Source organism: Candidatus Zixiibacteriota bacterium, assembly GCA_018820315.1.
Taxonomy (GTDB): Bacteria; Zixibacteria; MSB-5A5; order JAABVY01; family JAHJOQ01; genus JAHJOQ01.
This window is the reverse complement of the sequence record JAHJOQ010000040.1, coordinates 1-57671: the sequence shown is the minus strand read 5'-3', so window position 1 is coordinate 57671 and position 57671 is coordinate 1. Positions and strand designations below refer to the sequence as shown.

Below are 57671 nucleotides of genomic sequence, written 5' to 3'. Positions count from 1 at the left end.
TGTGCTTCCTACCGCATTGCTGATCGGACCACTCTGAAACTCGACTACCTGGCAGTCAGGCAGAACAATGTCCCCAGATATGACAATTATGTGACGGGCGACTATCAGCAATATGTCTACGATCCGCAGGATCGAGATCTCGGTGTATTGACTATCGAATCGAAGTTACTCTGCTCATTCGTTCATTCAGTGCGTCTGAATGTATCTTATCAAAGAGAGATTGAAGGCAGAATTCAGCAGCGCACCGGCAAATCGGACATCACCACGGATATGGACAGGATAGCGACCTGGGGCAACGCTTTCCAGATGTCCACGATGATTTTGCCTAGTCATTGGCTCAGCGTCGGGTGGGAATACTATTCCGACAAGATCAACAGCGAAAGATACACCGTCAGCAACGGCACAAAGACCTGTGAACGGGGTGCGTACCCAGATGATTCACGCTATCGATCGGCCGGATTCTTCATTCAGGATGAGTACACTATCAGGCGTCGGCTGCGTTTCACACTCGGAGCGAGATACAGCTATTTCGAAATGGAATCGCCTCTCGAAGATCCATTTGGACTCTTCCTGGAATCGTATCAAAACCTGACCGGAGCTGCCGCGCTCTGCTATGAGCTTCTGCCGACTGCAAATCTTATGGCAAGCTGGTCTCGAGGATTCCGCGCGCCGAGTTTGAACGATGCTGTAGTCCTTAAGAAATCGAGTAGCGGAGTCGATGCCCCGAGTTTCGGTTTGAATCCGGAAATCAGCAGCAACTTCGAAGCAGGCGTCAAACTTCAGAGATCATCTATGAACGGCAGCCTCCTTCTGTACTACAATCAGCTCAGTGGTCTAATCGATCGAAAGCCGGGTGTTTACGACGGAAAGACATTCTATGATGAGAATGGCGATGGAGAGAAAGACCCCAGTGAGTACGATATATACCAGCGGACTAATGTCGGGGATTCTCGCATCTATGGGTTCGAATTTGATTATGCGGCGTGGATCACTCGCACGCTGGAGCTACGCGCGAATAGCTTCTGGACATTCGGCGAGAATCAGACTGACCATGAACCTCTGAGCAGAATTCCCCCGCTGATGGGGATGTTATCACTCAGAGCACACACGAGTATGAACTCCTGGATTGAGGGGTATGTGCGTGCGGCGGGATCGCAAAGGCGGCTCTCCCAGCGTGATATCGACGACACCCGCATTGCGGAGAATGGCACACCGTCTTGGGCTACACTCAATCTGCGTTCAGAGATCAGGTTTGGTGACATTACTCTTAATGCTGGAATACAGAACATCACTGACTCAGAGTACAAGGAGCATGGCTCCGGTGTATATTCCGCAGGACGATCGTTTTCGATTTCGCTACGAATGGAACCTGAGTGGTGAGATCCTGCTCCGCAGTTCAGGATACAAGTGATCCTGACAATGTTACTTAGTGATCCAACCGTCAAGTAATCTAACAACTCTCTTGCTGCAGGCTGCGCATTCATCGGAATGCGTGACCTGGATGATCGTTGTGCCGTCGTAGTTAAGTTTCTTCAGCAACTCCATGATCTCTTTGCCCTGAGCGGAATGAAGACTGCCGGTGGGTTCATCAGCCAAAATCAGCTTTGGCTCCGAAATCACAGCGCGTGCCACTCCGACCAACTGCTGATGGCCGCCTGACAGTTGACTCGGAAACAGATCTTTCTTGCCGACAATCTGGAATCTGTCCAGAATATCGCAGACCCTGCTTTTCCGCTCGGCTGACTTGATCTTCTGATACAGAAGCGGCGTCTCCAGATTCTCGTACACTGTCAGGTCATCGATCAGATGATAGGCCTGGAAAATAAACCCGACGAATTCCTTATGGAGCTGCGAACGTCGCTTGTCGCTCAGTTGATGGACGGCCTCACCGGAAAGATAGTATTCACCCTCGGTTGGGTCATCGAGCATGCCGATGATGTGCAGAAGCGTTGACTTGCCGGCACCGGACGGCCCCATGATCGTAACAAACTCCCCCGCATCTACTGCGAGGTCGATTCCTCTGAGAACGTGTGTTGTCACCGACTTGGTCGTATATCGCTTTGTGATGCCCTTCATGCGTATCATAACTCTATCCTCATTCATGCTTCAGTGAATCAACCGGATTGGTCCTTGCAGCCTTAAATGCCTGAGAGCTTACGGTGATCAAAGCAATTGTCAGAGCAACTGAGCCCGCCAGCAAGAATGTCTCGATACCGATGTTCGTGCGATATGCGAAATTCTGCAACCAGTGGTTCATGAAATGATATGCGACAGGCCATGCAATGATGTTTGCGATGGTCACCAGAATCAGGAATTCTTTCGAGATCATGGCTACTATTCCGGACGCCGTTGCCCCGAGCACCTTTCTGATCCCAATCTCTTTGGTTCTTTGCTCAGCGGCAAATGATGCCAGGCCGAAAAGCCCAAGACCTGCAATCACAATAGCAAACGCAGAAGAATAGCCGATGACTTGTTCCCACCGGCGCACATCACGATATTGCATGGCGACGTGCTCATCCACGAATGCGTAATCGAAGGGCTTGTCCGGAGCGGCGATTCGCCATTCTTTCTCCAGTTGGTAAAGCGTAGACTGGATATTCTCAGGAGAGATTCTGACGAGAATGTTGGAGATAGACATCTTCGAGTTCAGATGAAGGACGACCGGCGTGATCTTTCGGCGCAGTGATCCGAAATGAATGTCCGATATCACTCCGACAATTGTCGGGTCAATGGAATCGCGCATAACATCTCTACCCCAACCGGTCAGTGGCTCGCCGACTGCGCGGTCCAGGCCGAATTCTCTCACGAGTGTTTCGTTGACTATGATCGCTCCGGTTGCATCGATTGGAAGACATCCGGAGAAATCTCGTCCGTCTACAAGTTCTGCCCCAACAATAGCAATAAAATCGGGATCGACCCTGTAAGCGAGCGCCGTACGAGACTCCCCGTTCGCCATCCAGCCCTCTTGATCATATCCTCTGCTGAACGAGTAGTCCATTCCCGTAACACCGGTAACCGAGGGAACTCCCGCGAGGCGATTCCTGTATCGTGAAAGCAGCTTCTCGCCTTCGTCCCCCCACCCCGTATATGTCGGGATCGATAATAGCTGATTGGAATCGTATCCGAGATCCGTGTCCCGTATGAATTGCATTTGGCTTGACATTACTGCAGTCGAGGCTACGAGGAATATCGACAGCGCAAACTGCAGCACGACGAGTCCGCGCATGACGAGATTTTTGTTACCCACAGTACTCCGACCGCGCAGTGCGTCGACGACACCGAGTTTTGACATGACAAGGGCCGGATAGCAACCGGCCAATAAGCCTACGATAACCGCTATCACTAGCAGGCTGACTGGCGTTTCAATGCCGGAGAAGAGGCCGATTGACAAATGTTTGCCAGAAAGAGAGTTGAATACCGGAAGAAGGAGCTCGGCAAGTGCCACGCCCACGATCATAGCTACAAAACTAAGCAGTTGGGTCTCGGTCATGAACTGCCCCGCAAGTTGGGTTCTGTTTGCGCCGAGAGCTTTCCGAGCACCGACTTCGAGAACCCGTGCGGTCAGTCGGCCGATTGCGAGTGTGGTGAAGTTTATGCAAGCCATAAGCAGTATCAGAAGAGCGATTCCTGCGAGGATGTAAGATCTCTCAGGAGTGCTGCTGCTGCCGATGCCATATTTGCTGTGAGGATTGAGATGCATATCTCGCAGTGGCTGAAAGCCGAGGAAGTGGGGATACTCCCTGGTTTCACCATTGCTATCGATCGTTGTGGGAGGCGTGTTGTATCCACGCATCCTTGCGAGGAATTCAGGTATCGCCTTTTCGAGTTGTTCTGCCTCCAGCGGGTCTGAGATCTGAACGTATGTCACGCAGGAACTGCTGTTCCATTTGTTCGATAACCGCTGATAATCGGGATGTCTTTCGATGGGGATTAGAAAGCTGAAGTCAATGGTCGAATTATCCGGAGGTTGCTTTGAAACAGCAGTCACCGTGTATTCGGACGGCTCACCTCCCAGCGAGAGTGTAAGTGTTTTTCCGAGAGGATCGTCATTCCCGAAATACTTGACAGCGATCTCTTCATTGATTACAACGGAGTACGGCTCCTTCAGCGCGCTGATCGAATCTCCCGCGAGCAGCGGAAATGAGAACATCTGAAAGAACTCGTCATCTACACAACGCACGTCCTCTCCGAATATCTTATCGCCGTACTTCACCACAGCAGGAGGTGCCCACAGGATTCTAACGGCTCTTTCCACCTGCGGAAAGTTTTGCATGAGAGCTGGTCCGACCGGTGTGGCGACTACCGTACCGCCGCGTATGCTCGCATCCTGCTCTTTCGTGCAGTCGATCACTCTGTAGATTGTGTCAGCGTTTGTGTGAAATGAATCGAAGCTGCGCTCGTCCCTGATGAACAGCGATATGAGCAGCAGGCATGCAATCGCCACTGAGAGCCCGACGATGTTGATTGCAAAATGTACTTTCTGTCGGGCGAGTGACCGATAGGCTACTGTCAGATAGTTTCTATACATAGTCCCCATCGTTGTTATTCATGCCGCAGTGCATCCACGGGATTCGCCAACGCCGCCCTTGCGGCTTGATAAATAACGGTAAGCATCGCCACGGCCATTGTCAGCAATCCAGTAAACATAAATGCTGCTATGCTTATGCTGGTTCGATAAGCAAAGTGCTCGAGCCACCGGGTCATTACCAGGTACGCCAGCGGCCACGCGATTAGATTGCCGATCAATGCCAGTCTGGCGAAAAGGCCTATGAACATAGCGACAACTCGAGGTACAGAGGCACCGAAAGTCTTGCGAATACCGACTTCCCGCGTCCGTTTGGCCACCGATAGCGATGTCAAACCGAACAACCCAAGGCACGTTATGAGAACGGAGAGTATGGACGAATACTCCACAATGCGTTTCCACCGCTGCTCCGCCACATACTGGGAGTTGACTTCATCATCCAGAACTTTGTAGTCGAACGGCATCCCATTGCTGGCTTCAGACCATGCATGTTCGAGCATTGACAGCGTAGCCGGAATCCCCTCTCCGCTGATTCGCACGGCGATGTATCTGACGCTGCTCATATCGTCATGTCTCGGCATGTGCAGTACAAGAGGCTCGATCGACCTCTGGAGGGGGTAGAAATGGAAGTCCTCTACGACACCGACTATTGTTGCGCTGCCAAATCCCTTCGGCAGCTTCTGTCCGACCGCATCATCGAGACCAAATTCTCTTAGGGCAGTCTGGTTTATAATTATGGCATCGTTGCTGTCGGATAGGTAGTCGTCCGAGAAATTGCGACCGTCGACGACATTGATTCCCATTGTTGGAATGAAGTGAGGATCGATCCAATTCATATAGAAGTAATATGAATCGTCGGAGAGTTTGCTGGCGTAACCCGGTGCGGTGATGTTTTCTCCAATCAATGCATTCCATCCCTCTTCTTCCGCACTTAAATACAGCCATGACTCTCCAAACTGGTAGGTGTATCCGGTTACATCAACCACAGATGGCAGTCCTGCTACGCGGGATCGGAATCGCTCCAGCAGGCTCGCTGCATCCTCTTGTTCAGTACCGGTTGGAAACAGCACTACATGTTCTCTGTCATAGCCTAGATAGGCTCCTCCAACGTAATCCATCTGTGATGACATAATGAAAGTACCTGCGATCAGAAAGACGGAAATCACGAACTGGAAAACCACAAGACCCTGCACAATTCGATTCTTGCGACCGCGCAGCACCTCGCCAAGCATTGCCTCCACTGGTGATCGTTTGGACAACAAAAGTGCAGGATAAATGCCAGCCATGAAAGCAGTCAGCAGTGTCAGCCCAATAAGAACCGCCAGAAGTTTGAAATCCAGGATCATACTGAGAGTGAGATGTTTCTGTGCAAGATCATTGAACTTTGGAAGCAATGCCTCGGTAAGTATGACACCGAGAACGAGAGCGCCTATGCTCATGAGCAGCGACTCTCCCCAGAACTGCATCATCAGTCTGCCCCGCTGAGCTCCGAGGACCTTCCTGAGACCGATCTCACGCGCACGCGTGCCGGAGCGGCCTACGGCGAGCGTCATGAAGTTGATACATGCAATCACAAGCACCGCGAATGCAATAGCCGAGAGGATTATCGAGTAGATCGGATCACTGCTCGGGACCATCTCGCCATCCAGCTTTGGATTGAGATGTAACCGTAGCAAGGGCTGGAAATGGAAGGATATCAAATCTCCACTTTCATGGTGGCCTGACAGCTTTGTGATGTGAGCCGATATTCTCTCTTCAAGAGCAGACAAATCTGCGTCGGGAGAAACCTGAACAAAGGTAGAGAACAGGATCATGTTCCATGTTTGCAGGTAATCCTCCGGGATTGTGAATTTCAGAAGGTCGGTCGAAATCAGCATGTCATACTGAATGCTCGAATTGGACGGCGCACTCTCGATAATGCCGGACACGAGAAACTCGTGCTTTGTGTCTCCGAGTTGGATCGACAGCGTCTTGCCGACAGCATCATCGTCTCCGAAGAACTTCTCCGCCATCTCCGGAGTCAGAACCACAGATTCTGGATGCCCCAGAGGAGAGGCAGCATCTCCGCGAATGATCGGAAAGCTGAACATTGAAAAGAAGTCGGGATCGACATGCACAACCAACTGCGTAAATGACTTGTCATCTCTGGATACTACCAGTTGAGAACCGGAGACGCGGGTCGCACGCTCGATTTCGGGAAAGGAGGACTTCAATTCCGGCATCAGCAATGCAGATGTGGAAGTCGTGCCCTCAGACAATTCGCCGGATACGCCTTCAATCTGAATCATTCGATGGATGTGATCGGAATTCGCGTGAAACGTGTCAAAAGACAACTCATTTTGGACATACAGTGAAATCAACAGGCAGCACGCGATGCCTACCGATAGCCCCGTTATGCTGATTGCAGTATAGAGCGGACTCCGAATGAGACTTCGGTATGCAGTCTTCATGTAATTTCTTAACATGTTCCAATCCTGATAATAGGTGTCACTATATTGTCATTCGTGTCTCAATGATTCGACAGGATTTGCAAGCGCGGCCTTGATTGCCTGAAAACTGACCGTTATCAGCGCTACTGCCAGGGCAAGAGCGCCTGACAGTATAAGAGTGCTGAAACCGATGTCGTTTCTGTAGGGACAATTCTGCAGCCAGTTCCTCATCAGATAGTAAGCGACCGGCCACGCGATCACATTTGATACCGCGATGAGAATTGCATATTCTCTCGTCAGCAGCCGAACAATCTTGATCGTTGAAGCTCCGAGTACCTTACGGATGCCGATCTCTTTGGTGCGTTGTTGAGACGTGAATGATGCGAGTCCGAGCAAACCGAGACACGCGATTCCGAGCGACAACAGACAAGCGTATCCGAGAAGTGAGCCGAATTGCTGTTCTTTCCGGTACTGGCTCGCTATGTATTGATCGACGAAATTGAACTCGAACGGCCTACCGGGAATCAGTCGATTCCACTTATCTCTCATCGAAGCGATAGCACCCTGCATATCGTGTTTGTCTATTCTGACTATGGGAAAGTCGCATCGATCAGGATCGACTACCAGGACAAGCGGTTGTAGTCGAGTGCGAAGGAGTCGAAAGTGATAATCCTTCACCACTCCAATCACGCGATTATCGCGTAGCAGATCATCTCCGGCAAACGCTTCGATCCGTTTTCCGATCGGCGAATTCCACCCGAATCGTTCTGCCGCCATCTCGTTGATGATGAATCCGTTGACACCGCTTGTGCCGTTGTCAGTGAAGTCTCGTCCCTCTGCAATTATCAGTCCGAGCGTCCTCACGTAATCGCGATCCACGAACAGTGTCGGAAGATTGACCGGTTCGTCCGATCCTTCCGCGGCGTAACTCAAACCTCTGCAATCATCCCATCCAGGTATGTCGGAGGAGATGGTCATAGCTAATATCCGTGGATCGGTCAGAAACTCTCTTTTGAGAGTATCGTATTTGTCACCCGCAGAACCGCGAAGAACCGGCAGAACCACCAATTGGTCTTCATCGAAACCGAGTTCTTTGCTTGTTAGATAACTCATTTGACCGATAATCGTCAGAGTGCTGACCACCAGTATTATTGATATCGCAAATTGAAAGACAACAAGGCTTCGTCGCAATATTGATCGCTTCAAGCCTCCTCCTCCGGAAGGTCTGACGGAATCGACAGGTTTTATTGCAGAAAGATAGAATGCGGGAAATCCTCCGGATATGACCGCCACAATCAGGGTCGCGAAGATAAGGCATGTCACTATCATGGGATTGCTGAGGTATCCGAGATTCAATTGTGAACCGGCAACCGAATTGAATACGGGCAACAACACTTCCGCCATAACAATCGCAAGGCATGACGCAATCACCGAAAAAAGCAGCGATTCTACAAGGAACTGCCGCATGAGGTTGCTCTGTGCCGCCCCGAGCACTTTTCTCACTCCCACTTCTCTTGCGCGATCCGCGTAGCGTGCCGTCGACAGGTTGATGTAGTTGATGCACGCTATCAAGAGAATGAACAAGCCGATAGCGAGGAATATGTACAGATTCTGAAGGCTCATCGGAGGTCCCATCTCTCCACCATAGTCGGAATGCAGGTGGATGCTTGTCAACGGCTGCAGCCAATAATCTATTTCAGCCGTTTGGCTATCTTCACGGTACTTCCTCACCAGAGAGGGAAATCCTGCCTTGATCTCAGATGGATGGTGAGACTTCCCAAGGAGTACGTAGGTCCAAACCGCTTCGTCCCAGTGGCCCCTGAAGCCGGAAGATCGCTGCAGAAGTGTCTCGATTGAAACAGCAATGTCGAACTTGATGTGAGAGACGTCGGTGATGTTCTCGAGGATCCCCGTCACAGTGAGCTGTGTTTCGTTTTCCAGTGTTAACGTTCTTCCGATAGGATCAGCATCACCGAAGTATTTTCGAGCAACTTCTGCAGTCACAACCGCCGTGTTCGGCTCTCTCAGCGCAGTAGCCGGATTTCCTCTGAGAAGATTGAACGAGAATACATCGAACAGATCGCCATCCACATAGCACATGTTTGATTCTCTGAATATCTTGTCTTCGGACCGGAGTATTGCGCCGGCCATGACGAACCGTACCGCCTTCTCGACTGCCGGCATCTCTGCAAGCATAGCAGGTGCAAGAGGCGTACCGGTGGTTACACGTTGCCGGCAGAAGCCGTCGGGGCGGCTCATCCGCTCGGCGACCCGATAGATTCGATCTGCATTGGCGTGGAATCTGTCGAAACTCAGATGCGAAATAACGAACGTACAGATCAGTAGAAAACATGCCATCCCGGTCGCAAGCCCCGCAATATTAATGAAAGAGTATGCCTTCTGCCTCGAGATACTGCGCAGAGCGACTATCAGATGGCTTCTAAACATGGAAAGCGTTTCTGATATTCTCGGTAACTATCTGACCATCGAACAAGTTGATCAAACGGTGGCCAAATTCTGCGTAAGCGGGAGAGTGTGTCACCATGACAATTGTCGTGCCGGCTTCGTTGAGCGAACTGAGCAGACTCATGACTTCGTCGCCGTGTGCGGAGTCAAGGTTGCCTGTTGGCTCGTCGGCAAGGATGACTTTTGGGTCAGATACGACTGCGCGAGCGACAGCAACTCTCTGCTGCTGCCCGCCAGATAACTGCTGCGGGAAATGATTCTTGCGCGCCATGATCTCCATCTGCTCGAGCACCGCCATGACTCGCTGTTTTCTTTCTTGTCCGTGCGTTCCGAGATAGAGCAGCGGGAGTTCTACGTTTTCATATACGGTTAACTCATCTATGAGATTGAAGCTCTGGAACACGAAGCCTATGTTGCCCTTGCGAACTCCTGCTCTTTGCCGCTCGGATAGCTTTGATACGTCCTTGTCGAGGAAAAAGTACTCTCCCGATGTAGGATTGTCCAGCATTCCGAGCAGATTCAGAAGCGTCGACTTGCCACATCCCGACGGCCCCATTATTGCAACGAATTCGCCCGCCTTTATCTCGACATTGATATCTCTAAGTGCGGTAGTCTCGACTTCTTCTGTTGTGTAAATTCTGTAAAGGTTGTTCGTACGTATCATTGTCTATCTCCGTATTAGTATCTTTCAGATTCGGTCGCCTTGCATAGATAGGCGACGGCGTATACTATTGGTCTTTGAATATCAGCTTATCATAATCTCCAAAGTTATCGTAGGATGATGTGATGACTTTCTCTCCCGGCTCCAGATGTTCCAGCACCTGGTAGACCTGCGGGTTGTACATGCCGAGTGATATGTTTCTCTTAGTCGCGAATCTTCCCGACTTATCGACCACGTAAACCCAGTTGCCGCCGGTCTTCTGGTAGAAACCTCCTCTTGCAAGCATCACGGCGTCGGCTAAGTCGCCGAGGGCAAGCCTGATTTGAACGGTCTGTCCCCTGCGAATTCCATCCGGTTCCGGCCCGTTGAATTCCATGTCGATTTGGAAACGCCCCTCTCTGACTTCGGGATAGACTTTTCTGATTATCAGATCATATTCTTCGCTGGCTATCTTGACTGTGCCTTCCTGTCCCTTGCTGATTCGCGAGATGTAGTATTCATCGACAGCGGCTCGGATTTTGAATCCATCGAGTATGTCAATCTGACCGAGTCGTTCGCCCCGCGATTTCGATTCTCCGATTTCTGCGATCAGCGAAGTGAGCTGTCCGGCGACCGGTGCTCTGAGAACAAGATTGTCGAGTTTGCTTTTTACAACTTCAAGATTCGCCTGCATCCTTTCGACAGAAACTTCAAGCTGGCTTATCTGAATTGCACGCAGGATGGAATCCTGTCTCTGGGTCTCGAATGTGAGGTCTCGCCTGCTGGTCCAGTATTCAAAATCATCTCTCGCCTGCTCGAATTCATCTTCAGAAATCAGATTCTTCTCTTTCAGACCGACTGACTGATCGAACCGCCTTTTTGATTTCTGGATTTGATACTCGATCTCTACAAGCTGACCGCGCAGAGTCAGACTGTTCTGCTCTATTGCCAGTCTCGTATTTCTAAGATTGTTGATCTGCTCGAAGAGTTGTGCCTCGCGATACATTATATCGAGGTGAAGATCGGTATTGTCAAGCCGCATAATACTGTCGCCCGCATTTACAAATGAACCTTCCTCAAGGTATGTCTGCTCGACTCTTCCCCCTTCAGAGGCGTCGAGATAGAATGTGCTGATCGGCATGACTGTGCCGTTGATCGGGATATACTCCTGAAACTTTCCGGAAATAACCTCAGAGATGGTGATCTTCTGGGAATCGATCTTCAACGTCGAGCTTCCGCTCGTCGAATAGAACACATAGACAAGAAGGAATACAATCAGGCCAGTGACTGAAAACAGCGCGATCCTTTTGGGGGGCCATTTCTTCTTTTGAATAGGTCTATCCATCCAAGTGACCAATTCCTTTTCGATTACGGATTTCTGTCTATACTATGGTATAAGCAATACGAATGCCTACAATTGTAAGATGCAGTATGACAATATGTTATATCTCACAAGCTCGAAAACAGTGTCCGATTCTGCAACAAATAGTGTTCGTTTTCGTACAGGATTGAAGAGATTTCCCTTTCATTACATATAGGCGGAATCTACATTGCGGATATTCGAGAGTGAGCGAGGAGGATTTCAAAACTCGTGACTGAGATTGATGCCCGAATACTGGTTGTGGATGATGACGAGGATGTCCTTCAGGCAGCACGCATCTTTCTGAAGCAGCATCTTAAGGAAGTCCACACCGAAACCGATCCATCCAGGATTCCAGACCTCCTTACTGCCAGAGACTACTCGCTTATATTGCTCGATATGAACTTCTCTGATGATGTCAGCAGCGGTCGGGAGGGTTTTCACTGGCTGGAGCAGATTCTTCAAGTAGATCCCTCCGCTGTTGTGATACTGATCACAGCTTACGGTGATGTTGAGATGGCGGTCCGGGCGATCAAAGAAGGCGCGACTGATTTCGTGCTGAAGCCGTGGCAGAATGAGAAGCTACTGGCGACGATATCTGCCGGCCTGGACTTGAAACGCCTGCGCACTCAGGTAGCGAGCCTGAAGACTCGCGAGAAAATGCTATCCGACGACATTGACCGAAAGTTCAGCGATTTTATAGCCTCCTCATCGGTCATGCAAGAAGTGTTCACAACGATCGAGAAGATCGCGGGCACCGATGCCAATGTGCTTATTCTTGGGGAGAATGGCACCGGAAAAGAGCTGGTCGCGCGGGAGATTCACAGGCAGTCAAAACGTGCAAATGAAGTCTTCATATCGGTCGACATGGGAGCAATTACAGAGACTCTCTTCGAAAGTGAACTCTTCGGCCACAAGAAGGGCGCATTCACCGATGCAAGGGAGGATCGATCCGGACGTTTCGAGATAGCATCCGGAGGCACGCTTTTCCTCGACGAAATCGGGAATCTCCCGCTTCCGCTGCAGGCAAAACTTCTATCGGTTCTGCAGAATCGTCAGGTTACGCGGATCGGCTCGAATGCAAGCATTCCGATAGATATCCGACTGGTCTGTGCGACCAACTTGCCTATCCACAGCATGGTAGCGGAGGATCGATTTCGGCAGGATCTTCTCTACAGGATTAACACTGTCGAGATTAGAATCCCCCCGCTGAGACAGCGGGGCGAAGATATCCATTTGCTGGTCGAGCATTTTCTTGAGATATTCTGCAAGAAGTATGGCAAGAGCAGGTCGAGAGTCCTGGTCAGCGCGTTGAAACGACTTGAGAAATACGACTGGCCCGGAAATGTGCGCGAGCTGCAGCATGCTGTTGAACGAGCAGTAATTATGAGTGACTCCAACACCCTGGGGCCGGGAGATTTCTTCCTTGCATCCAGGGAAACGAGGGGGAAGAACCATGCGTTCGACAGTTCCAACCTTGAGGAAGTGGAGCGGGAAGTTATCAGGAACGCTATGATTAAGCATGACGGAAATGTTTCCCACGCAGCCAAGGAACTGGGTCTGACGAGAACATCTCTCTACAGAAGAATGCGAAAACATGACTTATAGACTTTTTCGCGCAGTCTGCGTCACGAGGGTGATCTTTCTGGCGGCTTCGATCTACCTGATCATCTATCTCCTGACAGAAACCACACTCTATGCCACGAGCCTGATTGTCGGTGTTGCCATCGTATTGCAGATTATGTCACTTATCCACTATATAGAAGAGACAAATCGTGGATTGACTCGATTTCTACTGTCCATCAAGTATTCAGATTTTTCACAGAGTTTCTCCAGGAGTGCCAAGGGCAAGTCTTTCGAGGAGCTGAACGAGGCTTTTTCGAGTGTAATCGCCGAGTTTCAGAAAGCCCGCACGGAGAAGGAAGAGCAGTATCGCTATCTCCAGACAGTTGTCCAACACATCGGTCTCGGAATCATGTCCTATGACAAAGATGGCAATGTCGACCTGATCAACAACGCAGCGAGGCGACTTTTCGGCCTGCCGAGCCTGCGGAACATCAGCAATCTGAAAGCTGTCTCTGAGAAGCTTGCAAAGACTCTGCATGAATTGAGATCGGGGGATAAGGCTCTGGTGAAAATCGAGCTTCCAACCGAAACGCTTCGTCTGAGCATTTATGCTACCGAATTCAGGCTTCACAATCAGACGATGAGACTCGTGTCCATGCAGAATATCGAGAGTGAACTTTCCGAGCAGGAGATGGAAGCTTGGCAGAAGCTGATTCGAGTTCTGACGCACGAGATAATGAATTCCGTCACACCGATTGCTTCACTGGCTTCGACAATCGATGATATTGTCAAGAGATCGGGTACAGAATCCGCCGAATCTGAACTATCTGAGGATGCTCGAAATGATATCCAGGATGCTGCCACAACGATCGAGAAGCGAAGCAGAGGGCTGCTGCGCTTTGTTGCAGCATATAGAAGTCTGGCTCGCATCCCCAAACCCAACATTCAGTTGGTTTCTGTGTCGGACTTACTCAGAAGAGTTGGTCAACTGATGGCTGAGCAATCGGAGTCTCATAGTATTGACCTGAAAATCAAGATCGAGTCTCCAAACATCCAGCTTAGGGCAGACCCGGAACTGATCGAGCAAGTGCTTATCAACCTCGTGCTGAACTCAATCCATGCACTCGCCGACAAACAGAATCCCTCTATTGAACTGAGATCCGGCCTGGACAGTCGCGGCAGGGCGGTCATCACTGTTGCTGATAATGGTCCTGGAATCGACAGCGAAGTCATTGACAAGATTTTCACGCCATTCTTTACGACGCGGAAGGATGGTTCAGGTATCGGGTTATCTATCTCACGACAAGTTATGCGATTACACAAAGGGGGCATCAGCGTCAAATCGACTCCCGGCAACGAGACTGCCTTCACACTGAGATTCTAATCACATAGATTGCAAACCACACACCGTCACACGCCGGATGTGAGCTCCGGAGCAATCCGCAATAATCCTGATTTGAAGGAACATCCTGCGAAAAAGGCCATTCTATGGTAGAAACATGGATATATGGTATGTTTTGTCTATGGAGTTGCATAAGTGCCCGACAAACAGTATGAATGCTGTTGCATTTCCCCGAAAAAGATGTAAATAGGTGACGTATTTTGTCGCAATCAGAATCCGAGGGGATTTTCCAAAACAGAATGAATGCCAAATAAGCTGATATGAGTGAACCTGAAAACCTGACACCCAGCCAGAGACAATCGGCAGTATTCTCCGACGAGAAGAAGCTTACCTACAGACTGCTTCTCAAGGCAGTGGTCGCCATTTCATCCCTGTTTGTCATCATACTTCTCGCAGCCGGGTTTATTATCGATAGACGATATTCTGAACAGAAGCGACTGGAGATGGATCGGCAGGTGGAAACGATCACAGACGTCTTTGAATCGATCATGCTGGATGAATCAGGCAACAAGAAGGAGCGTGCGCAGGCATATCTCGAAAAGATAGGACAGGACACAATCTTCAATGCGCTCCGTATGGTCTCTCTCGACACCACTGTCGTATTCTCAAAGGACTCAGCGGAGCTCGGGAAGAAGCTTCATCTCCTGTCAATCCCGGACTGCAAGTCCTGCCACGCGCTCGTCTCCAGACCCGAAGAACGTGAATTGATTTACCTTTCTGATGAAGGAGTTCGAACTTATCATTTTGTGAAGCCGATCGAGAACCAGCCGCGATGTGCGCTGTGTCATCTGGATGAATCGAAACGACGCGGCACACTCGTTGTGGATTTCTCGCTGGCACAGCTCGACAAAGACATTCTCGCCACTCGCGTCAATCATTTAATGATATTTGGGTTTCTCCTCGTGGTAGTGTCGGTTTCGGTCTATTTCCTCCTGCGCCTTGTTGCATACAAGCCGTTGGTAGCGATCGCTGGGAGGCTCAAGCGGATCGCCGGAGGAGATTTCTCGAGAGTACCCTCAAATCCCAGAAGTGATCTTACGGGTTTCATCGGATATCAAATCGATGAGACTGCAGGCCAACTGGAGCGGCTCTATGAGGACCTGGAACTTCGGGTCGAAGAACGCACTCAATCTCTGAGGGAGTCACAGAGTGCGCTGGAAGAAGAGAAGAACAAGCTCCAATTCATTCTGGAGCATTCGCCTCAGGGGCTTCTTGGACTAACAAAATCAGGACAGATTCGTTTTGCGAATAGACAGTTCTGCAAACTGGTTGGATCAAACTGCGATGCGCTGCTCAATCGAGCGGTTGATGATTTCGAGCTGTTACGCCAGATATTTCGCGGCGAAGCGGTCCGTCGAGCTCTCAGCTCAAGCGAGGTTGCTTCGGGAGTAGAGCTCGTGAACGCCGGTGGCGACGATCCACGATACTTCGAGGTCAGCGCGTTGATGGTAAGCGGTGAGACGGATGAATCCCTGCTGGTGATGCTGGCCGATATCACCGAACAGCGGCAGATGATGCAGAATCAGGAACGCCATGAGCGACTTGCATCGATCGGGCAGCTTGCAGCAGGTGTCGCGCATGAAGTTGGCAATCCACTTGCGGCCATATCGTCACTCGTTCAGATAACACAAAAGATCAGTGACCCCGAAAAACAATCGCACAATCTCGATCTCATTACTTATCATATAGACAGAATCAGAAAGATTGTGCGCAACCTCTCGGATTTTGCACGGGTTCCTGACGAGAGAATGATCGCCACCGACATTATCGAAATTGTAAGAGGGGCGATCGAAATTGCGAGTTTTGATGCCAGAGCTAAGAATGTCTCCATCAAATTCAACTATCCACCCGCTCGGATTATGCTGGAGGTTCGCCGCGATCAACTTGTACAAGCGATTATGAACGTTATCATAAATGCGTTCGATGCAATGGAAGACGTGCAGCACCCAAGTCTGAGTGTGCTAGTCGAGTCCACCGATAGCGACAGAGAGGTCGTGATTTCCGTAACCGACAACGGCGAAGGGATCAGAACCAATGATGCCAAGCAGATATTCGAGCCGTTCTACTCAACCAAACCGGTCGGCAAGGGTACCGGCCTCGGTTTGTCTGTCACTTATAGAATTATCACCGACATGGGGGGAGAGATTACGGCGAGAAGCAGGCCCGGTGAAGGCGCCACCTTTTTGATCAAACTGCCGAGAAAGAGGTCGCATTGAGCATCAAATCCGCAAGGGTCATGATTGTCGAAGACGAACAGGACGTTCGGGAACCGCTCGCTGAGTACTTGCGAACTGTCGGAATGAGCGTGACAACCGCCGCTGACGGCAGGGACGCTCTCATGAAGCTCAAGACAAGGAAGATTGACGTCGTTATCTCAGATATCAAAATGCCAAACATGGGCGGCATGGAGCTTCTTGAGCATCTGCGGTCGGACTACCGCGACATCGATGTCATCATGTTCACTTCATTCGGAACGGTCGAAACGGCTGTAGAGGCAATCAAGTCGGGCGCGCAGGATTATGTATTGAAGCCGATTGTATTCGAGGATATCCAACAGAAAATTGAACGGATCATGTCGAATCGTCCAGACGGGACAACAGCCTCCGCAAAGACTGCGGCAGCTGAGCAGTTTGCTATCGATAAGATAATCGGAAGCAGCATACAAGTGCAGGGGCTGAAAGAGTTGATCAAGCGAGTTGCCAGGGCCGATTCTCATGCGTTGATAATCGGTGAGAGTGGCACCGGCAAGGAGCTTGTCGCAAAAGCACTTCATTTCGAATCTAATCGCAAGAGTCATCCATTCATCGCTGTCAACTGCGCGGCAATTCCGGAGCAGTTGCTTGAATCTGAGTTTTTCGGACATTCCGCAGGAGCATTCACGGGTGCTATTGCTGAAACAAAGGGCGTTTTCGAGTCCGCGCACAAAGGTACTCTGTTTCTTGACGAGATCGCATATCTGCCATTGCCGATGCAGGCAAAACTTCTCCGGGCTATCGAGGAGCGCGAAATCACTCCAATCGGAAAGACCAAACCGGTGTCTATCGATCTTACGATCGTCTCAGCCTGTGCGAAGGACTTGCGAGAGCAGGTTGCCGAGGGGACTTTCCGCGAGGAGCTTTTCTTCAGGCTGAACATCATCGAGATCGCTGTTCCTCCGTTGCGCCGCAGAACGGGCGACATTCCGGAACTTGCAGAGTTTTTCCTGAAAGAAACAACTGAACGAATCGTCTCGCCTGTTCGAAGTTTCTCGCTGGTAGCGATGACCGCTCTGGAAAATCACAGATGGCCGGGCAATATTCGCGAGTTGCGGAATGTGGTGGAACGCGCAGTCGTGATGTGCAACGATGAGGAGATTCAACTGCAGAATCTCCCCGATGATATCACTCTAAATGTTCCGGAGCAGAATCGAACGACGGAGTACAAGACCGCTGTGAAGAGTTTCGAGAAGGATCTGATCTTAAAGACTCTTACACACTGCGACAATGACAAGAGACTCGCCGCGAAAATCCTCGGGATAGGTCTCTCTTCCCTTTACCGCAAGCTTGAAGAATTCGGAATCGAGTAGTGAACAGGCAGAACCCTTCGAAGCTCAGGGCTTGCCGCTCCGCTTCGCTACGGGATTCTGCCCTGCTTCTGAAATAGAAAGCGCAGAGCTATGTCAAACCGTTGAAAGGGCTTGTTGAAAAACCCTAAATGATGTCATAGCGAGCGAAGCGTGGCAATGTCGTCGTATTATGCGCGGGCAGGAATCCTTTCCTGCCCGATTTATTCAGCTGTCAGGAAGGGGTTCCTGACAGCGCAGAGGAAAAAGATCGCCACGTCGCTTCGCTCCTCGCGATGACCACGTTCCGCGGTCAGTGACTTTTTCAACACGCCCGAAAAACGGTATATAGGAAGCAGGAAGATAGGCTTTGCTACGGAAATCTGACCGACACGCACTAACGATAGTTGTGGACTGTATCGACGAGTGCCTGGACTGCTTCGATCGGTGTCTCCGGCAGGATTCCGTGACCCAGATTAAATATCAATCGATTCGGATTCTTGATGCTGTCAATGATACGTTTAGTCTGCCTGACGACGTTTTCCGTGGTGCCGAACAGCACGGAAGGATCGAGATTCCCCTGCACTGATTTCCCCGGCAGAGACTTCGCGGCGTCGGAGATTTCCATGCGATAGTCAACCCCCACAACCTCGCAATCGATATCTCTGACAATATCTATGTACGGTGCGAGATTGTTGACGAATAGTATTCGCGGGACTTTCTTGTTGGCAAGCTGACTGAATATCTTTTCGACCGGTCTTGCTGACCACCGCAGATAGTCGTCATTCGACAGTATGCCCCCCCAGCTATCGAAGACCTGCACAACATCGGCGCCTGCGTCGATCTGCGCTTCAAGATAACGTGCGACCACATCGGTGAGCAGCTCTAGCATTTCCTCTGCTGCTTTAGGGTGCTGATAAATGAATTTCTTTGCGTTGTTGAAATTCTTCGATGCCTGCCCCTCGATCAAATAGGAGGCCAGCGTAAATGGCGATCCGGCAAAGCCGATCAACGGCTTTCCGGCGAGGATCTTCTTTATCTCGCGTATGCCATCGAACACGAACGAGAGTTCTTTCTCAATATCAAAATCGGAAAGTCTTTTTACATCTTTGGGCTCGTTGATAGTGAATTCAAGCTGTGGTCCACCCTCCGGGAAATCGACCTTGACTCCCATCGGTTCGAACGGAGTCAGAATATCAGAGAATAGAATTGCGGCATCAAGATCGAATCTCTCTATCGGTTGGCGAACCACCTCGGCAATAAGCTCAGGCGAGCGGCATAACTCAAGAAAGGAGACTTTCTTACGGACACTGCGATACTCCGGCAGATACCTTCCTGCCTGACGCATTATCCAGATAGGGATTCTACCATCATTACGTCCGTAACAGGCTCGGATAAAACTGCTATTCTCTATGACCACTCGTGAGCTTCCTCTCTGATTAGCGATGCAAGTTTGGCGGCGGCGTCCGTCAGCATCTCATCGGTGTGAGCAGCAGATATGAAGCAGACTTCGTAACCTGATGGTGGCATATAGAGTCCGCTGTCGAGAACTTTGCTGTGCATGCGATTGTAGTGAGATATTCCATCTTTGCTGATAGCTTCGGCTGATCGCGGCAGGTCGCGCTGAAAGACAATCCAGAACATGGATGCCACACCGGCAATGTTTATCGCGCTGCTGTCAAGCTGTGACGTAACTTCACTTACAAACTTTCTATTCTTCTGCTCAAGTTTGCTGTGTATGCGACCGTCGGCAAGCTTCTTCAATGTAGTCAAGCCTGCAACCATAGCAACCGGGTTTCCCGACAGCGTCCCCGCCTGATAGACCGGGCCATCTGGCGAAAGCAAATTCATGACATCGGCACGACCGCCAAATGCACCAACCGGCATGCCGCCACCGATAATTTTGCCGTATGTCAGCAGATCGGGGCTTATACCGTAATATGCCGCCGCGCCCCCCACTCCAACGCGGAAGCCGGTGATGACTTCGTCAAATATCATCAGCGCGCCATGTTTTTCGGTGAGTGATCGCAGAAGCCGCACGAAATCGTGTCGCTGCACCAGCAGTCCGTTGTTCGCGGGAATTCCCTCGATGATCGCAGCCGCCAGCCTGTCACCATGCTCCGCGAAAAACTTTTCGAGTGCCGCATCGTCATCGAGAGGCAGAACCGCAGTCTGTCCGGTCATCGCATCGGGAACGCCTGCCGATGATGGCTGTCCGAAAGTAACCAGCCCCGATCCGGCGCTGACCAGCAGGTGGTCACTGTGTCCGTGATAGCAGCCGTCGAATTTGAGAATCAGATCACGCCTGGTGAATCCTCGCGCGAGACGAATCGCAGACATCACGGCTTCGGTGCCTGACGAGACGAATCTGACTTTCTCGACAGCGTCGATGCTCCCGACAATGAACTCCGCCATTTGGCATTCGAGCTCGGTCGATGCGCCGTAGGTCATTCCCTTGTCGACTTGCTGTTTGACTGCCGCGACAACATCAGCGTCGGCGTGGCCGAGAATGAGTGGTCCCCATGAGCAACAGAAGTCGAGATAACGATTACCGTCGACATCGACCAGATATGCACCTTCGCCACGTTCGATGAAGCGCGGAATGCCTCCAACCGATTTGAATGCTCGCACGGGAGAGTTGACACCTCCCGGCATTACCTTCTTCGATAACTCCAACAATCTCTCAGATTTTTCCGTGCTTGACATGTCTCATTCCGTGTTTGAGCCTCTGGTTCTGTGATCCTGCTCTCTAAGTATAGTTATCAGCTCTATCTGTCAATCCCAATCGTGTATTGCATCTGAACAGGCGATATTGTCTGTGCGTTCCCGAATGCATGCATTCGGGCAGATGTGGACAGGCCTCCTGAGTCCCGAAGGATCTACCGCGCACACACCCCAAGTACAGCGCGAAGCGCTGTCATACCGATGAAAGGGCATGTTGAAAAACCCTAAATGATGTCACTGCGAGCGAAAAGCCCGAAAATCGGTATCCAGCAACATAGCCCACCGCTGTCAGGAATCCTTTCCTGACAGCTACGTGAATCGTGCAGGAAAGGATTCCTGCCCACGCAGAATATGCTGAGATTGCCACGCTTCGCTCGCAGTGACGCGGTTTGGGGTATTTCAATAAGCATTGTGTCAGGATCTCCTTACTTACGTTCGGACCTGCTCCTCGCTCCGCTTGAGACAGGCAGGGATCCTGACCTACAACTGCAGAAAATCATACGGCTTTCTTATGCTTCGCCTTCCTCGGTTGCGGGAATAACTCGCCGAAACTGAGATCGGACTGAACTTCGACAAGGAAGTTGGAGAGCATCTTCGCCGGCTGGAATGATGAATGGCCGATTAGTTTTGTCACAAGGCGAGTGACAGCCATCCGCTCCTCACGACCGAGCGCCTTTGCCCTCTTGTCGAACAGATCGTCGAGAGCCTTCTCAGCCAGTTGAAGCGCCTCTTTGTAGCTGTTGTAGAAAATCGGCTTTATCGATGTCTCTATCTGACTCGACAGAAATTGATTCACCGAGGATCGCACGATCTCGTTGGCTTTGCTCGCCTCTACAAATTTGTTGCGCAACGAACCCTTCCCTTTCGATTTCAGCATCGGGATGTCGATCAGTTTCACCAGGCCGCTATCGTTGAAATCGATCGAGAAATCTCGCGGCACAGCCAAGTCGATGCAGACTACTGGCGAACCGAGATGATTGAGCTTGTCGAGAAATGCCGAATCGAAAACCGGCTCTGTCGCGGCTGTCGATGACACCACCGCTTGAACCGGACCCGGATTCTCCCGAAAATCATCGAGAGTCATCGCCGTGCCGCCAAACTGTTCGGCGAGTATTTTTGCGCGTTCAATAGTACGGTTCACGAATACGAGATTGCCACCGAGCGAACCGTTGATATACTTCGCGATCTTGGTGCGCATAGCATCGGAACCGATCAGCGCGATCAGCGGATTCTCTTCTGATCCGAGCGCTTCCTGAAGTTCGTAAGTAGCAAGCGACGCCATCGATAGCGCGCCTTCGCCAATCGATGTTTCTCTCTTGACTTTTCGCGCCACATTCAACGCCTCACTGATTAGCTTTTCGAGAGCTGGGCCGCATAGACCGGACTCGGCAGCCTCCTGATGAGCGGTCTTTACCTGACCGGCGATTTGGGTTTCGCCGATTACGAGCGAATCGAGGGAGGAAGTCGTCCGAAAGATATGCGTGACAGCTTCGCGGCCTGTGTAATGATAAAAATCGTTGGGGAAGAAGCTCGTTTTGCGGCTTCCGACGAAGAAAAAGTCTATCAATCGGTGCAGCAGATTGGCTCCGCGCCATTCCCCTTCGCCGGAGGTCAAATAGATGAATTCGACCCGGTTGCAGGTGGCGATATAGACGAGTTCCTCAAGATCAAGCGCGGCCTTAAGTCGTGGCAGGACATCGCGTGTGTCGTCCCGATTGACTGTGAGGCATTCCAGGAGCGGCATGTTCTGTTGCCAGATCGAGGTGCCAATTATCCCTAATTCACTCAAGCTGTTTCTCTCCCTGACATTGTTGTCGGCATCTTGCGGGAGAACATACTACAAGATTTGATTTGTTTGTCATGGGAGTGTCACAGATGGAGAAAAAAGTCACAAAAACTGGTGACCAGGAGGCAGGCGCGCTGTGAGGATGGGAATCCCGACAGCGAAGCGTAGCGGGCAGGAAAGGATTCCTGCCCGCCATGAAGAGTGCTGTTTAGTTCATTTCAGTTTGTTAGAAGCATGTATAGCGAATCGCTCCAGATTGCAACTTTGCTGACTACGGACATGTATAGCACGACGGAACCGGTTGTGGCCCGCCAGTAAAGACATAGGCAATCGTGTAAACCACATCATCCAAGTCAACGCTACAACTCCCGTCCGAATCGGCACAACACACAAGCGGCACCGGGGCCGGTCCCCCAGTGAATATATAGGCAATTAAGTATATGATATCGTCGATGTCCACTGCGTCGCTGGCGTTGGCATCGCCCGGAATGCACTCAGGCGAAGCGACCTGTTGCATGAAGTCCACAACATTGAAGCAACTCCCGTCCACGGTCGGCAGGCGCGCCAGGATCGTCCGCACGCTGTCGGAGGTGAGTGTGGAGTCCGCCTCCAGCGCAAGAGCAATTGCGCCCGCCACGTGCGGTGAAGAAACGCTGGTTCCCTGTGCGTGCACATGCGCGTAGTCATCAGCGTATTGCCAGCCTGGATAGAAGACATTGTTGTGCTCAGTCGACGCAATCCACGCTCCCGGCGCAAATGCCTCAGGCTTGGCTGGAGAGCCGCCGTTGAGTCGAGATGGCCCTCGGGACGAGAAGAAACTTATGTCTCCCAGATCATACCCTGAGCTATCAAACATGGATGAAGATGCAGGCTCCCGGCCCGTGTAGCAGCTTGTCCATGCGCATTTCGTATTCACGGATGCAACCGTGATCACCTCCGGAACGCAGGCAGGCTCGGTGATGGTGCGTGTGACATCGTAATCGGAGCTATCGACCTGAACGCAAAGCGGGGCGACCGTTGTCCTGGAATCATAAATATAGGCGTCCCACTCGCCCGGATAGCCGGACAACTCCACAGTCCACTTTCCAGCCGGAATGTGGTATGGGGTGCCCGTGAAAGCAGATATTCCATCTCCAAATGAGAGTCTGCAGAAATGTGACGCCCTTCCTGGATACGGATCATATACCCCAGCATGATTCCAAATCTCGTTTTCTAAGGTGAAGTGCCCGAGGCCGTCGCGAAAATAGTCTCGTTGATAGTCGTCTCCGCAAACCGACGATTGCGATCCTCCCTTCGGTACCCAGTCTGTCGTGTCCGTCGGTGAACAAACTCTGATTGAGCAGAAAAGGCCGTCGTACCAGATCGCGACATTGAAGTATTCTATCGAGTCGGAAGTGATGGGATTTGTGTTTGAGGTGGGAACATCGAGCTTGAACGAACCAGCGCCGATGCCGTGTGCGTGAGATCGATGATCGGCCCATCCATCGTAATTGTGGCGCACTTCGGGATTGAGACCGTCCCAACCTTTATTGCCAGCTGAGGCAGCGCACAGGAAGGCATGATCGGTGAGATAGGGAGCATCCCAGAGGATATCGGAAATCTCCAATTCAAGGTACGAGGAGCCATCACGCGGACCATCAAGATTTCTCCCGACTGACATGTTCACGATGCAGGGCATCGATTCATCTGCGGCTTTAGACACGATGTACTCAAGTGCATTTAAGTAGTTCGTGTCCGCCGTTTGACTAGAGCTTGGTAGTGACACAAGTATCAGATTTGCACCAGGAGCAACACCGACGAAGTGGGGCGGAGGAGCAGAACTGCGACCGCTCCCCGCCGCGATACCGGCAACAAGAGTGCCATGGCCCCAGGCCTGCGTGCTACCCAGTGTCGTGTCGACTTGCGAGTAGTTGCCGATGTCAAAATCTGATTTTGTCCATTCGCACCCATATGGCACCGAGGAAGCGTCGCCACCGCTTCCATCCTGGTCCCAGAAGTAAAGCACCTTTGAATCATTTGAACCGAAAAAGAAATCTTCGTTCAACGGGTCGCACTCCCGGTCAATGACGCCTATCAGTACACCGGTGCCATCCACTCCATACAGTGCCCTCGCTGAATCAGCAAAGAAATATGCTGTGCTTGTGTCCAAGTCCGGCGATTGCGGCGACGATTGAATGTCGAGTGCCCATTCAACATCGCCCCCTCGACGCATCAGCGAGATCTTAATTACGGACTTTAGTTTTTTGACTTCGATTAACTCCTCGACGCTGAGAGTCGCTGTATATAGGTTCGTACGGCGGGGATTTCCAAGTCTGATACCCATTGCCTCCAACTCTGCGGTTGAGCCGTTCGTTTCTATCCAAACACCAACGCTTTCCGCTTCAGCAGGTCCAAAAACATAGTTTGACCGTACCCACGGAAGCGTCGGCAATCCATCGCGTTCCTTTTTCACTACCTCTTTCGCCGTCTCTGCTCGGACGGTAAAGAAATAGGTGTCCGCCTGCGGTGGAGAGCAGTCATTAACTACCTGTACTTGCATTCCGTAGTCGAACGCCTGATCCGATTGGAATGTAAAAAGCCCGGTGAGGCTGTCAATGTCGGCGAACCCACCACCCCCCAACAGCTCCCAATAGATCGAGCCATTGCCGCCAACGCCACCAGGATCGGCTTGAAACTGATATGTCAATGCGTTGCAATTATCTGCCACCAGTGTGTCGTTCGGCGGCTTGTTGGTGATCACCGGCGGCTGGCAGGTTGTCTGATAGACCGTAATCATGAACGGGCTTCCGGGATTGAAGTTCTTGTCAAGGAAGCCGGGGCGGTTCCCAGTAGATCCCCCGCCACAAGTTAATTCAGACCATTTCCAGGGGCCGGCGGGCGGGAAGAAAGCTGAATCGATGTAGATAGCTCCGGGATCGGTGCCAATATCGAGCCTGACTGTGAAGTAGGGCTCTTCTGTGACGATTGGAATACCGCCAGTAAACACCGCAAGACCACCAGCGAGGAAGGTCGCATAGGTGTCTTCCCCGCCTGTGAAAGTGTGATTGAACAAAAGACCAGTCATGGTGAACCAATCCGTGTCGTGATGCTTAATCAAGCTGTCGTACGTAAATGTCGCGCCGCCGGTAGCGGTTAGTGAAAAGCCATTCGAAGCGCCTGGCAGATCCGGGTAGCCCTCCACCACGCACTGGCGAGTGATGTAGAAATCGAGATTCGCTGTCGTACCGGCGCCGACCGAGTCGGAGTCGATGCGGATGTAATCATCCGCGAGTGCAAGCACACTCACAGAGATTACGAGAATAGATGTGATGATGAACTGTCTCATCTGTTCCTCCCTTTCAAGTCCCGGCAAGCCCGTGCGGACAACCGTGTTGCCCGCACACAATTAAGGATCAACCTGCCTACTATCTCTATAACGGATTGCCCCGAATATTCCAAGGGAAATCAACTGCGCCGAGGCGCAGTTGCAGGTCGACAGCCTTGGGTGAGACGCGAGCGATGAACGTGGAATCGACCAACGCTCCAAGTGTGCCAACAACGGTCGGTGCACATGAATGTACACCGACCATTGCGAAGCGAACTATGCTCTTATGAGCAATCTTGTATGCCATTATCATCCGGGTCGCCGGGGGGCGGGCCGCCTGCGAAAATGTATGCGATCATATATACGACATCGTCGATGTCGACCGCGCCCGAACAATCGGCGTCTCCCCAATCGAACGGCCCTTGATTAACATAGAGACAGATAATCGTCATTTCCGGCGAATTCAACGCATCACCACTCACCATGATCGTATCAAAGTAATAATCCGTCGTTGTCGGCGTGATGGTGACACTGACATTGATAGTCGATGGTGCGATGCCGGAACTGGCACTCAACACGACCCAAAGGTTGGTCTTGGTGGCTGTCCAATCGAGGGATTGTCCGCCGACGTTCGAGATCGTTAGTGTCTGTGCAGACGGATCGGGCTCGCCAATCACTTTCTCGAAAAACAGGAAGCTCTTGTCGACTGCTATCACCGGTGGCGTATCAAGAAGCTCTAATGTCACTGCGATCTCCTGAGGGGAGTTCGACGCTGAAGGATCTTCGACACTGATTGTCGCAGTGTGTATCCCGGCAGATAGCCCGGTTTTATCGATCTCTACTGTAACCGTCCGATCACCCACTGCGGAAGAGGGATCACAAGTCAGCCATGTTGCGTCGTCGGTAGCGGCCCAGTCGAGAGTGCCGTCACCGACGTTTGTTATAGAGAACGTCTGAGTGGCTGGGTTGGGACCAAGCGTGATTCCACTAAAATACATGCTCGACTTATCAAGCTCTATAACCGGGATCGCTTCGTTGATTGTCAGTGATACGGTCACATATTGTGGGCTATTTTCGGCATACGCCGCAACCGTCATCATCGCCAAGTATGTTCCAGGAGTGTATCCGTAGGTATATGCGTGAAGCGTTATTGAACCGTCGCCCATACCTGAGGTAGGCGATAACACCAGCCATGGAGCATCATCACCTGCTGTCCACTGGAGTAATCCCGTGCCAGCGTTGGATATATTGACCACCTGAGTCGGGGGATTGCCTTCGCCTTCGGTGGCTATGAACTCGATTGTGGTTGGGTCGAGTTGAATGACCGGATCGGTGCCGCCGAGAATGTTATCGACATGGACGGTCGCACCGGTAAACTGAGGTGGAAAGGGAGTTCCGGGGGACGGTGCGAAGACGAACTCGGTATTAGGTGGAAACCAGGTTGAATCTACTGTTATATCAAATTGCTGTGGAAGTTGTGTTGGATTGAGGGACCTGATCTTCATAGTACCGATTTTGGTGGTATTGCCGGGCGGAAAGAAGAGCGGACCGCTGAAAACGTTTACAATATCCAGCATGCATCCGTTGAACTGACTGTGAACTGACTGAGGCAGGCTGGCAGAATCGAGTGCGCTCAGGTTGCACATAAGAAAGTCTGCACTCATAGAGAACAGGAATGTGTCGACGACAATCAGTGAATCATCATGTCCGGTGCCGCCGCCGGTGCTGGTTGTCAGCCTGAATCCGAGTGTAGCTCCGAATACATTGATGTCATCGCACCGCGTCCATAGCTCGATTGAATGTGTTTCTCCGTAAGTATCAAGTGTCCATGTAGACTGTTGTGGGCTGTATCGAACCGTGTCGGGATATCCAATGTCCTGCGCCATTACGGGCACAGTCAGCAGCAACACCACTGTCACTAATGACATGACAGCAAGTGTCCTGAAATTACGCAGGGCTTCGCGTTTCATGGCAACCTCCGATAGATATTAGAAATGTGCTGTTACTAATTATGCGACTAAGAACAATCTACGAGAAAGTATAGATAATACGGTCTGCTTGTCAAGAGGGAAGTTGCTCAGGCGGTATGCAATGAGGTTATCCGGGGCGGGGGCATTCCTGTCATTCTAATATGAGGCTACTCCGGTTCGAGTTCGTCAGGTTCGAGCAATTCTCCCACGAATACGCAGGAATTCTTGACGAAGAAGACTACAGGGAGGTCGCCGCAGATGCCTTCGAGACGGTGGGCGTAGTTCAGTTCCTCTCCCGGCTCCGGGACAGCCAGGCCGAGAAACACAGCGTCAGCATCTGCACTGCGTTCCTGAATCAATTGACCTATCTTGACACCTTCAGGTCGGATGAAAACATCGCACTCCGCATCGATTCGAATCTGCTTAAGCAGTGACTCCAGATATCGAACAGTGTTCTGCTGGGAAAACTCATTGGAGGCGGCGCACATGATTTTGAGCTCTGTCCCTCGCCACTCTGGATTGCGGGTTAGCAGGTATGCCAGCAGAAGCATGAGATCGCCGTTCTGTTTCAAACCGCCCCACCAGACATGAATCTCCCGGGAGGCTTTCCTGATCGGGAATATGTGCTGAGGATTGATTTTCCCGATAATCACCGATTTCTGAATTCTTTCCAGCCGCCTCGCAGTCACAATGAACTCCGCGAGACGATTTGGGTCTTTTGGCCAGCCGAGTACGATCGTATTGCTCGCGAAACCGGCAATACCGTTCGCTTGCGAAACGTCCACGATGCCATGAACAACATTGTCGACCACGTCGACCTCTACAAACACGGTAAGGTCTTCAGATAGCATGAGCTCGGTCGTCGTTTGTTGCCTGCTTTCGGTGTCGATACTTTCTTGCAGAAGATCGCCTACGACCAACTCACAGACAGTGACCACGCCGCGATTCTGGCTGAACCATGAAGCAAACTTAATAAGATCGAGTTTCTTCCGTGCGTCATCCACAAAAACCAGCACGTGCGGACGCCAATTTCGCGCGCTCATGGAGCGTCTGGACAGCCTGATGAGCGCCCAGCGCAGAACTGCTTCATACAGGCCACGTCTTGCATCTCCCCATGTCGCTCTCTGCTCTCTTCTTGCAAAGAAGAGCCAGAGGAAGATCTCTATCGCAATCGCAACTACGCTCGCGAGAGGACTGATAAGAAACATCACCCACAAGCAAGCCAGACCGCAGGCGATGTTGACAAACCATGGAATCCGGAACCTGGGTCGCCATGATGGATCACCGCTGAGGGATTCCAGACCGGCGACAATGTTGATCGTGCCGTAGACGGTGAGAAAGAACATCGTGACTACCTGAGCCACCGCATTGAGGTCACCGAGAAAGACCGAAGCTATTGCGATTGAGGCTGAGAGAAGTAGCGCGACTCTGATTCCCGCATTGCCTGATACGAATGATCGCACACTCTGTTTTGAAACCTGATCTCTGACAATGGCCTGCAGTGTGCGAGGCGCACCCAGCACGGATCCTACCGCTGATGAAAGGATAGCTCCCCATAGACCGGGAAGGATCAGAAAAACACTGAACGGAGCGATCTTGAGCCATATTAGAGCATCGGTCTGCAATTGTTCCGCAGTGGCGGAAAAGAACAGGAGTATCGGTATTATCATGTAAACGGCGAAGCCGGTAAGAGTCGCGGCAATTGCACCGAACGGAATCGCTTTGGTGGGGTTCTTGAGATCACCTGACAAGCTGAGACCTGCCATGACTCCCGTAACAGCCGGGAAGAAAACTGCGAAGCCGTACCAGAAATCTATGTTGCTCATTGGTTCGACAGCAATCGGAACCTCTGTTGATCTCATGATTGTAGCGGCACCTATGGCCAACGCGACAAGCGAAATGCCTACCAGAATCAGCAAAGGCACCTGCGTTTTGAGCGCGAATCTCGCTCCATACAACGAGACCGCTGTCACGACGAGGATGATTATGATGCACGCTGGAAGCAGCGACACTGCAGGCCAGATGATTCCCAGTGCTTCAGCAAGACCGTACGAGTAAAGCGTTATGGATACTGCCTGCGATAGAAACAACGGTATGCCGATTGCTGCGCCAATGCCGAGACCGAGACTGCGGGAGATGATGAAGTACGCCCCGCCACCGCCGACTCTCATGTTTGTTGCCATCGAGGAAAAAGAGAGAGTTGTCACGAGAGTGATCAAGTTTGCTGCAACAACTATGACCAGTGTCTTGACTAAGCCGAGATTTCCCACAATCCATCCAAAGCGCAGATACATAATCACGCCGAGAATGGTGAGGATTGTGGGCGTGTATACACCCAGAAATGTACCTAATTCCCCTTTCGTGTTCTGCTCCAATAGTCAAACCTCGCTAATCTTCGTCAGGAATTTGAGGCTGGCCGGGTGTTAGGCCGGGAAGACTCGCGCGAGCTCCCGGTTTGCCCTCTTGAGTATTGTTGTAGCGGCGCATCGTTGGATACGCGAAATCAATGTCGTTGCACTCCGCGAACTTGTTCAGGATATCTTCCCAGATTGCATGCTGCGCGCCACGCCGTTCACGCGGTTTGCATAGATAACGAATAGTCAGCAGTACACCGTAATCTCTTACAGATGTATAAACTGTAGGCGTAAGCGTCTTGTAGAAAATCATCATGCGAGAGGAGGCTTCTCGCACCTTGTTCGCGGCGGTTTCTGTCAAATGCTCGGCGTGTTTCTTTCCGATTTCAGTCAGAATCTCCTTGGCCCTCTTCCAGTTGCTCTCGAAAGTTACCAGCACCGGTACCTCGTCCCATATGTATCGGAAGCCTTTGCTGTAATTGGCGAGCATCTCGGTGAAGACTTTGCCATTGGGAATACGGATCACACGGCCTGTGGACTGATCCCCGTCGACCCAGTTGCCTATTTCCATAAGAGTGAATTGGAAAATGCGCAGGTCGACCACGTCCCCTTTGTATGTTCCAACCTCTATTCTGTCGCCGACCGTGAAGGGACGTCGCCAGACAATGAAAAGCCAAGCCGCAAGATTGACCAGAGGATCACGTAAAGCAATCGCGATGCCGGCAGAGAGAAGACCGAGGTATGTGAGCAGAGGCTGAAATCCGGAATACCAAATTCTGCCTGTAATCAACATGCCGACTAAAACCAGAACATACGTTGTGGTTTTGCGCCAGTTATAGCGGACGCGGATGTCCTCGATTTTTCTATTGAGTACCCTGATAATGACAAGATGTATGATAACCAGAATAACTACCACAATCGCTGAAGCGATTAGCTTACTGGTCAGATTCGGGTCAAGCTCCCAAATTCTCGCAAAATTCTCTTTCAGACCGTCCATACTCGAATTATCCCGGAAACGATATTGAGAGACACGCTCAGTTGAACCACGCGGTACAAGTTACAGCGATTACTATATCAGTTGACAACAAAAACTTAGACTTCATACAAAAAGTTCCGGCGTGCATTCGGATTTGAGATCGCCACGATCAGTTGCTTCCCGTGATGATGTCCAGTCAACTACTGATTATCTGTGTCACCCGATGGTGTGAATCTGTAGCCCGCGCCTCGAACAGTGTGGAGATAACGCGGATGCGAGGGGTTCTCTTCGAAAAGTTTTCTCAGTCGCACAATGAAATTGTCGACAGTGCGGGACGATGGATAGAGATTGTATCCCCAGACGGCGTCGAGGATCATGTCGCGCGTGACAACTTCTTCGGCATGTTCGACCAGGAATTTCATGATCATGCATTCCTTCTGCGACAACTCCTCCTCCCCTGAAACACCCTTTGCGCGATATGATTTGAAGTCAATCCAGAAATCGGCAAACGAATATCGCTCGCTGTCGAGTGTTGATGTGCCGTACCAGACCTGCCTGCGGAACATAGCAGCCACTCTTAACAGCAACTCCTTCAGATTGAAAGGCTTTGTGAGATAGTCGTCGGCACCCGCCAGCAGTCCGGCAATGCGATCGTCCTCACGGTCTCGCGCCGTAAGGAACAGGATTGGAATCCTGTCCCCGCTACCGCGGATGGTCTTGCAGATTTCGAGGCCATCTGTGCCGGGAAGCATAACATCGAGGATTATGAGGTCAAAAGCTCCATTTCGCCATAACTCCAGGGCAGCGTTACCGTCGGCCGCGACCACAGTCTCATAACCTTCAGCCTCGAGAGTGATTCTCAGGCCATCTGCAATGTGTTCTTCGTCCTCGACGACTAGAATTCTCTTCTTCATTTTTCCTGCAACGGCAGTGTAATGATGAATGCAGACCCATGGTCCTGCCCTTTCGAGTGCACCACAATATTCCCTCCGTGCGCCTCGATAATTTCTCGTGCCAGGAACAAACCGAGACCGGTGCCGCTGACGCCTCGTGCATAATTGTCGCTCACACGATAGAATCGATCAAATATCCTGGCTTGTTCGTCTTTAGAAACTCCTATGCCATGATCGGTAATGCGTATCTCTGCAGACTCTTCCACCCTCTTCAAACTGACCTCAATTGTGCGTTTGTCTGGCGGCGAGTATCTGAGCGCATTGTCGATCAGCGCCCGGACTACTCGTCTCAGAGCCTGATAGTCCGATTTCACCGTGACCTTCTCTTCTACACTCCTGTGCATCTTTCCATCAAGTCTTGTTACCAGCGGTTCGAGACCATCGAGGTATTCGTTGAGATCGTCAGACAGGTCAGTCTCCGAAAGGTTGAGTTCGTAGCCTGATTTTCCGAAGTGACCTGCTTCGAGAACATTGTCAATAAGTCCATCGAGACGCTCGCAATCATCGAGCATCTTGGGAAACAGCTCCGCCGCGAGCTGCTCATCGACATTTCCCGATTGAAGGGCTTCAAGATAAAGGCGCAGCGATGTCAACGGTGCGCGAAACTCGTGAGTGACAGCCTGCAGAAAATGCTGCTGACGGAACTTTAGATCTTCCGATCGCTGCAGAGCGCGATAAATCAGATACGCACCGAACAGAATCAAGAGCAGGAAGAAGCCGCCCTCCGAGAGGAACATCATAATGCGACGGTGCGCTTCAGAGTCGAGACTCTCTTGAATGGCATCGGGCACCTGAATCATATCGGATGCGACCCACGTCGATTCGCTGCCGTCATGGATGCCCTCAATCGAAAAAGCCAGATCCTCGGCAAGCTGACTCGGGAAGAGAAGGCGGGGATACTCGGCATCGAAGTAGATGATGCAGCCATTGGAGACTATAGCGTGAAGGGTCGAGTCTATTCTACCACCAGATCGTTGGGCTGCACCTGAATCAGTTATCGAATAACCGATTACTGCCGGATCGGAGAGGAGGCGGTCAAGCTCGCTCTGCAGCAGTTCGGTGTCCCCGGATGAGAGCCTCACTGCCTCGTCAGCGATCTTGACACAGTTCAGGAAGTCGTTATTTGCTATGTTTATGACTTGACCAATCCTGAGATTGAGCAACTCGAGCTGAGTCTGAGTTACTTCGCTTGTGCGCTCAATCTGGAAGACAATCCACCATGAAAGCTGCGCAATACAGAATATGACCAGCGCTACGAATACTGCAAGAGCAAACTTCGAAGGATCGTGGCTTCTACCGGCTTTCATCTTCTTCCTCACGAGTGCAGTTGGTTCAGGAACTGAAACCAGCCCATTTGCGGCATACTAACTTTGATCGGGAATGTACCGACTCGCTACTTCAAATTCAAGAGGTAATTTGAACGATGCGCGGGAGCGGAGTGCCTGCATGCAATGCTGAGATTCCTGACCTGTATGTATTCCGAGCAGGAAAGGATTCCTGCCCGCGCGGAAAAGTCACTCACCTCACTTATGTTGTTGCCGAACTTCCCCCTACTTACTACATTACCCCTTGAATCAAGCTCTGTGTATACACACAGTTTCTTGTGTACGTCGATACCAAGATATGTATCCAACATGGCCGCTCCTCTGCTAAGGGTTTACACGGTCAGGATAATATATCCTGGCCGAGCGGCCTTCTCATAATATCAAAACACCTGTGGTTTTGACGTCTTCATCTGATCGCATGTCAAATTTACGTCGGTATTTCAATGAGGGAAATCCTGTGTTTCTCACAAATGTCACACTCGACCGCAAACCCCTCCTCGCAAAACATATCGATCTCTTCCGCGAAGCAATCGAATCTACGCAGCAACGCAGTCCGTTTGAGGCGATCGCGTGGGTGATCCTCCCCGACCACTTCCACATGATTGTGCTGGCAGAAAGGGAGAATCCATCTGCGCTAATGTGCCGGCTCAAGCTCTCATATTCAACACGCCTGAGAGGTCGCATCGGGATGGTCTCCGGACGAATCTGGCAGTATCGATTCTGGGATCATATCATTCGCGATCAGAATGACATGAATCGACACATTGATTACATCCATTACAATCCGGTGAAGCATGGTTTGGTAAGAAGCCCTTTCGATTGGCCGCATTCATCGATTCACGATTATCTCCAGAGAGGATACTATGCGCCAGATTGGGGTGTGCGGGAGCCGGAATATCTTTCTGGGGAATTTGGCGAATGAATTGAAGATGTCAGAACCACAGGGGTTTTGACCTACATCGCCTAGGAAGTCCAACTGCGAGGAAGAGCCAAGCCTAGATGATTCTCTATCCATCGCAGGGCAGTGTGGATGTTAGCTTGACTACCGGTGTATTTCGGTTCCGCAGCGATCACAACTAAGGCCGCTTCGTGAATAACCTCCCTTAACATGTCACCGATAGTCATAGATTCTCTGCCAACGTTGTCGCCTAGGTCCATCGATAGAAACCTGATTAGAGCTTGCTCTGTCCAGAGCTCGCTGTGCTTACTGTCGGACTTGGCTATGAAGAAATCCAAGTCTATTGTGGCCAGAAACTGACAGCTCTTCATCTGTTTGATCCGGTCGCGACAGAGTAACCATCTCCTTTTCTCGATATCAGAGTCGAAGGTCTCAGCCAACACATTAATGCACTGGCCGCCGAGCTCTTCCTCGACGTAAATCCGAAGGGGAATCACTTCATGTCTGACATCATTATAGTCAGCTAGAAACAAGCTCAGATCTCGATCCAAGGAATTGTGATCGGTACTCCTATGCCAGAATGGTCTTTTGTCGTCATCATGTTCGAGCTGTCCGCCAATCAAGAATGCATTGTCTATTAGACCGAAGTCTGCACCAGTTACTATCCACTGTCCATTGTCATCTATGTCATCCGTCAGATACTCCTGCAGTTGCCGATGAGATACTCCTTCACTTAGTATCTTCTTCCAGAGACTGGATTCAGTACCGGTGTACTTGCGATACCCTGCCCAGTCGCGATGCGCATCAAGACTTACTATTGTACAGGGCTGGTACAGAATGTTTTGCTGCTGCGCCCAGTGAATTATTGACAATATCCACCTGTGCTGATTGTGCAGTAATATTGGTTTGCCTGAAAGTTCGAACCGGAGACCGTCAGACTCAACAACGTAGTCAAGATCATTAGCTTTCATGATGCTGGCCTTGAATTTCCCGCTCTCAGTGAATACTCATCCACTCCCCGGGTAGACTCAGTGTCAATCGCACTCCGACATACACATGACCTGTTGGCAGCCAGATACGTCATTCGGCGCGTGCATTTGCGATCGCGCTATACAACTTACTCTGAAATTCCGAAAGCTGGTGGTGAAAATCACTGCCGAACACCGGATTCTGCTCGAATCCATTTCGATCTGTATATTTGATCCACAAGTATTTATCCTGCTTCTTCATAGCAAACGCAAGAATACCTACGAGAAGCATTCGAGCTGCGGTCAGTCTTTCCTTCGTGTCCATTCCAAAATCCGTAACGGATGTCAAGTCAACATACATCAGAAAGACGGGTGCGCCGAGAGGTCTCGCGATGACTCGCTTTGATGTCAGTATCAACTGGACATCAGCCTTCTCACCCTGCGTCTTGTGACCACCATAGTAAGTGGCCGGTGTCCTGTACAATTCCACTTCGTCATCGAGCAGATCGACCTTCTCAAGGTCTGTGTACAATCCACGTTGGTACCGGTATGCAAGAACAGCAACGACAACCGCAATCAAGACAGCGACGTAGTAAACTGCGTGAGGCATTTCATCCACGTTCACACCGAAGATCAGGGAGGCGAACAGACAGATTACTATGAACGTTCCGCAGCCGATGCTACATCCGAAGCCACCGCTCTTGCTTGCTGGGTCTTTGGTCATGCGGTGTGCTCCCATGCCCAGAGGGCTTTGCTGGTCATATTTCCTGCAAACCTTACCATTCCACTGATGTTACCAGCCCTTAAATGTCAATACAATCACGAAATCAGATTCATAATATCGCCATCGCCCAACTCTGTCAAGGTAAATGCCTTGATGCCGCTCATTTCGTTGGAGCACGAATGAATTGAAGATGTCAAAACCGCAGGGGTTTGACCTACGTGCTCCCCCAACTTACCTTTGACAATCGCTCCCGCTTTGCGTATTCTGACTCGCACAGGGAGGACGTGTGACAGATAAACCAAGAATCGGTGTGATAGGGGTCGGGCATCTCGGCAAAGCGCATGTGCGGGTTCTGTCGAACCTCGAATCGTGCGAACTGGTCGGGTGCTATGATATACTCAGCGAGAAGTCTGAGGCGGCAGCGGCAGACAACAACACAAAGGCATTCACAGATGCGCAGGAGTTGATTGCCGAGTGCGACGCGATATCGCTTGTGGCGCCGACATCGGAGCATTACAAATGCGCAATAGAAATACTCAACGCGGGCAAACATCTCTTCGTCGAGAAACCGATCGCGGCCACGGTCGATGAAGCTCGCGAGATGATCAATCTGGCCGACAAGCTGAACCTCAAGCTGGCTGTTGGGCATATTGAACGGTTCAATCCGGCGGTGATCGCGCTCGCAGACAAGATTTCACATCCGACATTCATCGAGGGACATCGCCTCGCGCCGTTTAATTTTCGCGGCCTCGATGTCGCCGTCATTTTCGATCTGATGATTCACGACATCGATCTCTGCCTCTTTCTGACAAAATCGAAAGTGGTCGATATACAGGCTTCGGCGGCTGCGGTCGTGTCTGATCACATGGATATCGCGAATGCGCGGCTGACATTCGAGTCGGGATGTGTCGCGAATCTTACCGCCTCGCGAATCTCCGCAAAACCGATGCGGAAACTGCGGATATTCCAGACCAAAGGCTACATCTCGATCGATTTCAGCGCACCGTCGGCGGCAGTCTACAATCTTCTCGACAGCGGTGAAACGATGGCGGAAGCTCCGGGATTCACGACCACGGTCGACTACGGCGATGCCGGAAAGAAGATCGCGTACAGCAAGCCGAACATTGAACCGTACGACATGCTGACCGCAGAACTCGAATCTTTCATCGATGCGGTCACTAACGATGGACCTGTTGCGGTGTCGGGTGAGGATGGTCTCCGGGCGCTGACAATCGCCGCCGAGATCGAGAAAATCGCACAGGCTGGACTCGACAAACTCCAATTGCAGCTCAGGTGACAAAACGAATATTCATATCGGCGGGTGAGATTTCGGGAGACCTGCATGCCGCCGGACTTGTCGGTGAATTGAAGAAGCTCCTACCCGATCTTTCATTCTGGGGGCTTGGTGGTGACAGACTCAAAGCAGAAGGCATCGACGAACTCTATCATGTCGATCAGCTCTCTACTATGGGATTTGTCGAGATAATAAGAAAGCTCCCATACTTCCGACGGGTCGTTCATGAGGTTAATGGGCGTCTTTCTGACAATCCTCCCGATGCTGCGGTTCTGGTCGACTATCCCGGCATGAATTTCAAATTCGCCGAGAAGCTGAACGAACTCGAGATTCCGTTTGTCTATTACATCCTTCCTCAGGTCTGGGCGTGGCATAAGAGCAGGATCGAAAGAATGAAACGGTGGAATGCGAAATTCATCTCGATTCTTCCCTTCGAGCCGGAGTTTTTTGAGCAACATGGTCTCAATGTCGAGTATTTCGGTCATCCGCTGATTGACCTCGCCAAGCCGGATTTGAGCCGGAATGAATTTCGGAAGTCCATCGGTCTTGGTCAGGATGAGAAACTGATTGCGGTTCTTCCGGGATCGAGATTGCAGGAGATTGTGAGAATCCTACCACGAATGCTGGCGGGATTGCGACTGTATCGACTGCAGGGACATGAGGTGAAAATCCTCTGCCGCCCTGCAAACTCTCAGCAGAACGATCTTGTTTCCAGGTTCATCTCCGAGAATGGTGTCGAAGCGGATACCTTCAACGGGAATCTTCATACGCTGCTGAGCGCTTCCGACCTTGCACTTGTGGCATCCGGCACAGCCACGGTCGATACGGCGATCTGCCAGACACCTGCAATTGTGCTATATCGCACCAACTGGCTGACGTATCTGATTGCCAGGAGTGTAGTTACGGTGAATAACATCGCATTGGCCAATCTCATAAGCGGTGAGACTGTCTATCCGGAATTGATCCAGGAGGATGTCGATCCGGGGCAAATTTCTGCGGAAATCCGGAAAATCCTTGAAAATGATGCTAATTCAGACGCAATTCGCTCCAAAATCGCGCGAATTCCAGTGTTGTTAGGCGAGGGAGGCGCGTATGCGAAAGCTGCTGAAAGAGTTGCGAGTCTAATCTCCAGCTAGAATAATCGCGAAAAATCGCTTGACAAGATTTCTGGAACCTTTATATTCGCCAATTGTTAGCACTCGATGCAAGTGAGTGCTAACAAGAGTGAGTTTATTAGACAGCTTTGAATGGATACAGGAATCCCAGTAACACTATGTGGAGGAAATTGGAATGAATATCAAGCCGTTGGCAGATCGAATCATGATCAGAGCGCTTGAGCAGACTGAGGTCAAGAAGGGTGGAATCATCATTCCCGATACGGCCAAGGAAAAGCCAGTGCAGGGTGAAGTCGTCGCAGCCGGTCCCGGCCGCATAACAGACGACGGTAAGAAGATCAACCTCGATGTGAAGGTCGGCGACAAGGTTCTTTACGGAAAGTACTCCGGAACCGAGGTCACGTTTGAGGATCAAGAGTACTTGATCATGCGCGAAAGCGATGTCCTGGCAATCATTCAGTAACGAATAGGAGATATAGACAATGGCAAAAATGATTGAATACGAGGCAGCAGCTCGTGACAAACTCAAGAAGGGTGTCGACAAGCTGGCCAATACAGTGAAGATAACGCTTGGCCCGAAGGGCCGAAATGTTATCCTCGACAAGAAATTCGGATCACCGACAGTCACTAAAGATGGTGTGACGGTTGCCAAGGAAATCGAGCTTGAAGATCGTTTCGAGAATATGGGTGCGCAGATGTTACGCGAAGTTGCCTCAAAGACTTCCGATATCGCCGGTGACGGCACCACTACCGCTACAGTTCTCGCCCAGGCGATTTATGCCGAAGGCCTCAAGAATGTTACCGCTGGCGCGAACCCGATGGCAGTCAAGCGTGGAATCGACATCGCTGTAGCTAAAGCTGTCGAGGAGATCAAGAAGCTCTCGAGACCGGTTTCCGGTAAGATCGAGATTGCCCAGATTGGTTCGATTTCCGCCAATAATGACAAGCAGATAGGTGATCTCATTGCCGAGGCTATGGAGAAAGTCGGCAAGGATGGCGTCATCACAGTCGAAGAAGCCAAGACGACCGACACTACTCTTGAAGTTGTCGAAGGTATGCAGTTCGACCGCGGTTATCTCTCCCCCTATTTCGTTACCGATCCGGAATCGATGCAGGCGGAACTTGAAGATGCCTATGTTCTGATTCACGACAAAAAGATTTCGTCGATGAAAGACCTTCTCCCCGTTCTCGAAAAGATTGCACAGACAGGTAAACCGCTTCTGATCGTTTCAGAAGACGTCGAAGGCGAAGCTCTCGCCACGCTGGTAGTCAACAAGCTGCGCGGCACTCTCAAGATCTGCGCCGTCAAGGCTCCCGGATTCGGCGACCGCCGCAAAGCGATGCTTGAAGATGTCGCAGTCCTCACCGGTGGCAAGGTCATCTCCGAGGAACTCGGCTTCAAACTCGAAAATGCGGTCATTTCCGATATGGGACATGCCAAGAAGATCACGATCGACAAGGACACCACTACGATTGTCGAAGGCTCTGGCAAAACCGAAGACATCAAGGGCCGGATCGAGTCGATCCGCAGGCAGATCGAAGACACGACGTCAGACTACGACCGCGAGAAACTTCAGGAACGCCTCGCCAAGCTGGCGGGTGGTGTTGCGGTGATCAATGTAGGCGCTGCCACAGAAACAGAAATGAAAGAGAAGAAGGCGCGTGTCGAGGATGCTCTTCATGCAACTCGCGCGGCTGTCGAAGAAGGAATCATTCCGGGCGGCGGCGTAGCATTCCTGCGTGTAGTCCCGTTCCTTGATGATCTCGGGCTCACAGGCGACGAGCTAGTCGGCGTCAGCATCATTCGCAAGGCACTTGAAGCTCCGTTGCGTTTCATCGCCGAGAATGCCGGTGTCGAGGGTTCGATAGTTCTGGACCAGGTGCGCAAGAACAAAGGCGCTTACGGCTACAACGCAGAAACGGACAAGTATGTCGATATGTTTGCGGATGGCGTGATCGATCCGACCAAGGTCGCACGCTCGGCGTTGGAAAATGCAGCATCGATTTCGTCCCTGCTGCTGACCACCGAAGCAATGATCACCGACATGCCGGAGAAGAAAGACGGTGGGTCGGGTGGTGGCCCTGGAATGCCTCCGGGCGGCTACGGCGACATGTACTAAGCCGAATTGATTTCTATTGGATAGAAAGAAGCTCCCGCATAATCGCGGGAGCTTTTCTTGTTTGAGTGGAGATGTACTTCTGGATTCCGGCGTTCGAGCTTGTTGATAGGTCACCATTCCCGGAGAAATCGTCATCGCGAGGAGCGAAGCGACGTGGCGATCTCTATGCCGCATCAAAGTGCACACAGGGGCTGTGCTCCTGTGAATATTTCATAGAAGAACGCAGAGGCACAGCCTCTGCTCGCACATCAAGTGCGCGGCAGATGTCCACATCTGACCGAGATTGCCACTCTTCGCTCACAATGACGTGGTTCGGGGTTTATCCACAATGCCGTTCGCCGGAATGACGCGCACAAGACCGCGCACAAGGCCGAGACAACGCGGTACGCGTTGTCATTCCGTTGCAAAACGGAATCTATCCCGACCTCTCATTGTGGTCGGTGCAGGTCTCGCGTAACGACGAGTACTCAGCGCAGCAGCATTTGGCTTGACACGATTGCGGAATCGTGGTATGATAATTGTGATTTCGAAGATATTATCGCGGACAGGGATTGGTGATGCAGAGAGAGTAGTCAGCATCGCTGGGATTCCGGCCCGCAGTTCGGTCGACAGGAAGGTGACGGATGCGCGACATAGACAGCATACTTCGGTTCCGCTCAGATCTGTCTCCCTTTCTGGTTCACTTGACAAAGGATGAATCTGGCGGTAGATCGGCGAAAGAAAATTTGACGAAAATCCTGACGGAAAAGCAACTACTCTGCAGCGATCAACTTATCAGCGATGCTCGATTCGGTATGTTGACATCAAGCCTTACGGAGGCAGAAAAGCAGGACTTATTCTCAGCGATTTGCTTCACCGAGACCCCATTAAACGAAGTGCATTCACTTCTTGAGATATCGTATCGAGGAGTCGACCTCAAACCATACGGGCTGGCATTCTTGAAAGAACGTCTCGCGGACCGAGGAGTAAGTCCAGTGTTATACATCAACAATATACGCGGAAACTCTGACGCACTATTCCAGGCTATGTGTACCCTTTGTGAGACTCGCCGGAATGAGGCCAAGAGACTGTTGCCGCTTATGGCGGTATTCGGAAAGAAGATCCAGCCTCCTGCTGCATCTAATCCACAGAGCGGAGATGTGAACTTCATCTGGGAGAGGGAATGGCGACAACCGAAGTCAGAGGGACAATTGGGATTCGAAGCCAATGACGTATTTATTGGCTTCTGTCCACATGAGGAGATCGATCACTTCGATGATATGAACTTGGGATTCAAATTTATTGATCCGACACGAAATGCAAAGTGGTACGCGGAGAAGCTTATCAATGCAAGACAACGGTTAAAACTCAAATACTCCGTAGTCCCATAGTCTGCGGTGGACGTACATCCTCGTGCGCCAACGCAGCACTCAGCGCAGCAGCATTTGCCTTGACACGATAGTGAGATCGTTGTATGATAATTGTGATTTCGAAGATATTATCGCGGACAGGGATTGGTGATGCAGAGAGAGTAGTCAGCATCGCAAGGATGCTGACCGACGGTACTGTGTCGTCAAGCAAGAGTTCCTGACGGCCAATCGTAAGCGAGGTCATAACTTATGCATTGTTCTCACTTTTTGCATTTCATAATCGTAGTCGCCTTATGTATTGTTGCAGCGCAAGCGGAAGGCCTTTCGGCCCCCGTCGCTGTCAACTCTGATTCAAACATTGTCGATTCCTGCGGTGTGTCGGCGCTCGCGCCGAGTCTTGCAGATCGACTGCCTGTTAACGGGAAATCCCGTGAATATAATACTAAAGTAATACTTAATGATAGCAACGCTGGGGAACATTCATCAAGTACATTTGATTGGACAACGTGCGTTTCGTGGGCGCTCCTTCTTTTGGCTGTGTGCGTCGCATTGTTCCATATCGACCATATGAGTAGACCTACTCTGACAATACTGGTTCCGGATGATGGTTCGTGCGTGAAAAGCACAAGACCGCGAATAGAAAACACCTCAAAGACTGACGCTGAAGGTACCGTCATTCTCAGGCTGTTGATCGATGGCGTAGCACATCACTGCGATGATGCCGGCATCGGCGCTTATTCGGGACACAGGATATGGTATTTTCCAGCTACCAACAAGGAAATGCGGGGGAACATAAACCTTATGAAACGAATTAGGGAAATCCTCGGCGATAGCGTGAACCTGCGAGACAAAGAAATTCTACTCGAATCATGCATGCATTATAGGAGGTTTTATCCTTATCGCCATCCACTCCTAAAATGGCGTCGGATATATCGCAAAATGTATAGGTCGCCCATACAGCGCTGGAGATTTGAGAACTGTCGGTGGGTTCTTGTACCAGATTTTCTCTGCCCGCAGAAGCCATATGATTACGATCGGGATCTTCTGCGGCGGGAGCCGGAATCGAAGATCGTCAAGGGCTAGTCCTATGGGCCGCGACCCCTGCGATTCTGATTATTTTATTCCTCTGCGTGACAAAGAAATAGGCAGGATCGCTCCGTCACGCCTTGCGTGACTTCGGATCGCTGCCCTACATGATTCGGGCAGACGGGACGTCTGCCCCGCCCACATGTCAGATTGATCACGTGCAAAATCAAAACAGCACCGTTAATGATCGGTGCCGTATCTGGAAAAGAGGCAAACGAAAAGAGTCTATGTGAGCGACTAAACGGCGAATGAGTTGCCGCAGCCGCAAGATCGCTTGATCTTCGGATTGTCAACCGCGAAACCGGCCCCCTGCACAGTCTCGACATAATCAAACACCGAACCGTCAACATACTGCAAAGTCTCCGGGTGCATCATGACTCGCGCGCCATGACGTTCGAATACGAGGTCCCCGTCCTTTGCTTTATCTAATTCGAGCGAATAGGAAAATCCGGAGCAGCCGCCCCCGTCAACCGACAACCTGAGCCCATAATCGGCTACAGGCAGTTTCTCGGTCTTAAGGAATGACTTTATCTTCGAAGCTGCGTTCTTTGTAATATCAATCCCAGTGCGGTCGGCGGGAGCTTCTCTCTGATCTACAGCGCTCCGGCTATCGCCTCCGCTACCACAACATCCAGCCATGCTACCTCCTACATTGTCCACATACACTCACAATTGTGGATAAGTGCAATCCAAGATATATAATTCATCAGTGAAGTCAAGTCTGAATTTGTATCTTGTTATGTCACTTATCATTGTGTCAATCCCCCGACTGTATTAGAGCGGGAATAGTCCCGCTTTTGTGTGAACTATATCGGTCCACAATATGTTCCTGAATCACGGTAGGTGAGTTTTGACAAGTGAGGTAGGAATGACTATTCGAGATGCCAGGATTGTGGCGATCATATCTTTGACGACTTTTCTATTTACAGCATGCGGAGTTAGTGGCGGGGAACAAACGGATGGAGATACGACAGTGAAAGACGAATTATTGGATGGGACTGTCCATGCGCCGGACTTTCCGACAAACCTCGAATGGCTCAACACGGATCATCCACTAACGGTTGAAGACCTGAAAGGCAAAGTTGTCCTTCTCGACTTCTGGACCTTCTGCTGCATCAACTGCATGCATGTGATCCCTGACCTGAAACGGCTTGAAAAGAAATATGCCGATGAGCTGGTGGTCATTGGCGTGCATTCTGCCAAGTTCACCAATGAGAAGGGGACCGAATCGATCAGGCAGGCGATTCTGCGGTACGAAATCGAACATCCTGTGATTAACGACAAAGACTTCGCCGTATGGAATCTCTTCGGCGCTCGCGCATGGCCGACGTTTGTGCTCATCAACCCGAACGGCAGAATAATCGGCACTCATTCGGGCGAGGGACCATACGATGTGTTCGGTCCGATCATTCAGAATGCAGTCGACTATTTCGGTGCGAAAGGCGAATTGAAGCGCGGTCCGGTTGAGTTCGCGCTCGAGAAATCAAACAAACCAAACACAGTATTGTCGTATCCCGGTAAAGTGAAGGCTGATGCTAAAGGCAATCGGTTGTTCATCACCGATTCCAATAACAATCGCATCCTGATAATCTCCCCCGATGGTGAGATACTTGATGTCATCGGCAATGGATCTGTGGGCAGCGAAAATGGCTCGTTTGAGATGGCTACGTTCAATCATCCGCAGGGTGTATCGCTCGCTGGCGACACTCTTTATATTGCAGACACAGAGAATCATCTGATTCGAGCGGCTGATCTCAAGAGCCGCGAGGTGACAACGATCCTCGGTACCGGCTCTCAGGCGCGGGGTTATAACCAGCTTGCTATGGCCGCAGTGTAGCGCTCAATTCTCCGTGGGACATGCTGGTTCACGATGACATTATCTATATTGCAATGGCAGGTTCGCATCAACTCTGGTCGGCAGACCTCAAGACTCTGCATGCTGAACCGTTCGCCGGATCGGCGCGTGAGGCGCGAATCGATGGTCCGTTGTTGCAGGCTGCGCTCGCTCAACCGAGTGGCCTCTCCACCGATGGCAACAAGCTCTATTTTACAGATAGCGAGACGAGTTCGATTCGCTCGGCGGATTTCGATCCTGACGGCAATGTGACTACGATTGTCGGTGAAGATCTGTTCGAATATGGTGATATTGACGGCAAAGGCAGCAAGGTCAGGCTTCAGCATCCCCTCGGTGTGGTCTATCATGACGGTTTGCTATACATCACCGACACTTACAATTCGAAGATCAAGATCATCGATCCCAGGGAGAAGACCAGTAGAACATTCGCGGGGACGGGAAAGCACGGTTATGTCGATGGCAAAGCATCAGATGCTCAGTTCAGCGAGCCGGGCGGAATCACGGTGCTTGGAGGCAAGCTCTATATCTCCGATACCAATAATCACCTGATCAGAGTGGTCGACATCAAGACCGGCGAAGTCTCGACACTGCCGCTTTCCGGGCTTGAGAAGCTGCATCCCGACGATATGGAGACATTTGCGGGCAGAGTGGTCGAGTTGTCATCGCAGAAGATCAAACCGGGAACTGGACGGATTGTATTGGATGTAGATCTTCCAAAAGGATACCACTTCTCCGAAGGCGCACCGTTTTTTGTGGATGTCAGAACATCGGATAATTCCATCGTCAAGGTCGCCGACAGACCATCCGAGGTGACATTTCCTTACGAGATTCAGCTCGATGCTCACACTGGAATGACCGAGGTGCAGATCGACGCGGTGATATACTTCTGCCCCGACAAATCGAGCCTCTGCATGTTCGACAACATTCGCGTGAAGCTGCCGGTCGATGTGGCGGCTGACGGTTCGGATGCGATCACGGTGAATGTCGATGCGAAGACAACGCAGTGATTGGTTTGCCGATCAGGTTGTTCTTGTGGGCGGCAGATCCTTCGAAACTCAGGACTTGTGTCCACATCAGCCGCACATTTCAGGTTGAGATAGCAGGGCAGAATCCCGAAGTAGAGCGGAGTGGTTCTGCCTACTTACTGAGATAATCACCTTTTGATTTTGTCTTTTTCTTCCATCTGAGTTTGTCAACCGCGCGGACATCTTCGACCGAGCCGAGTTCTTCGAGGTACTTCAGCAGCTCGGACAACTCGGAATCGTTGCGATCGCCCAGGTACTCACCGACCAGAATGGCATTTCCGTAGTTACGCTGCATCTTCTCTTTCGAGTCCTCGACAATGATGATGCTCTCTTTTCGGTACCCTTTGCGTTTCAACTTCTTGATGTCCTTTATATACTGAAGATGCTGCAGTTCATAGTCGTATGATTTCGTACACCTGTCACTCGTCCAGAGAAACGACGGCTCTCTCTTGCCATCAAACAGATGATCTATCACTTCGGTGGCGTAGTCTTCTGACGCCGAAGTCCAGACGCCGACCTCAAACAAATCGAGGCATTTTGTCAGGAATTCATCGACCCCCGGCCGTTTGTAGACTGCGTACGGCCCGACCGTAAAATCCTCATCTCGTTCGAGCTTCTCTTTGGTGGCGTAAACCAGTGTCTCATCGATATCGAGCACCAGCAGTTTGTCGAATTTCGGCATGAAGCTATTTCTCCCTAATTTGCCTTGTATTGAGCAAGCCTTGCCTCCGACGCCGTCAGATTGACCAACAACGTAATGGACATTGACGGCGAGAGCAAGCGGTTTTGTGGTGATACCTGTCTTAGTGCATTCTGAGTATGGCTGGAGATCGCACAATTTCAACTTGTCACAAATTCAAAAGATTGTATACTAATCCGTTATGGCGTATTACATGAGATTAGCAAGGCTGCTCTACAAGCGGTTTGCGCGAAAGGTTACAAGGTCGGAAACCGCGCTGATATTGGTGCTCGCATCGGTCGTCGGGATATCGACCGGCCTCGCGGCGGTAGCGTTTATCTGGCTTATCCAGAACGCCAAGGAGCTCTTCTTCGGCCGCAGTGTTTTCTACCTCAATCACATGGTTACCAGCGGTGATTTCTGGGTGATTCTGATACCGGCAATCGGCGGTGCGATTGCAGGACCCATCGTATATAATTTTGCAAAGGAAGCCCGGGGGCACGGTGTTCCCGAAGTCATGGAAGCTGTCGCGCTCAAGGGAGGCATCATTCGCCCGCGCGTTGCAGTAGCCAAATCGCTCGCATCGGCTGTCTGCATCGGATCGGGTGGATCTGCGGGTCGGGAAGGTCCGATCATCCAGATCGGTTCGACAATAGGCTCAACAATCGGCCAACTCTTTAATATGTCCGGCTCACGCGTGAAGATTCTTGTCGGCTGCGGAGCCGCAGCGGGCATATCAGCCGTATTTAACGCCCCAATCGCAGGCGTGATATTCTCTCTCGAGATAATACTAGGTGATTACGCCGTCAGAACATTCAGCCCGGTGATCTTCTCGTCGGTGATCGCATCGGTAATCTCGCGGGCATTTCTCGGCAATCACCCGGCGTTTGTCGTACCCGCATACAGCCTCGTTTCGGCATGGGAGATTCCGTTGTACATAGGCCTCGGCGTAATAGGAGCGTTCGTGGCGCTGGCATTCACCCACACGCTCTACTTCACTGAGGATCGCTTCGACAGCCTCAAGATTCCGGGTGCTATCAAACCGATAATCGGTGGACTTGCGGTCGGTGCGATAGGATTTTTCTTTCCTCAGGTCTTCTCAGACGGTTACGAGACAATCATCAACGCACTCAATGGCGATCTCTCGATCAAACTGCTGGCTGGGCTGGTGCTGCTCAAAATCGCCGCGACGTCTTTCACACTCGGTTCCGGCAATTCCGGAGGGATCTTTGCGCCATCGCTCTTCATGGGCGCGATCGCAGGCGGGCTTTACGGTGAGGCTGTACATTACCTCTTTCCGGCTGTGACCGCATCGTCCGGGGCTTATGCTCTTGTTGGTATGGCGGCGGTGGTGTCAGGCACGACGTATGCCCCGATAACCGCGCTTTTGATAATATTCGAGATGACCGGTGACTACAGGATTGTACTCCCGCTGATGATCGTCGTTGTCTCAGCGACTCTTGTTGCGAGCCGTATAACTAACGAGTCTATCTATACACTCAAGCTGATCAGGAGAGGAATCAATCTGCGGGGTGGTCGTGACAAAGATGTAATGGAGTCGATCAAAGTCAGCGAAGTTATGGATTCTGACTATGATACTATTGGGGATGTGCTCTCTCTCGATCAGGTATTCAATGTGATGGAGAATTCTCGTTCGAGCTTCTTCCCGGTAATCGACTATAAAGGCAATCTGGTCGGAACTCTATCCTTTCAGGATCTTCGATCGATCCTTGTGAATCGCCGTGAGCTGGCTGGCCTTGTGATAGCACAGGATATTTGCCATAGTAATCCTCCGGTGCTCCACCCTGACAACTCTCTCGATGCTGCTCTGGAGAAATTCGCCCTGCGCGATCTCGAATTCCTGCCTGTCGTATCGCGCGAAGACGATCGCAAATTGGTTGGCATACTGAACAAAAATCATATATTCAGATCGTATCACAAGAAGTTGCTCGACAAGATATCGAAGTCGTGATGTCAAATAGCCTTCCAAAAACACGCGAAGACCTTCGCGTCGCGAAGCAGGAAGCATCGGGACAGACATTCTATATCATCAGCGATCCTGTAACCGGCAGGTATATACGATTGCGGGAGCCGGAATATGTGATATTCGAATCTCTCGATGGTCAGGCAACTGCCGAAGAGATCGCCGGGATTCTGCAAAACCGGCTCAACATCAAGGTTCCCCCGGAAGCCGTCGAGAAATTCGCCACCAAATTCGACGACATGCTTTTCCTCGACACGCCGAGAATCGAATATGTTCTTTCCAAAAAATCTGAAGAGGACAAGAAGAAGTCGCGTCGCAAGTCGATCCTGCATCTCAGATTCGAGACGTTTAATCCAGAGCAACTGCTCGACAGACTATATAAGAAACTGCGGTTTGCTTTCTCGCCGCATTTCGTGATCGCGGCATCTCTGCTGATTCTGCTCGGAATATGGGTGCTATTTTCACTGCCGGGCAGAATTCCTTACAGTGCAGTCGACCTGCTGCAGGTATCGACCATCGCAAGTCTGATCGCTGCACTGTTCGTCGTGATAGTCCTGCACGAATTCGCTCATGCGCTGGTCTGCCATCATTTCGGAGGGCGAGTCCGCGAGATGGGCTTCCTGCTGATCTACTTCCAGCCCGCCTTCTACTGCAATCTCTCGGATTCATACATGTTTCCGAAGAAATCTCAGAAGATATATACAATTCTGGCCGGGATGTATATGCAGGTTCTGATAGGGGCGGTCAGCGTCGTGCTCTGGAGAATTATCAAGCAGGGTACGCTGGTTTCAGATTTTCTTTTCGTTGTTGTGCTTGTTTCGTTCGGGACACTGATATTTAATCTTAACCCTCTCCTGAAACTCGACGGGTACTATTTTCTCACCGATCTCGTAAACATTCCGAATCTGAGACAAAAGGCGTTTGCGTACCTGAAAAGGCTATTTGTGAAAGCAGCGTTCGGGATATCGTCAGATACACAACCGCATTCTCGCCGGGAGCGGCGAATATTCGTTGTATATAGCATTCTGGCGGTCACGTACTCTGTCCTGCTGCTCTATTTCCTCGGATCGAAGCTTATGAACGCGCTCGTGGAGAAGTGGCAGGGGGCAGGATTTCTCTTGTTTGCCGCGCTGCTCCTCATTATCTTCAAACCACTGCTAATGAGCACAGCGAGACAAGTGAAAGAGGCTGTCAGGGAGGACGCCATTTCGCGAGTAAGTCGAACAAGATGGTTTATCTGGGGCGGCTTGTTGGTTGTTCTGGTACTTGTGTTGGTTCTGGTCAAGACAGAACAGCGCGTGTCGTCATCTGCCCGCCTGCGGCCTATTGAGAGTTTCACGATCAGGGCTCCCGAAAAGAATGTTCTCGAATCGATCTACTTCCTGGGCGGAAAGCATCAGACGCAGAATACGGGTGTGTGTCAGCTCGCCACACTCGATTTCTCGGTGTTCAAATTAGAGCCATTGTTCCAGGAAGGCGAGACGGTTAACGAGGGTGATACACTGCTTACGGTTTCGTCGAATCTATACAAGGGCGATCTAGCCCAGATCGAGTCTGAGTTGAAAAAGGCGAGTGCTGAATACAATCTGCTGTTGTCTGATCCGAAAGCTGCCGACATTGCCCGCGCGAAGAACGAGGTCACTGAAGCCCAACTGAAGCACATCGACAAAGTCAACGAATTCAATCGCGCTGACAAGATGCTCAACGGAGGGCTGATCCCGAAAGAGGAGTGGGAGAGAGCCCGGACTGCTATGAGCATCGCAGAGGCCCAGGTTGATATCGCCAAATCCAAGTACGAGCTTCTCATATCGGGCCCGAAAGCAGAAGAGCTATTGGTCGTCGATGCCGAAATCGGCCGACTTGAAGCAAGAAAGAATTATTTACTGGAGCAGATCGAAGCCTCGACCTTTGTAGCACCTTTTGTCGGGAGAGTCAGCTCCAACGGTGGTGCCGATGAAATCCTGACAATGGTGCGCACCGATACGTTAGAAGCAGTCATCGCCGTGCCGGAGGAAGACTATGATATCATCGCAACCGGACTCAGGTCGGTGCTGAAAGTATCTTCATACCCGACTAAGAGTATCGATGGCATGGTTGTCAAGGTCAACGAAACGGCAACAGCAGGCGCGCAGGAGAATGTATTCACCGCAATCAGCGTCATCCCGAATGATGATGGTCTTCTCAAACCGGGGATGACCGGATATGTAAAAGTCTATTGCGGCAAAATGAGTCTTGGAGGAAAGCTTCTCCGCAGAGTGTTCCGGTTCTTCAGGGTCGAATTCTGGTCCTGGTGGTAGATCTAGCTGAATGGGTTCTGATTCTTGCAGCGCCGTCAGGAGGCCTTTCCTGTCGGCTGGATTCAAATCCTGATGCGCAAGAATACTGATTGCGATATTCGGTCAGGATGGTTATATTTGTCGCCCATTAATCAGGAGGTGTGGCGATGTCAATAATCCCGACAAAACTGTTCTTGACCAAGGGAGTCGGCAGACACAAAGAGCAATTGAATTCGTTTGAGATGGCGTTGCGGGATGCATCGATAGCGCAGTTTAATATCGTCACCGTCTCCTCGATTTTCCCACCCAGAGCCAAAATCGTCAGCAAAAAGGCAGGATTGAAATTCCTGAAACCGGGACAGATAGTTCACGCGGTTATGAGCAGGAACGACACCAATGAGCCAAACCGATTGATATCAGCATCGATTGGAGTCGCGATTCCCAAAGACCCGTCATGTTTCGGATACCTGTCCGAGCATCACGGATTCGGGCAGACCTCCAAAGTGGCTGGCGATTATGCCGAGGATCTTGCGGCCGAGATGCTTGCGACGACTCTTGGATTGCCTTTCGATGTCGACAAGAGCTGGGATGAAAACAAGGAAGAGTGGAAGATCAAGGGCGTGATAGTCCATACTCGAAACTCCACACAATCTGCGCAGGGAGACTCCAAAGGCCTCTGGACCACAGTGGTCGCATCCGCGATTCTGATAGAAGAGTAGTGCGTAGCAGGTAGGGCAGGATTCCCCGAAGCCTGCCGTTGGATATAACACGAAACATTCTCGATCAAACGCGCAGGGCAGCGATCCGAAGCGAAGCGGAATGATCTTGACTTACAACATTGTGGCATTTGGCATACAGTCCGTTGATTCCGAGCTCCAGCGTGGCCTAAGCCATGCGTAGCAAGGTCGCTGACACTGCCGACGATGTTCACCGTCTAGTCTGCGCTACCGAATCACTTCGCTTGTGTAATCATATCAAATGCCCTATTCTAACGAGTCAAGGATACACACTATTACAGTATCAACTGTATTTAGGGATTGTATGATATGAAGATCGTACCGTATTGCGACTTGGAGAACAAAGACGATATCCTCGTGCTGTGGGTGAAGTCGTTCGGGTGGATGGCTACTGCTGATTGGTTCGAGAAACTGCGCAAATACGATTCTCGTCTATCGAGCGGGCCGATTGGCATGTGCGGTATTATCAACGGCGAGCTGGTCGGCTTTGTCGGCATCATGCTGATCCCTACCCGGAACAGACACGGAGAAGTGGAGCAGATCGGGGGCATATATTCGATCGCCACAAGACCATCGCACCGAAGGAGCGGCATCGGACGCAAGCTTCTGAATGCGAGTGAGCAGTATATGCGTGAGAATGGCATAAGACTCTCGATGCTGAGCACCTCGCGCGCAATCGTGGCTCACCGATGGTATTGTGATGTTGGCTACAAAGAGGTGGAGTCGATGGCTAAGCTCCCTTTTCTATACAAGATCCTTCATCATTCCAATAAGTCTCTATCAGCGAAGAAACCCGCTTCCGACGTCAAGATCGACCTCACGAAAGTCTCGCCAATATTCGACTGGTACACTCGCGACAAATGCGGTTTCGTGATTCGCAATCAGAACGACCTGAAAGTACGCGAGTTAGATGGACTCATTGACCGTAAGCTCTCTGTCGCGGTCGATGGAGGCTATGCCCTCCTGCTTAAGAGCTTTGATTCAATACGGTACGTGGAGATTCTCGCTCGCAGCAAGAGAGCTTACCGCGATTTACTGAGAATCGCTGAATCCCGAGCTAGACAGAGCGCAATATCTTATCAGGTTTTCGATCCCAAAGCACAGGGAGTGATGCTGGAAAGTGGCTACAAAGCTGACTACGGCACATTCGATGTGTTGATGTACAAACCTCTCGGTTCAGAGACATTCAGCAATATTTTCGATAAAAGTTTCACGATCAGCAGATTGAACTGGTTCTGATGCCAGAGAAGATCGATGTGGTCGATGTCCGTCCGCGCACACCGACTATATATCTGTCAGAAAGGGTTTCCAGACGGCAGTCACACTCTGACGGAATTGTGACTTAATTACTGTACCGAGACGCGCACGATTTCATTCAAGACAAGCCTCCTTCTCAGCTCAACCGTTTCATTTCTGAGCACTGATCGCTTCCAAAATGAACACTTGGCTGAACAGTAGACAATGTTATGCACAATGTTGCAGGTCAGACCCCTGTTGTCTGAGTTAAGGCATTGCTGGTTTGAATGATAGCGCGAACGGCGTTTTCCGGCCCAGCCTAAAGAAACCTCCTGGAAATGGCGATAAGTTTTAATGTGGGACACTCGGCCGACCGAAGACTTCACGGGGTAGAGTCACGCGCCCTGTGCCGTAGCAGAGTGTCGTTGGTACTGTAGCAATACATAACTTTGATAAAAACGATTTACAAACAGGAATCAGTCTTTGGGTTTGCGATTTCCAGAATCCCGAAATGTGATCCCAACTCTGGAGGGTTAGATGACTCAGACTCACGATAAGCCGACCGGTGACCAGCCAGCATATCGAAACCGCGAATTTCTGATATCGAGCATCGTTACGGTAGTAGTACTTGTTGCGGCGGTCTTTCTGATTTGGCAGCTTCGTGCGAACTCCGTGGAGAAGATCAACACAATGATGGACAAATCCTACAGAGCAAGCTCGCACGGAGGAATCGACAGCACTCACACGGCGGAACTCGGGGAGATTGCGAAAACCGACCCGGTTGGATTCGATCTGGCGAATTACATGCAGGCGAACTACGACAAGATCGTTCTCGTCGTGTACTTCCTGCTCGCCGCCCTGACTCTATCCACACTGGCTCGATTTCTTACTTTTCTGGCGATGTCTATTCGAAGAAAGAAGTACTATCCTGACGATGTCAGCCTCGGCTTCTTCCTTGGTCACAAACCGCAAACATGGCAGGAGTTTTACGATTCTGTACTTAATCAGGACCATCGCAAATCTCGCTTCTGGCGGATTCTGAAAGATTCGATAAAAGTCACCAATGCATCCGGACGGTACGATCATCTGTACCTGCACTTCCGTAATCGAATCGACCGAATCTCTGAGTATCTCAATGAGACGTCACTCTATGAGTCGATCGCATCAGCTTCACCTGCTGCCGGATTCTTCGGAACTCTGGTAGGGCTGCTGTTCATCTTCAGCCAGTCGCAGGGCTACATGTCGAGCATATCGCAATCTCCGGCTTTTTCCATCGGGATGAAAGTCGCAATCATCACAAGTCTCTGGGGACTTTTCAATCTTGGCTTGTCGATTGTTTGCAGCTACTTCACGAAGCGCGTCGCATCGCAGATTCATCAGCAGATGGTCGTGCGTGCGGTTGCAGTGTGTGAAGTTGTCGAGTCCTTGAAATCACCGGTTCCGGAAGTAGTGAGCAGAAATCAGACTGTAAAGGAGATAGAGGGTGTCCACCAGCAATAACAAGAGATATCTAACGCCATACATCATCGGAGCGTCCGATCTCGCGTTCATCCTTCTGTTCTTCTTCATCATAGTAGGAAGCGGAGCACAGAGGGTTGAGCGAATCGACATGCCGTACAAGCAGGCGAATGCTGTCGACAAGACGACTCAATCGCCATTCAGAGTCGAGATTTACGAAAAGGACGTCACCTCGGATTCGTGTCGGATGGCGTTCATTTTCGAACGATCCATGCCTCCGGAGACGCTGTTCGTCACCATCGACAATCAGTCGCTGGCTGAGGTCGGCGGCTACCAGCAGATAACGGGGCAACTGGGAGAATTCGTCCAAACCAGAGAGGCCGTCGCGGACTCAATTCGAATCGACATTTTCAGTTCGGCTTATTCCTACTACGGATTGATCGCGATAACAATAGCGGCGTGCAATCAGCTCGACTATCCGTGCAATTTGGTCTATAGGACAGATGCCGGATAGTCACGCCCAATGGTAGTAATACCGGGATACAGAGCATAACATGCAAGCTTACTTTGACAGGTTCGATGCTCAGCTTGAGCTCGAGACATTCGTCACCAGGTCACACTCAGGAGCCGATTTTAATGCGGCTGAATTGAGGAATGGCCCCACATGGCGACGGATACTCAACATAGTGGGTCTGGCTATAGTGCTGACAATTGCCGGATATCTGGCAGCCGTACATCTCGGCTCCGCCAATCCGCCTGAGACCGCGTCAAAGCCTGAGAAGAAAATAAGCAAGGCGGGTTTCATAATCGAAATCCCTCCACTCGAGAAACCTAAGCCAAAACCACAACCGAAAGTGGAACCTCCGAAACCGAAGCCGACAGAACGACTGCGCAGCATACCGGATAACACCATGACCACGGAGAAGCAGATTATCGTGGCGGATTCGCGCGATATGGCCAAAGAAAATGACAGGTCGGTGATCCATGAATCAACAGAGAAGAGAGCTCTGCCTGCGGTTCAGACACCTGTTGTGGAAATCGAAACCGACGTCGTCGACAGGAATGAAGTATCCGAAGGTCTTCGCTATGCAGCCGTCTCAGCCGCGGCCGATACAATCGGCGGATTCAGGAACGTTGTAGCTTCCGGAACCACGGATAGAAATTTGCCCGAAGAGGGCATTTCACGAATAAAACTCGACCCATATCATTATCAGATGGTGAATCTCTGTCTCCGACTCTGTGTCAAGAGCATGTTCACACATTCAGGTGTGAGCCAGACAGAGATGGACCAGTCCGAACAATGGCTTAAGATCGTTCGAGGCAGCGATGACAAATTTTCGATTTTGTTCAAAGGAAGATGGGTCCGTTTTGATGTGAACGCACAGGAGATTGGCAATATTTCGAATCTGAGTTTTGTTGATATACCGGGTCGTCAGGTTGCTGGCGATGAGGTCAATATGTTGTTGGAGGAGGTGACGCGCAAACTTTGCATGCTGCTTGGTTATGATAACTGTTACGATAAACTCTAGCCTCCAGGAAAAGAGGTGTCACACATGATTACAGCCAAATGCTCAGAAAGGTTGTCGCCGGTGGCCGCACTTGTCTGTGTCTGCATCCTGCTCGTATCATGGGGCAGTGTCGCTCAGGCGGGAGAGGGTGAAGGCTATCTCGATTTTCTCGATGCGTACTACAAAACCTATGACGTGTCGTACCTAATGCAAGCACAGAACTCGATCAAGAGCGACCTGGATACATCAGCGGCGCTGAGGTTCCAGGGGTATTATTACAACACCGAAATTCAATACCTGCTCGCATTGGAAGATCTCAGGAAAGATCCCAACAGCGTCGAGGAAGTGGAGAAGCTGAAAGGGCTGATGCTCCAACTCTACAGCAGGTACCTAGACGCCTATTACAGAGTGGAAACACCGGATATCCACGCATCCAACATCCCCGGAAACACGGCGTTCTTGTTCAAGGACATTCTTATGGCGGCGACATTCATTCAGAATGCAAACTCGTGCTCGCCGCTGCTCAAGAATGTTCTTCGCAGAGCCAAACAGGATAAGCTCTACAATGAGGAAAACAGTTTCGTGGCCAGCGTCGCCGACATGATGTCGCTCGAATATCCGAATCTCTTCGGCGTTGCGAATCTGGTTAAGGCAGTCTGGCTCAACGATCAGTTCATGAATACCGATGCCAACGATGCCCGGAAGGATTCACTGAGAGAGTCGGTCAGCTACTATGCTGCGATAGCGTCCGACACGCTCAAGTCGGATTACGGAAAATCAATCTCGTACTTCCTGCTCGCCGAGACATACGCAAATGTTTCCAACGACATGGCGTGGGAGTACTTCCAGAAATGCGTTGACCTCTTCAGGAATGGGTATATTTCCACGACTGGATTCTATGATCGCAATTACAATCAGGAAATATATCTTGCCACAGCGGTCGCGTTTTTCCCTGCCTATTCGGAGTATCTCTTCGATAACGGCCGCTATCCGGAAATTGCAGCAAGCGCGAAATATCTAATCGATCTCGATATGCTCGACCGTGGCAAGGCCGAGAATGTAACCAAGGAAGCCATATTCTGGGGTGAAAAGTCTATCCGCAAGCTGCAGGACGGCGGGAAATTCGCCAATGCTGACGAACTGTTTAGACAGATTCAGGGCTTCTATGAACTACTCGAACCTGATAGTCAGTATGGCACTGGCCCGGAGAACTAAGGAGGTAGCGATGGTCGTTAGGGCTTTCAAAACATGCCTGTTCGCTCTTGTTTTCCTGGCTGTGGTGTGTTCGCTGTCTTCCTCGGTCTACGCATCGAATCGGGAGATGACGGATCTCAACCTCGATCTGCAGCAGTATCTCGAGGCGGCGCGGCTTCATTCCGAACCGAATGACCGTATCTTCATTTCGGAGATGGCGGTCCAAAACATTCGCAAGCAGTGGGTGCTATGGAGCAGCACTCCTCTCAGAGATGAGAACTGGAACAGCCTGATGGGATCGTCATACACGCGCTTCATCCTGCTGCAATATCATCTCGATAACCCCTCATGGGTCGAGTGGGGATTGACCGAGCTCGAAACGCTGCTTCCATCGTATAAAGCGTACATCGATTCGTCGACAACTCTCTCCTACGGTGAGCAGCTTGCATTCATTGAAGAAGAATGGATGGGGAAGTTCGCTGAGTGCAATGCGTTCAATGAACTCGTGCCGCTGAAAAAGCTGACTGACAATCCAATTGATCTCATCGTCAGGAAGGGCTGCTATAGCGACGAGGATAAGTACGTGCTGCGCACCGCGGAGCTGTTCCTGAACAGGCAACTACTCGAGAACAGGCAGTACTTCTATTTCTATGTTCCGATCGGTGAGTACCAGATATCGGACCGGAAGGCGAATCTGTTCCCGAAGGAATTCTCAGCCACCGGCGACAGCGCGCAGTTTGTCTATCTGACGCCGAACTACAGTTTCAATTTCGTGCCGGTGGTGCAGGTCTTTTCTGAAGATGGTGTCTATTTCGATACGCTCTCTCCATCGGAGTTCGAGCTT

Annotated in this window: 42 protein-coding genes and 1 pseudogene (1 of these 43 running past the window's edge); 22 read left to right on the top strand and 21 right to left on the bottom strand. The window is 50.9% G+C overall.

The annotated features are described in order from the left end of the window. Positions 1 to 1380 carry the 3' portion of a TonB-dependent receptor gene (locus KKH67_03695; protein ID MBU1318281.1) on the top strand. It extends 873 nt beyond the left edge of the window, so the window shows 1380 of its 2253 coding nt (coding positions 874-2253); its start codon lies off the left edge, out of view; its stop codon occupies positions 1378 to 1380. 42 nt (positions 1381 to 1422) lie between these two features. Here the strand turns inward: KKH67_03695 and KKH67_03690 are convergent, their stop codons facing one another. From KKH67_03690 to KKH67_03665, 6 genes are all read right to left on the bottom strand, one after another. Beyond that, positions 1423 to 2085, bottom strand: a complete 663-nt coding sequence (locus tag KKH67_03690; protein ID MBU1318280.1) for an ABC transporter ATP-binding protein — start codon at positions 2083 to 2085, stop codon at positions 1423 to 1425. 10 nt (positions 2086 to 2095) lie between these two features. Then, positions 2096 to 4528 (bottom strand): ABC transporter permease, encoded by a 2433-nt coding sequence (locus KKH67_03685; GenBank protein ID MBU1318279.1) that lies wholly within the window; start codon positions 4526 to 4528, stop codon positions 2096 to 2098. A 14-nt stretch (positions 4529 to 4542) separates the two neighbouring features. After that, entirely contained in the window at positions 4543 to 6990 is a 2448-nt protein-coding gene (locus KKH67_03680) for an ABC transporter permease (protein ID MBU1318278.1), read from the bottom strand. A 33-nt stretch (positions 6991 to 7023) separates the two neighbouring features. Next, positions 7024 to 9402, bottom strand: a complete 2379-nt coding sequence (locus KKH67_03675) for an ABC transporter permease (protein ID MBU1318277.1) — start codon at positions 9400 to 9402, stop codon at positions 7024 to 7026. Further along, positions 9395 to 10084, bottom strand: a complete 690-nt coding sequence (locus KKH67_03670) for an ABC transporter ATP-binding protein (GenBank protein MBU1318276.1) — start codon at positions 10082 to 10084, stop codon at positions 9395 to 9397. Before KKH67_03670 ends, KKH67_03675 begins: the two co-directional genes overlap by 8 nt. Before the next feature lie 64 nt (positions 10085 to 10148). Then, entirely contained in the window at positions 10149 to 11405 is a 1257-nt protein-coding gene (locus tag KKH67_03665; protein ID MBU1318275.1) for an HlyD family efflux transporter periplasmic adaptor subunit, read from the bottom strand. Between the two features lie 246 nt (positions 11406 to 11651). Here KKH67_03665 and KKH67_03660 point away from each other — a divergent pair, with 246 nt between their 5' ends. From KKH67_03660 to KKH67_03645, 4 genes are all read left to right on the top strand, one after another. Beyond that, a complete protein-coding gene (locus tag KKH67_03660; GenBank protein ID MBU1318274.1) occupies positions 11652 to 13028 on the top strand; it encodes a sigma-54 dependent transcriptional regulator in 1377 nt (458 codons plus the stop codon). Beyond that, on the top strand, positions 13018 to 14370 hold the full coding sequence (locus tag KKH67_03655; GenBank protein MBU1318273.1) for an ATP-binding protein: 1353 nt from the start codon (positions 13018 to 13020) through the stop codon (positions 14368 to 14370). The genes KKH67_03660 and KKH67_03655 overlap by 11 nt, the downstream gene beginning before the upstream one ends. Before the next feature lie 278 nt (positions 14371 to 14648). Next, complete coding sequence (locus KKH67_03650; protein ID MBU1318272.1) at positions 14649 to 16604, top strand: PAS domain-containing protein; 1956 nt, start codon at positions 14649 to 14651, stop codon at positions 16602 to 16604. Continuing rightward, the gene (locus KKH67_03645) at positions 16601 to 17953 is read left to right on the top strand and encodes a sigma-54 dependent transcriptional regulator (protein MBU1318271.1); all 1353 of its coding nucleotides are present in this window, start codon (positions 16601 to 16603) and stop codon (positions 17951 to 17953) included. Before KKH67_03650 ends, KKH67_03645 begins: the two co-directional genes overlap by 4 nt. Before the next feature lie 373 nt (positions 17954 to 18326). Here the strand turns inward: KKH67_03645 and hemE are convergent, their stop codons facing one another. From hemE to KKH67_03595, 10 genes are all read right to left on the bottom strand, one after another. After that, positions 18327 to 19349: a uroporphyrinogen decarboxylase gene (gene hemE / locus KKH67_03640; GenBank protein ID MBU1318270.1), complete on the bottom strand. Its 1023-nt coding sequence runs from the start codon at positions 19347 to 19349 to the stop codon at positions 18327 to 18329. Then, positions 19340 to 20635: a glutamate-1-semialdehyde 2,1-aminomutase gene (hemL, locus tag KKH67_03635; protein ID MBU1318269.1), complete on the bottom strand. Its 1296-nt coding sequence runs from the start codon at positions 20633 to 20635 to the stop codon at positions 19340 to 19342. Before hemL ends, hemE begins: the two co-directional genes overlap by 10 nt. A gap of 514 nt (positions 20636 to 21149) precedes the next feature. Then, positions 21150 to 22442: a glutamyl-tRNA reductase gene (gene hemA / locus KKH67_03630; GenBank protein ID MBU1318268.1), complete on the bottom strand. Its 1293-nt coding sequence runs from the start codon at positions 22440 to 22442 to the stop codon at positions 21150 to 21152. A gap of 268 nt (positions 22443 to 22710) precedes the next feature. Next, positions 22711 to 25764: a S8 family serine peptidase gene (locus KKH67_03625; GenBank protein ID MBU1318267.1), complete on the bottom strand. Its 3054-nt coding sequence runs from the start codon at positions 25762 to 25764 to the stop codon at positions 22711 to 22713. 85 nt (positions 25765 to 25849) lie between these two features. Further along, positions 25850 to 26050, bottom strand: coding sequence for a hypothetical protein (locus KKH67_03620; GenBank protein ID MBU1318266.1), 201 nt, complete (start codon positions 26048 to 26050; stop codon positions 25850 to 25852). Continuing rightward, positions 26028 to 27713: a hypothetical protein gene (locus tag KKH67_03615; protein ID MBU1318265.1), complete on the bottom strand. Its 1686-nt coding sequence runs from the start codon at positions 27711 to 27713 to the stop codon at positions 26028 to 26030. The genes KKH67_03620 and KKH67_03615 overlap by 23 nt, the downstream gene beginning before the upstream one ends. A gap of 167 nt (positions 27714 to 27880) precedes the next feature. Continuing rightward, entirely contained in the window at positions 27881 to 30088 is a 2208-nt protein-coding gene (locus KKH67_03610) for a Na-K-Cl cotransporter (GenBank protein ID MBU1318264.1), read from the bottom strand. A gap of 13 nt (positions 30089 to 30101) precedes the next feature. Then, positions 30102 to 31064: a mechanosensitive ion channel family protein gene (locus tag KKH67_03605; GenBank protein MBU1318263.1), complete on the bottom strand. Its 963-nt coding sequence runs from the start codon at positions 31062 to 31064 to the stop codon at positions 30102 to 30104. A 179-nt stretch (positions 31065 to 31243) separates the two neighbouring features. After that, positions 31244 to 31957 carry a response regulator transcription factor gene (locus tag KKH67_03600; protein ID MBU1318262.1) on the bottom strand — a complete coding sequence of 238 codons (714 nt, stop codon included), beginning with the start codon at positions 31955 to 31957 and terminating at the stop codon, positions 31244 to 31246. After that, a complete protein-coding gene (locus KKH67_03595; protein ID MBU1318261.1) occupies positions 31954 to 33303 on the bottom strand; it encodes a HAMP domain-containing histidine kinase in 1350 nt (449 codons plus the stop codon). The genes KKH67_03600 and KKH67_03595 overlap by 4 nt, the downstream gene beginning before the upstream one ends. Positions 33304 to 33778: 475 nt before the next feature. Here KKH67_03595 and KKH67_03590 point away from each other — a divergent pair, with 475 nt between their 5' ends. Further along, complete coding sequence (locus KKH67_03590) at positions 33779 to 34243, top strand: transposase (protein MBU1318260.1); 465 nt, start codon at positions 33779 to 33781, stop codon at positions 34241 to 34243. A 41-nt stretch (positions 34244 to 34284) separates the two neighbouring features. On the opposite strand, the gene KKH67_03585 is transcribed toward KKH67_03590, so the two are convergent. Continuing rightward, positions 34285 to 35190, bottom strand: coding sequence for a hypothetical protein (locus KKH67_03585; protein ID MBU1318259.1), 906 nt, complete (start codon positions 35188 to 35190; stop codon positions 34285 to 34287). A 109-nt stretch (positions 35191 to 35299) separates the two neighbouring features. Further along, on the bottom strand, positions 35300 to 35911 hold the full coding sequence (locus KKH67_03580) for a hypothetical protein (GenBank protein MBU1318258.1): 612 nt from the start codon (positions 35909 to 35911) through the stop codon (positions 35300 to 35302). Positions 35912 to 36197: 286 nt separating this feature from the next. Between KKH67_03580 and KKH67_03575 the strand changes: the two genes are divergently transcribed. From KKH67_03575 to KKH67_03555, 5 genes are all read left to right on the top strand, one after another. Further along, positions 36198 to 37208 (top strand): Gfo/Idh/MocA family oxidoreductase, encoded by a 1011-nt coding sequence (locus KKH67_03575; GenBank protein MBU1318257.1) that lies wholly within the window; start codon positions 36198 to 36200, stop codon positions 37206 to 37208. Next, positions 37205 to 38341: a lipid-A-disaccharide synthase gene (gene lpxB, locus KKH67_03570; GenBank protein MBU1318256.1), complete on the top strand. Its 1137-nt coding sequence runs from the start codon at positions 37205 to 37207 to the stop codon at positions 38339 to 38341. Before KKH67_03575 ends, lpxB begins: the two co-directional genes overlap by 4 nt. Positions 38342 to 38495: 154 nt before the next feature. After that, a complete protein-coding gene (gene groES, locus KKH67_03565; protein ID MBU1318255.1) occupies positions 38496 to 38783 on the top strand; it encodes a co-chaperone GroES in 288 nt (95 codons plus the stop codon). Between the two features lie 19 nt (positions 38784 to 38802). After that, positions 38803 to 40440 (top strand): chaperonin GroEL, encoded by a 1638-nt coding sequence (gene groL, locus KKH67_03560; protein MBU1318254.1) that lies wholly within the window; start codon positions 38803 to 38805, stop codon positions 40438 to 40440. Between the two features lie 623 nt (positions 40441 to 41063). Beyond that, on the top strand, positions 41064 to 41810 hold the full coding sequence (locus tag KKH67_03555) for a hypothetical protein (GenBank protein ID MBU1318253.1): 747 nt from the start codon (positions 41064 to 41066) through the stop codon (positions 41808 to 41810). Here KKH67_03555 and KKH67_03550 read toward each other — a convergent pair. Continuing rightward, a complete protein-coding gene (locus KKH67_03550) occupies positions 41788 to 42033 on the bottom strand; it encodes a hypothetical protein (protein ID MBU1318252.1) in 246 nt (81 codons plus the stop codon). The two genes, KKH67_03555 and KKH67_03550, sit on opposite strands and share 23 nt — an antisense overlap. A gap of 371 nt (positions 42034 to 42404) precedes the next feature. Here KKH67_03550 and KKH67_03545 point away from each other — a divergent pair, with 371 nt between their 5' ends. Continuing rightward, positions 42405 to 42872 carry a hypothetical protein gene (locus KKH67_03545; GenBank protein MBU1318251.1) on the top strand — a complete coding sequence of 156 codons (468 nt, stop codon included), beginning with the start codon at positions 42405 to 42407 and terminating at the stop codon, positions 42870 to 42872. 240 nt (positions 42873 to 43112) lie between these two features. Here the strand turns inward: KKH67_03545 and KKH67_03540 are convergent, their stop codons facing one another. Then, complete coding sequence (locus KKH67_03540; protein MBU1318250.1) at positions 43113 to 43514, bottom strand: iron-sulfur cluster assembly accessory protein; 402 nt, start codon at positions 43512 to 43514, stop codon at positions 43113 to 43115. Between the two features lie 229 nt (positions 43515 to 43743). Between KKH67_03540 and KKH67_03535 the strand changes: the two are divergent. Then, positions 43744 to 45737 (top strand): annotated as a pseudogene (locus tag KKH67_03535) (redoxin domain-containing protein). Positions 45738 to 45867: 130 nt separating this feature from the next. Here KKH67_03535 and KKH67_03530 read toward each other — a convergent pair. Then, the gene (locus KKH67_03530) at positions 45868 to 46437 is read right to left on the bottom strand and encodes an HAD family hydrolase (protein ID MBU1318249.1); all 570 of its coding nucleotides are present in this window, start codon (positions 46435 to 46437) and stop codon (positions 45868 to 45870) included. 211 nt (positions 46438 to 46648) lie between these two features. On the opposite strand from KKH67_03530, the gene KKH67_03525 reads away from it, so the two are divergent. The 9 genes from KKH67_03525 to KKH67_03485 all read left to right on the top strand — a co-directional run. Next, entirely contained in the window at positions 46649 to 48406 is a 1758-nt protein-coding gene (locus tag KKH67_03525) for a chloride channel protein (GenBank protein ID MBU1318248.1), read from the top strand. Beyond that, positions 48406 to 50715, top strand: a complete 2310-nt coding sequence (locus KKH67_03520; GenBank protein MBU1318247.1) for an HlyD family efflux transporter periplasmic adaptor subunit — start codon at positions 48406 to 48408, stop codon at positions 50713 to 50715. Before KKH67_03525 ends, KKH67_03520 begins: the two co-directional genes overlap by 1 nt. Before the next feature lie 146 nt (positions 50716 to 50861). Beyond that, entirely contained in the window at positions 50862 to 51413 is a 552-nt protein-coding gene (locus tag KKH67_03515; protein ID MBU1318246.1) for an arginine decarboxylase, pyruvoyl-dependent, read from the top strand. A gap of 327 nt (positions 51414 to 51740) precedes the next feature. Next, positions 51741 to 52670: a GNAT family N-acetyltransferase gene (locus tag KKH67_03510; protein ID MBU1318245.1), complete on the top strand. Its 930-nt coding sequence runs from the start codon at positions 51741 to 51743 to the stop codon at positions 52668 to 52670. A 534-nt stretch (positions 52671 to 53204) separates the two neighbouring features. Continuing rightward, positions 53205 to 54167 carry a MotA/TolQ/ExbB proton channel family protein gene (locus tag KKH67_03505; protein MBU1318244.1) on the top strand — a complete coding sequence of 321 codons (963 nt, stop codon included), beginning with the start codon at positions 53205 to 53207 and terminating at the stop codon, positions 54165 to 54167. Next, positions 54151 to 54639, top strand: coding sequence for a hypothetical protein (locus tag KKH67_03500; GenBank protein ID MBU1318243.1), 489 nt, complete (start codon positions 54151 to 54153; stop codon positions 54637 to 54639). The genes KKH67_03505 and KKH67_03500 overlap by 17 nt, the downstream gene beginning before the upstream one ends. 40 nt (positions 54640 to 54679) lie before the next feature. Continuing rightward, positions 54680 to 55654, top strand: coding sequence for a hypothetical protein (locus tag KKH67_03495; protein ID MBU1318242.1), 975 nt, complete (start codon positions 54680 to 54682; stop codon positions 55652 to 55654). 24 nt (positions 55655 to 55678) lie between these two features. Beyond that, a complete protein-coding gene (locus KKH67_03490; protein MBU1318241.1) occupies positions 55679 to 56848 on the top strand; it encodes a hypothetical protein in 1170 nt (389 codons plus the stop codon). Between the two features lie 10 nt (positions 56849 to 56858). After that, a partial coding sequence (locus KKH67_03485) for a hypothetical protein (GenBank protein ID MBU1318240.1) occupies positions 56859 to 57671 on the top strand: 813 nt, incomplete at its 3' end.

Bases quoted from the DNA above. Each gene is read 5' to 3' on its own strand.
- KKH67_03690 (MBU1318280.1), bottom strand. From the start codon at position 2,085: ATGATACGCATGAAGGGCATCACAAAGCGATATACGACCAAGTCGGTG.
- KKH67_03685 (MBU1318279.1), bottom strand. From the start codon at position 4,528: ATGTATAGAAACTATCTGACAGTAGCCTATCGGTCACTCGCCCGACAG.
- KKH67_03680 (MBU1318278.1), bottom strand. From the start codon at position 6,990: ATGTTAAGAAATTACATGAAGACTGCATACCGAAGTCTCATTCGGAGT.
- KKH67_03675 (MBU1318277.1), bottom strand. From the start codon at position 9,402: ATGTTTAGAAGCCATCTGATAGTCGCTCTGCGCAGTATCTCGAGGCAG.
- KKH67_03670 (MBU1318276.1), bottom strand. From the start codon at position 10,084: ATGATACGTACGAACAACCTTTACAGAATTTACACAACAGAAGAAGTC.
- KKH67_03665 (MBU1318275.1), bottom strand. From the start codon at position 11,405: ATGGATAGACCTATTCAAAAGAAGAAATGGCCCCCCAAAAGGATCGCG.
- KKH67_03655 (MBU1318273.1), top strand. From the start codon at position 13,018: ATGACTTATAGACTTTTTCGCGCAGTCTGCGTCACGAGGGTGATCTTT.
- KKH67_03650 (MBU1318272.1), top strand. From the start codon at position 14,649: ATGAGTGAACCTGAAAACCTGACACCCAGCCAGAGACAATCGGCAGTA.
- hemL (MBU1318269.1), bottom strand. From the start codon at position 20,635: ATGTCAAGCACGGAAAAATCTGAGAGATTGTTGGAGTTATCGAAGAAG.
- KKH67_03625 (MBU1318267.1), bottom strand. From the start codon at position 25,764: ATGAGACAGTTCATCATCACATCTATTCTCGTAATCTCTGTGAGTGTG.
- KKH67_03620 (MBU1318266.1), bottom strand. From the start codon at position 26,050: ATGGCATACAAGATTGCTCATAAGAGCATAGTTCGCTTCGCAATGGTC.
- KKH67_03615 (MBU1318265.1), bottom strand. From the start codon at position 27,713: ATGAAACGCGAAGCCCTGCGTAATTTCAGGACACTTGCTGTCATGTCA.
- KKH67_03605 (MBU1318263.1), bottom strand. From the start codon at position 31,064: ATGGACGGTCTGAAAGAGAATTTTGCGAGAATTTGGGAGCTTGACCCG.
- KKH67_03600 (MBU1318262.1), bottom strand. From the start codon at position 31,957: ATGAAGAAGAGAATTCTAGTCGTCGAGGACGAAGAACACATTGCAGAT.
- KKH67_03595 (MBU1318261.1), bottom strand. From the start codon at position 33,303: ATGAAAGCCGGTAGAAGCCACGATCCTTCGAAGTTTGCTCTTGCAGTA.
- KKH67_03585 (MBU1318259.1), bottom strand. From the start codon at position 35,190: ATGAAAGCTAATGATCTTGACTACGTTGTTGAGTCTGACGGTCTCCGG.
- KKH67_03580 (MBU1318258.1), bottom strand. From the start codon at position 35,911: ATGACCAAAGACCCAGCAAGCAAGAGCGGTGGCTTCGGATGTAGCATC.
- groES (MBU1318255.1), top strand. From the start codon at position 38,496: ATGAATATCAAGCCGTTGGCAGATCGAATCATGATCAGAGCGCTTGAG.
- groL (MBU1318254.1), top strand. From the start codon at position 38,803: ATGGCAAAAATGATTGAATACGAGGCAGCAGCTCGTGACAAACTCAAG.
- KKH67_03555 (MBU1318253.1), top strand. From the start codon at position 41,064: ATGCGCGACATAGACAGCATACTTCGGTTCCGCTCAGATCTGTCTCCC.
- KKH67_03550 (MBU1318252.1), bottom strand. From the start codon at position 42,033: ATGACCTCGCTTACGATTGGCCGTCAGGAACTCTTGCTTGACGACACA.
- KKH67_03540 (MBU1318250.1), bottom strand. From the start codon at position 43,514: ATGGCTGGATGTTGTGGTAGCGGAGGCGATAGCCGGAGCGCTGTAGAT.
- KKH67_03530 (MBU1318249.1), bottom strand. From the start codon at position 46,437: ATGCCGAAATTCGACAAACTGCTGGTGCTCGATATCGATGAGACACTG.
- KKH67_03525 (MBU1318248.1), top strand. From the start codon at position 46,649: ATGAGATTAGCAAGGCTGCTCTACAAGCGGTTTGCGCGAAAGGTTACA.
- KKH67_03520 (MBU1318247.1), top strand. From the start codon at position 48,406: ATGTCAAATAGCCTTCCAAAAACACGCGAAGACCTTCGCGTCGCGAAG.
- KKH67_03515 (MBU1318246.1), top strand. From the start codon at position 50,862: ATGTCAATAATCCCGACAAAACTGTTCTTGACCAAGGGAGTCGGCAGA.
- KKH67_03510 (MBU1318245.1), top strand. From the start codon at position 51,741: ATGAAGATCGTACCGTATTGCGACTTGGAGAACAAAGACGATATCCTC.
- KKH67_03505 (MBU1318244.1), top strand. From the start codon at position 53,205: ATGACTCAGACTCACGATAAGCCGACCGGTGACCAGCCAGCATATCGA.
- KKH67_03495 (MBU1318242.1), top strand. From the start codon at position 54,680: ATGCAAGCTTACTTTGACAGGTTCGATGCTCAGCTTGAGCTCGAGACA.
- KKH67_03490 (MBU1318241.1), top strand. From the start codon at position 55,679: ATGATTACAGCCAAATGCTCAGAAAGGTTGTCGCCGGTGGCCGCACTT.